Source organism: Polyangiaceae bacterium, assembly GCA_020633235.1.
In the GTDB taxonomy this organism is placed as follows: Bacteria; Myxococcota_A; Polyangia; order Polyangiales; family Polyangiaceae; genus JACKEA01.
Genome location: JACKEA010000005.1, coordinates 746,504 through 803,662, shown reverse-complemented (window position 1 = coordinate 803,662; position 57,159 = coordinate 746,504). Strand labels below are relative to the sequence as shown.

Sequence of the window (57,159 nt, the reverse complement as noted above, 5' to 3'; positions counted from 1 at the left end):
TCGATCAATCCCAGCACCGCGCCTTGGAGCCCGCCCTCGAGCAAGCTCTCCACCAGCTCGCGGCTGCTGGCGCGCACGGCGGGCACGGAGCTCGCGAAGCCGCGGTAGATGGTGGCCACGTCCTCCTTGGGGTAGCGCAGGCCTATGAGACGGAACAGGCGTTCGATGCCGTTGGTCTCCTTGTCCCGCAACAGCTGGGTGAGGAGTCCCTGGGCCGCGGTCGCGCGGCGTGGGTCCTCGATGCGGCCCGCCTCCAGCACCCTGCGCCATTCGAGCAGCAGGTACATGCGCGAGACAGTGCGGCGTATCAGATCGTCGAGAGCCGCGTCGTCGAGCCGGAGCTTCGGGTTTCTTGCTCGGAGCTTGCCCAGGGCTCGGAGCGTCTTGTAGCGAACGATGCCGTCCTGCTCCACGGCCAATTGCTCGAGGAGCACCCGGGCCGCCTTGCCGGGCTCGAACAGCATGAGGGTGCGCGGGAGATGGCGGCGTAGGGTGACGGGGCGGGCGTCGTCCGCGAGTGCGCCGCTCAAGAAGGACAGCGCCATCTCTCCCAGGCCCACCAGCGTGTGACGTGCCTCGGCGCGCAGCGTGCGGTGCTCGAGCATGGCGGTGAGCCCGGGCAGGTAGCGCGCGCTGGGAGCACGGCCCATGGCTACCAGCGTCGCGCGGCGCACGGCCTCGCTCGAGTCCCGCGACAGGCGCACCAACGTGCCTTCGAAGGCCGTCGCGCGGGTGGCGCCGATGGCGTCCGCCAACGCCAGCCGGGCGTCTTCCGTCCCGTCCTTCAAGATGGCTTCGATGCCGTCGCTCACGCTGTCGCGATCGGCGAAGCCGTTGGCCACCAGGCACACCAGGGCGGTGGCGGAGAGCGACGGACAGGTCGATGCCGCGTGACGTTCGAGCAAAGCACGGTCGGGAGCGATCACAGTGCGCGCTCGCAAGGCCGCGGCGCGCACGCGGAGGTTCTCGTGGTCGAGCAGCCGATCCGCGATGGGGACGAAGTCGTCGCGCTCGGCGCGAGTGAAGATGTCGAGGGCCTGGAGCACGACGTCCGTCGCTGGGTGGTAGAGGATCAATGCGGGGATCAGGCGGGCGCGCTGCTCCTGATCCAAGAAGTCCAATGCCGCGCGCACCTCGGCGTCGTTCTTGCTGTTGAGGGCGGCAATCACTGCCTCGAGGCTGGAGAGATCCAGCTCTGGGACCCGGAAGCGCGGCTGTGCGGCGCTCTCCTGCAGCGTGCGACGGAACAGGTTCAGGTAGTGCGAGCGGAGCTTGAGGGAGAGGGAAAACCAGGTCAGCGCGAGGAGCCCGACGGCGGCGGCGAGCCAGCGCACCGGGACGTCCAGGGCCACGGCGGCGAGGATCCCCAGAGAAGCGAGGGCCTGGCCACCGCGCTGGATCACCACGTCGATGGCGGTCTTCGCGCTCGAGCGTGCGCTCTCCGGCAGCGGCAGGAACAAGAGCTCCGTGGCCGTGCGCGACAACGAATAGCGGAGACTCCCGTCCGTGCCCTTGAGCAGCAGCGCCGCCCACAGCGCGCTGGTGACGGCGAGGACCGGCGCCCCCAGGGTCAAGAGCAGTGGCAGCACGCCGAGGGCACCGGTGACCCCCAGCTTGCGTACGATGCCCCGCACCAAGAACAGCTGCGCGCCCAGGGACACGAGATTGAGCGCCAGGTAGGTCTTGCCGAAGAAGCTGCCGAGCTCGCTCGCGGGAACGACGCGCGCCACGCTGCTCTTGAACACGTAGTCCACGAGGGTGAGCGTCACGGTGCCGATCAGGGCCAGCCCCGCGACCCGCGCCAGGTAGGGCGACTTCATCGCCTCGCGGGCGCTGCCGTGCTCCTTGCGCGGGCTGAGCGGGGCGAAGATGTCCGCCGAGCGGGAGAGCAAGAGCGGGCCGGCGGCGCTCAGGGCGAACACCAGGGCCGAGCAGAGCAGCAGGTGGCGCGCCGCCACGAAGGACGAGAGCACGCCAGCGACGGCGGTGCCCACGACGGCGCCCAGCACGCTGCCGCCACCGATGAACGCATACACGCGCTTCGCTTGGGTCACCGTGAAGCGCTCGCTGAGCATCAGCCAGAACGCGGTGACCACCAGGGAAGCCACGAGCGCCGACCACAAGTAGACGGCATACAGGGCCCAAGGCCGAAGCGAGGCCGAAAGCAGCCAGAAGCCGAAGGTCCCGAGGGCGGCGGCCGCCACCAGCTTGCCGAGCAAGGCCGCGTAGTCCGAGGGGCGAAGGCGTGGCGCGAAACGCCCCACGCCCACGGCAATGGCCGCCACGCCCAGGTACACCAAGGGCAGGCGGGTGGCCGGCAGCTTGGCGAGGAACAGCGCGTCCCGCGCCGTCTCGAGCAAGGCGTGACCGGCCATCAGCGCCAGCAGCGTGCCGAAGGCGACGAAGCTGGCGCGTCGCTCGCTGGGACGAACTTGGACCAGGTCCGCGAGCATCGGCGGCTACGCTATCACGGCCTGCTATGCTGGGCGGCGGTGTCTACCGCTCCGCTCCGCCGTTCCCGCTCCGGGCCCATCGCTCGGGATCTCCGCGCCTTCTTGCCGACCACTCGTGAAGAGATGGAGGCGCGGGGCTGGGACGAGCTCGACGTCCTGATCGTCACGGGGGATGCGTACGTGGATCACCCGGCGTTCGGCCCCGTGCTCGTCGCGCGATTTCTCGAGGGACGCGGCTATCGCGTCGGCATCGTGGCGCAACCCCGCTGGGAAGACACCGCGGACGTGCTCCGCATGGGGCGGCCGCGGCTGTTCGTCGGCGTCAGTGCCGGCAACCTCGACAGCATGCTGAACAAGCTCACGGCGCAGAAGAAGACGCGCAGCGAGGACCAGTACTCCCCCGACGGGCGCACCGGCATGCGGCCGAATCGCGCCAGTATCGTGTACGCCAGCCTGTGTCGCCGTGCGTTTCCCGGGCTGCCGGTGGTGCTGGGCGGCATCGAGGCCTCGCTCCGCCGCATCGCCCACTACGACTACTGGTCCGACGCGCTCCGTCGCTCCGTGCTGCTCGACTCCAAGGCGGATTTGCTCGTGTTCGGCATGGGCGAGCGCGCCGCCTGGGAGATCGCGCGGCGCCTGCAAGCCGGCGAAGCGGTGAGCGACCTGCGCGACATTCGCGGCACCGCCTACCGCCTGGGGCACCCTCGGAGCTTCGAGGCGTTCACGGCTGACCCGAGCCGCCACGTCACGGACGGCAAGACGCTGGTGTTGCCGTCCTTCGAGGAGGTGAGCGCCGATCCCCGCGCTTTCGCGCGCATGAGCCGGGAGTTCCAGCTGGAAACGAACCCTGGCAACGCGCGCCGCATGATCCAGGTGTTCGGTCAGGAGGCGGTGGTAATGAACCCGCCGGCGCTGCCGCTGGACGAGGGCGAGATGGACGCCCTCTACGATCTGCCCTTCGCCCGACGCCCGCATTTCTCCTACGGCGCTGCGCGCATCCCGGCCTTCGACACGGTGAAGGACTCCGTCGTCACCATGCGCGGCTGTTTCGGGGGCTGCACCTTCTGCAGCATCACGGAGCACGAAGGCCGCATCATTCAGAGCCGCTCGGAGCAAAGCGTGCTCCGGGAGGTGCGCCAGCTCTCGCGCATGGAGGGCTTCTCCGGCGTGCTCACGGATCTGGGCGGGCCCACCGCCAACATGTACAAGCTGCGCTGCAAGGACGAGCGCATCGAGCAGGCCTGTCGGCGGCTCTCCTGCGTGCACCCGAAGGTATGCGAGAACCTGATCACCGATCACGATCCGCTGGTGAAGCTGATGCGCAAGGTGCGCACGGAGCCGGGCATCAAGAAGGTCTTCATCGCCTCTGGCGTCCGCTACGACCTGGCCGAGAAGAGCCCCAGCTTCATCCGCGAGCTGGCGGAGCACCACACCGGCGGCCAGCTTTCCGTCGCGCCGGAGCACACGAACGAAGACGTGCTGCGGCACATGAAGAAGCCGGCGATCCAGAGCTACGAGCGCTTTGCCCAAGCGTTCTGTCAGGCCAGCGAGAAGGCGGGCAAGGAGCAGTATCTGGTGCCGTACTTCATCGTCGGCCATCCGGGGTCGACCTTCGCGGATACCATCGAGCTCGCCCTGTGGCTGAAGCAGAACGGAATGCGGCCGCGGCAGGTGCAGGAGTTCATCCCCACGCCGATGGCCATCGCCACCACCATGTATTTCACCGGCATCGACCCGCTGACGGGCGAGACGGTGCCGGTGGTGCGAGACCTGCGCGACAAGAAGCGCCTCAAGGCGCTCTTGTACTGGTGGGACGAAGACAAGTGGCCCCTCGCGCGGGAGGCGCTGATCGCCGCAGGGCGTCGTGACCTCATCGGACGTCGTCCGGGCTGTCTGGTCCCGCCGCGAAGCCAGCCCAAACCCGGTCGTTCTCGCGTCCGGCCGGTGGGCCCTCGGCGCTGAGGCGCTGCGTGGTATCCTCCGGGTCGTGTCCGATCCGGCAGGTGGTCAGCGTCCCGCAGGTGCTCCGCGCACGCTGAAGGCGGATGCGGCGGTCTCGTCGGAGGTGCTCCGCCGGGTGAAGGCGCCCCACCGGCCGGTGCTGGTGGTGATGACGGGGGGCGAGCACGACGTGGGGCGCCGGGTGGTGATGGATCGCACCGTGATCGTCGGGCGCGATCCCGCGGCGGCCTTGTGTCTGTCGGACGGCCTCGTCTCCTGGCAGCACGCGCGCCTCGAGGACCGCGGGGACGGCTGGGCCATCGTGGACCTGGGCAGCACCAATGGCGTGATGCTCAACGGTGAGCACGTGAACGACGCGCTGGTGCGGCCGGGGGACACGCTGGTCTTCGGCTCCACCGTGGTGCGTCTGGAGCTGCAAGACGGCGCCGCCCAGGCCATGAACCAGGTCGTCGAGCGTCTGCTGAACATCGACGATCTGTCCGGCCTCTACGTGCGGCGCAAGTTCGACGCAGAGCTCGCTCCGATGATCGACGCTGCGCGGAACCACGGCAGCTCCGTGGCACTCTTGGTCATGGACCTGGACGGCGTGAAGGGCATCAACGACACCCACGGGCATCTCTTCGGCGCCTACGTGATTGGTGAGGCGGGGCGCGTGATCGGCTCCGTGCTCGGCAGCCGTGGGATCGCGTGCCGCTTCGGGGGCGACGAATACCTGGCAGCGCTGTCCGGGTTCGGCGCCGAAACCGGCGCACAGGTGGCGGAGGAAATCCGCGCGGCCGTCAATGCGCATCACTTCGAGCGAGAGGGGATCCCGCTGCATCCCGGGATCTCCATCGGCGTGGCAGGGTTTCCCGAGAACGCGCAGGATGCCGCGTCGCTGTTCCAACGCGCGGACGAGGCGCTCTACCGCGCCAAGGTCGCGGGTAAGAATCGTGTTTGCCGCTAGAGCGCTGCTATTCGCAGTGTGCTTCGCATCGTGTGTTCCCACGCCAGCCGTACGCCGCGTGATTGGACCGGACGGTTCCCCGATGCTGTTCGTGAGCTGCGACGGTGACGAGGGCGCCTGTTACGAGATCGCCGGGCGCACCTGCCCGGCGGGCTACGCCCTGTATCCGACCATGAGCCAATCGAAGGACCACGTGCTCTTGCGTTGCCGCGCGCCGCGCGGCTACCCGAGCGAGAGCCACTGGGCGACTTCGCCCGCGCCGGTCTACCCCTGGAAGCCGCCCACGGCCGCCAGCTCGCCGGAGGCGCCGTGGCCCAACGCCAGCGCGCCCACGGCGCCGGAGAACCCCTGGCCCGACGGGCCCGCGCCGAAGGGCTCCGCGAGCCCCCAGCCGGACCTCGGCTACTGAGCTTCGACGCGCTGCGCCGGGCATCGCGCCGGACCAACATCCCTGCGAAATGAGCGACCCAGGACGATAATGCGTCGCTTTCGTGGACGGAGCGCGCCTTTTTGGGCTTAATCGACCGTCTTCCTCAGGGGCGGGCGAGGGGAACCACAGACCTTTCATGGCGCCGAAGAAACCGTATCAATCCATCGCGCTCACTTCACATCCTGGTACTCACGGTCCACCGCCACTGCCGATCCATTGGGGCGACGCGGATCCGAAACGTCGCGGGCCGATCGTGGCGACGCTCACGGAGCGCGAGCGTAGAAACGCCATCGGCACGCACTCGGGCTCCTATGCCGTGTATCGCGCGCTGGCGATCGCTGCCGGAGCCCTCGATGCGGATCACCGCGCGGATCTGACCAACACGAATCCCACGGCGGTGATCGGTCCCAACGAGCAGTGGGCGGATCCCGAAAAGATCGTGAGCATCGATCCGTGGGGAGCGCGCGTGCAGGAAGTGTTTGCGGACTTCATCGCGGACGGCTTCGACGTGCGGCCCACGATCGCGATCACGCAGGCGCACCTGCACATGCCGGAGATCCGCGATGCAGTGGACGCCGGACGCCTGCTGCCCGACGGCACGATCCTCAAGAACGCCGGGGACTGTCAGGTGACGAAGGCGGCGATCGAGCCGGTGTGGTTTCTGCCGGGCGTGGCCAGGCGCTTCGGGACCGACGAGCCGACGCTCCGCCGCACGCTGTTCGAGCAGACCGGCGGCATGTTCCCGGAGCTCGTCACCCGGGGTGACCTGGAAGTGTTCTTGCCACCCATCGGCGGACAGACCTTGTACGTCTTCGGTGACATCGAGAAGCTGGGAAAACCCGGCGTTTCGCACACCGGCCGGGTTCACGACGAGTGCAACGGGTCGGACGTGTTCGGCTCCGACATCTGCACCTGTCGACCCTACCTGGCGCACGGCGTGGAGGAGTGCATCCGCGCGGCGCAGGAAGGCGGCGTGGGTTTCATCGTCTACTTCCGCAAGGAGGGCCGGGCCCTCGGCGAGGTCACCAAGTTCCTGGTGTACAACGCGCGCAAGCGCCAAGAAGGCGGGGATCGCGCGGACCAGTACTTCGCCCGGACGGAGTGCGTGGCCGGCGTTCAAGACATGCGCTTCCAGGAGCTGATGCCGGACGTGCTCCACTGGATGGGCATTCGGCGCATCGACCGTTTCATCTCGATGAGCAACATGAAGCACGACGCCGTGGTGCGCTCGGGCATCGAGATCGGTGATCGAGTGCGCATCCCCGACGAGCTGGTTCCGCCGGACGCGCGCGTGGAGATGGACGCCAAGATGGCGGCCGGCTACTACACCGACGGTGAGATCCCGAACGAGTCCGAGCTCAAGAAGGCCAAGGGCCGGGCGCTCTCGGAGTAACGCGGAGTGCCGACGGATACGGAAAGCGCAGCCCTCGAGCGGCTGCGTGCCCCCGAGACGATCCGCGAGCGCGCGGAGAACGTGTTTCACGCGGCGGAGCAGGACCGCCTCGAGCACTTCGCCCTCGACCTCGCCGCCTTAGATGGCGTGACGGAGCGGGTGCTTTCGGTGATCGAGCGGAACTACCCCGACCGCGCCATCCCGTATCACAGCCGCTGGGGGCATTTTCGCGCCCACGGCGAGGACCGCCTGGCCAGCATCGAGCCGCTCCTGGCGCGACTCGACGCTCGGGAGCGGGCGCGCACGCTGTTCGATCTGGTGGTGGTGAGCGTGCTGCTCGATGCGGGAGCCGGCGCTGCCTGGCGTTATCGCGAGAGCGGCACCCGCGCGGTGCTCGCGCGCTCCGAAGGCCTGGCGGTGGCGAGCTTCCACGCCTTCGTGCGCGGCGCGTTCTCGCCGAACAAAGACGAGCCGCTGCGGGCCGACGCGGAAGGACTCGAGCAGCTCGAAGAGGCGGCGCTCGCGGAAGCGTTTCAGGTGAGCGCCGAGAATCCCCTGGTGGGCCTCGGCGGGCGCGTGGAGCTGATGCGGGCCTTGGGTCGAGCGCTGCGCGCGCGATCGGATCTGTTCGGGAGCGATGCGCGCATCGGCGGCCTGGTGGATCACCTCGTGGAGCGCGCGAACGGGGGCGGAGTGCTGCCGGCCGCGGAGATCCTGGCGGCCGTGCTCGATGGACTCTCGCCCATCTGGCCCGGGCGCTTGTCCCTGGGCGGCGTGGGGCTCGGGGACGTGTGGCCGCACCCCAAGGCCGGCGGCGAGGGGCCGAGCGCGGGGTTGGTGCCGCTGCACAAGCTCTCGCAGTGGCTCAGTTACTCGCTGGTGGAGCCTCTGGAGGAGCTGGGCTTGCGCGTGGTGGAGCTCGATCGGCTCACGGGGCTCGCGGAGTACCGCAATGGCGGACTCTTCGTGGACATGGGCGTGCTCAGGCCCAAGCACGAGGAGCTCACCCGCGTTCGGCACGCTCCGGGAGACGAGCCCGTGGTGGAGTGGCGCGCCCTCACCATTGCGCTCTTGGATCGTACCGCCGCGCGGGTGCGCGAGCGGCTGGGAGTGGATGCCCAGGCGTTGCCGCTGGCCAAGGTGCTCGAAGGCGGCACCTGGCACGCCGGTCGCGAGGTGGCGCTCGAGCGCCGCAGCGACGGCGCGCCGCCCATCGCCATCGTCAGCGACGGAACCGTGTTCTGAGATCAGAAGGAAGCGAAGATGGAATCGAAGAAGGTCATCGTCATCGAGCACCCGCTGGTTCAGCACAAGCTCACGTTGATGCGGAAGAAGGACACCAGCACGTACACCTTCCGCAACCTGCTCCAAGAGCTGTCCATGCTCATGGCCTACGAGGTCACGCGGGATCTGCCGACGGTGATGGAAGAGGTGGAAACACCGCTCATGCCCATGCAGGGCCACGTGCTGGAAGGCAAGAAGATCGTGCTGGTGAGCGTGCTGCGTGCCGGCACCGGCATGCTCGACGGCGTGCTGCGCATCATACCCTCGGCACGCGTCGGTCACATCGGGCTGTACCGCGATCCAAAGACGCTGATCCCCGTGGAGTACTATTTCAAGCTGCCCAGCGAGATGGAGGATCGCGACGTGATCCTGATGGATCCCATGCTGGCGACGGGTAACTCCGCCGTGGCGGCCATCGAGCGGGTGAAGCAGACGCGGCCCAAGAGCATCAAATACATGTGCCTGTTGGCGGCTCCGGAGGGCATCAAGACCTTCCACGAGCACCACCCGGACGTGCCCATCTACACGCCCGCCATCGACGATCGCTTGAACGAGCACGGCTACATCCTGCCTGGCTTGGGCGACGCTGGGGACCGCCTGTACGGAACCAAGTAGTCTGCTTTTGTCGGTGCGGCGCGATGCCCGTCGCGCAGCGAGGCACGGATGCGATTCTTTTCGTCCCTCTACGTCGGCGTCGCGGTTTGCCTGCTGGGCTGCGGCAGTCGCAGCGACTTGCTCGACGATTCGTCGACCACGCAGGCTGTGCCCCTGTGCTCCCCGGGAGATCCGCCGGTCAGCATGAAGCTGCCGTACGTCGGTGAGATCGTCGCGTACGGCTCGCAGATCTACGTCGCGAGCGTCACCCCCGGCACCATGGTGGCCGTGCCCAAGACGTTCGGCACCCCGAAGGTGCTCATCACCAACGCCCAGTGGAACGCGTCCGAAGCTGCGCACCCCGGCTCCCACGACGGCCCCTACGGGCCCGTCGTGGACGGCAGCGGCATCTACTTCCGCGGCTTTCCCTACGCGTTTGCCGTCCCGCGGAGCGGTGGCGTGCCGCGCAAGATCTCGTGGGGAGACGTGGAAGTCACGCATCAGCTCGCCGTGGACGCGAGCTACGCATACTCCTTCGTGGACGGCAGCTGGCGACGGCAGCCCAAACCGGGTGGGCCCGCGACGGCGCTGGACATCGTCGCTCCTCCGAAGAGCTACATCACCTGGAAGAACGTGGCTGTCACCAGCACGGAGCTGTTCTGGGCGGAAGGCTCGAGCATCTGGAGTGCGCCCAAGCAGGGAGGGACGCCGGCCCTGCGCGCCGAGCTTTCTCCGCGCGGGTCGGACCAGCTGCGGCTCGATGGCGACACGCTGTACTTTGCCGACGAGGGGCTGGGCGATCCGAAGGGGCTCATCGGGCGCATCGCCCCCGGTGGCGAAGCCGAGATCTTGGTGAACCGCGCTCCCAGCGACTTCGCCGTTTCTCGGGGCGAGCTGTACTGGGCGGAGTGGACCACCGGAGGAGCCATCTTCAAGCTCGGCGCGGACGGGGAGCCCGTCGCGCTTCATCCGCTGGAGGCCGGCGCCTTCACCCATGCCATCGCCGTGGACGACAGCTGCGTCTATTGGCTGAGCGTCGTCGCCCCAGGGCAGAGCACTCTCACGCGCGCCCCGCGTTGACCGGCTTCCTTTGTCGGTGCGGCGCGATACCCGTCGCGCACGGATTTCACCATGGGGCTCTTGGGATCCCACCGTATAGTCCCGGCCCGATGCACTCGAAGGCGCTGTTTCCCATTTTGGCTCTCGGTCTCTGGTCCTGTGGCGGCACCCCTCGCAGCGAGCCCGTCGCACCGATGCCGCCGGAGGAACCGGCGGCGCCGCCGCCGGTGGTCCAAAGCGCGCCAGCGCCAGAGGCAAAGCCCGAGCCCAAGCCGAAGGCGGAGCTGCCCGCGGAGGTCGCCGGCTACTCGCTCGCGTGGGACCTGCCGACCGAGGACGGGTGGGTCAGCCACACGGTTGCCATCGCGCCCAACGGGAACGTGGCGGTCGCCGGTAGCCAGCACGGCAACAAGTACGTCCGGTTGCTCTCGGCAAAGGACGGGCAGGAGCTGAAGCGCGTCAAGGTCGAAGCCTCCGAAGGTTTCCGCGATGGCCCATCGCTGTTCTTCCTGGACGACCAGCAGGTGCTCCTGATGAACCGCTGGTTTGGCGAGTTGGTGGACCTCGACGGCGCGAAGGTGACGAAGGTCGCAGAGAAGGGTGAGAAGGATCCGGACTATCTGGTCGCCGCCTTCGCCCGCGGACGTTTGGCCTTGGTTCGCAAGGACGAGGTGCGGGTTTTCGACACCAAGTCGTGGAAGGTCTCGCGCACCATCGAGCTCGATCTCGGCGGCCGTCCCACCTATGCGGCCTACGGCCCTGACGGCGAGACGCTGGCCCTTCGCCACCAGTTCTCCCACAAGGCGGGTCAGGAGCGGCCGCCCACCGTTCGGCTGTTCTCCCGGAAGGGCTCGCGCGACCTGGGAGTCTTCACCGTGGAGTCCGATCCGCTGGCGTTTTCCCCGGATGGCCATCGTCTCTTCGGGACGACCATCGGCAAGGCGGGCACCATCGTCGGGGAGCTCACTCTCGACAACGGCGTGTTCTGCGGCTCCGCCCTGGTCAGCGGCCCGATGTATTCAGCCGTGTACCTGACGAACGACTTCGTGCTCGCGAACGGCGGGGCGTATCCCGGCGACAAGACGCCGGAGCGGCTGGTGACGCTGAAGAATCTCACCGCGGCGCCCGAGCAGGGGCTCTTTTGCGGGACCAAGGTGGGCAGCGTCGCCGCTTGCTACAAGGGGAGTGGAGCGGCGAAGACGTCTTCCGCCGAGGCAGTCCTCGAGGGTACGGCCGAACGGCTCGACGGAAAGGTGCTCGAGGTCGCGCTGCCGCGCACGCCATGGATCCGTGCAGGGGCGCGTGGGCGTGTCAGCGTCGATGGGAAGGAGCTCGGCACCGTGCAGGTGACGGCCGTCGCTTGCGGCCATGCGACGGTGAAGATCGACAAGCAGGTCGCCAAAGGCGACTTGAAAGAGCTCGTGAAGGACGGGGCCGCCGTTCGGGTGAGCGTGAAGTAGAGCCGGCGGAGAGCGGGGGCGGACCCGGACGCGAATGGGGATCCGGGGGCGGATGCGGGATGCGGATGCGGGATGCGGATCCGGATGCGGATGCGCGTGCGGAAGCGGATGCGAGGGCGGTGGTGGTGACGTGACGGCGATGTTGTGGCGGACGCGCGCCAGCGGAAGTAGTGGAGCGGAACGCGGGGGAGGAGTGGCGACGTCAGCACAGAGCCCTGAGGGGAACTGCCGTTGGCCGTCAGCTGTCGGACGACGTTCCACGAGCTGGTCGTCCTCTCGGAGCTGGGTTTCGTGGGTCACTACTCAGAGCTCCGGCCAAGAGTGGGACGGCGATTCCCGTCGGCCGCGTGGGAAGTGGAGCAGAAGGATGGGGATCGCGTGGTGCGAGTCACTCGAAATCGTCCGTCTCGAGATCCGGATAGCCGTTGGGATCGGGTGAGAGCTCGTCGATGGGGACGAGAGCGGTGCCGTAGCCAAAGGCGAACGGTTCATCGTTCTTGGCTTCGAGCTCGAGGCCAAAGGCCTCGGCGGCGGAGTGGGTATCGAACAACCCTTCGAACGTGCGAACGACTTGGCCAAAGGCTTCGGCGTAGGCGCTGACGACATAGACGTGCTGCGAGGGCGTGGGGAGATCGGGTGCCGGCGGCTCCACTGTGGTCACGTCGCCATCCGTCACCTCGTGGTAGGCCTGCTGGGCCCACGGGTCGTTGCCACTGTGCACGACGCCTTGAAGATAGCGGCTGCGCTGCTCTTCGGCACGAGCGGCGGAGCGGAAGACGCCGAGCAGGAGAGCGCTTCCGCTGTACGGCGAGATTTTCCGAACCAAGACGAACATCCGTGCTCCTCGGCTCGCGTCGGGCTCAGCTCTCGGGCTCTGTGAGGTGCGCGTAGCCGGTGGACACGGTGATGTCGAACGCGAGGCGGAGGCGGCATGGGCCCGTGGGTGATTCGTCGCGGTAGCAGTACTCTCCGGGTTGGGAGTCTCCCTCGGGACGAAGATCATGCCCAAGGGCGTTGAGCTCGTCCGCGACCCTCTGCACTTCGGCTCGCAGCAGGCAATGCAACTTGAGGATCACGGCATGGGCAAGGGCGTCGGCGTGAGCTCGGGCCGCGGGTGTGTCGACGCCGAGGGCGTCGAACGCTGCGCGGGAGTACGGGGTGAGATCCGGTTCTTTCATCTGCCTGCTCGTCGTGGGCGAAGAGGGCAAAGCGTCAGACGATCACGATCGATACGCCCAACGGTATTTCTAGTGCTCGGAAGATCTCGAGGCTGGTGTGGGGGATCTCGAAGCCGGCGTGGTCGATGTTGGAGCTGTAGCCGAGAAAGACGTCGACCTTGGCGCTGCGCTTCAGTGCGATGAGGAATGCCGTGGCGTGCCGGACCTGGCTCCACACGCGATCGATGTGCTCGTGCAGGGGGCGGTCTTCAGGAAGGTCCGACGCCAGCTGCCACATGTCGTGGCGCGCTTCTGGAGACCGTGGGCCTCGCCGGTGGCCCTTGCGGTAGGACGACGTTGCTGAATGGCCGAGCGCTGCCTGGATGGCAGCGAAGTCCAAGTCGTCTCCGGAGACCCGCAGGGTTGCGGAGAACGCGTAGCGCTCAGGTTCGCTCGCTTCGGCGCCGGCCGTGAAGCCACGCAACGTTCGGAACTCTGCCATGCGCAGGCATGGTACTGCGGCCCGCCTCGCGTCTGGTGGGGAGATGTCGTGACCGCCGCCGTGCACCCTAGCGCGGGCCGAGGAAGATCGAGAGGGGGAACGGGGCGTTGCCGGAGGCGGCGCGCGCGAAGTCCAGGGCGAAGTCCGAGAAGCTGAGCGCGATAGGAGAGGGATCTTCCCACTCTGGGGCGAAGCCGTGGACGATGGCGCCGTCCGCTATCCGGACCGCGAGATAGTCGTAGTCCGAGTGCACTGCGAGTAAGAACGGGAAGTGACGATCCCAGAACGCCGCAATCTCGCGTTGGGCGTCCGCGTCGTCTTCGCACGCTTCGAGGGCCATGAGCTCTAGCTCGTTCCAACGGAAGCCGGGCCCTTCAACCCGGGCGTAGTCGTCGGCGGTCAGGAACCAGGCCGTGTCGTCTGGACTCCGGCACAGGTCGAGCCCAGCGAGGAATGCCGTGAGGCTGGGGGGAAGATCGGAATAGCGGGACGCGACGGCCTCGGGCAGCAGCGGGCGTGGGACTGCTGAGCGGCGCACCGTCCAGCCGCGACGCGCGAGGGCGTGGAGCAAGCGCGGGGCCGGGTCGGTCATGGAAGCTGAGTGGCCAACGTGCTGTGGATTGTACATGGGACGCGCGACGGGGATCGCGCCGGGCCAACAACCAAATTCAAAGGGCCTTCTCGATACTTTCGCAGCACGTCTCGAGGACTTTGATGCGAGCGAAGCGCTTGTCCTCGGCTTCCACCAGGACCCAGGGGGAAAACTCCGTGCTGGTGCGTTCGATCATCTCGTTGGCGGCGGCTTCGTAGGCGTTCCACTTCTCGCGGTTGCGGAAATCCTCCGGCCCGATCTTGTGGTGCTTCCAGGCTTCACGTTCGCGGGCCTCGAAGCGCGCGAGCTGTTCGTCGCGGCTGATGTGGAGCCAATACTTCACGACGATGATGCCGTGGTCGACGAGCTGCTCTTCGAAGTCGTCGATCTCCTTGTAGGCGCGCTTCCACTCGCTTTCGGTAGCGAAGCCTTCGATGCGCTCCACCAGCACGCGGCCGTACCAGCTGCGGTCGTAGATGGTGACTTGGCCGCGGCGAGGGATGTGACGCCAGAAACGCCACAGGTAGTGGTGCGCGCGCTCTTCGTCGGTGGGGGCGGCGACGGAGATCACGCGGTACTGGCGGGCGTCCAGGGCGCGGGTGATGCGGCGAATGGCGCCACCCTTGCCGCCGGCGTCCCAGCCCTCGAAGACGAGGGTGAGGCTCCGCTTCTTCTTGCGGAGCTTGCGGCTGAGGGCGTTCATACGCGCCTGCAGCTCTTCCAGGCGCTCTTCGTAGGTCGCCGGGTCGAGCTTCTGCTCGAGATCCAACGTGTCGAGCACCGTCTCGGGGTCCGGCATGTTGGGGTCCGCGGCCTGGCGCACGCCTTCCACGGCGGGAGCGTCCAGGCGCTCGGTCAGGCGATCCACGATGTGTTGGGCGGCGGTGGCGTTACGGTATCGGGCGTCGGTGCCTTCGATCACCGTCCAGGGACACTGGCCCGTGCTGGTGTGGCGAATGGCGCGCTCGCACACCTTGCGGAACTCGTCGTAGTGGGAGTGCTTCTTCCAGTCGTCCTTGGTGACGCGCCAGGCGGTGCGCTTGGACTTGGATAGCTCCTTGAATCGACGCTTCTGCTCCTTCTCGCTGATGTGGAGCCACAGTTTGATGATCAAGGTGCCGTCGTTGGCCAGAGAGCGCTCGAAGTCCGCGGCCCGCTGCATGGCGGAGTCCAGCTCGGCGTCGGTGCTATCGCCCATCACCCGCGAAACGATCGGCGCCGTGTACCAGGAGCCGAGGTACACCGCGACCTGGCCCTTGGGGGGAAGCGCCATCCAATAGCGCCAGTACTCGGGGCGCTCGGCCTCTTCTTCCGTCGGCAAGCCGAAGGCGCGGGTGGCGAGGTGGCGAGCGTCCATCCACTCGAAGAGCAGATTCAAGAGCTCGCCCTTGCCGGCGCCTTCCACGCCGCCGATCAAGATGACGACCGAGAACTTCGGATCCTGGACCAGCCGGTGCTGCAGCTCGAGCAGTCGCGTTCTCAGCGTCTCACTCAGCCGTTCGTATTCCTTCTTGTCGAGGGTCCTCGAGAGCTCCGCGGTTTCGAACATGGGCCCACGCTAGCGCGCCCTCGCTATGGGTGGACCGATCAGACATCACTGCGCGCACCTACCTCTGGACACATCCTCGCACCCGCTCCCCTTCGGCCTTTTCCGAGATTGCTGCGATGCGCCACAGCCCCTCATCGGTGAGACGAGACAACGTCCAGAAAGCTCGCGAGTCTGTTAGCGTTATTGACCCCGGCCGGGGAGACGCGAGGGTCATGAACTCACCGAAGAGGGTACTGCGAATCGAGGAGCTCGATGGGCTGCTCGACCAACCGCTCGAGTCGCCGGATCCGGTGCTCGACGCGCTCGTCACGGCAGCCGCCAAGGGCCAACCCCACCCCGAGCTGTGGGCGAAGCTCCACCGCAGCGCCGAGCGGGACGACAAGCTGGCGGAACTTGCCTTTGCATACGAGCACTTGGCGCAGGATCGCCGGATCAAGCTGCTGTCGCCGGAGCACCAGGCGGAGGTGTTCCTACATGCGGTCGGCTTCTTCGCCGACGACTTCGGTGATCCAGATGGCGCCATCGCCTATGCAGAGCGGGCGCTGACGGTGGCGCCGGGAGCTCCTGGCGTGATCGAGCGGATGGAGGCGCTCCTCGTCGAGACCGGCGATCGGGGTCGTCTGGCCAAGCTGCAAGCGGACTTGGCGGGACACGAGCGGGAGCCGGAGAGCCAGCTCGCTCGACTGCGGCGGGCCCTGGAGTTGCTCGATGGTCAAGGTGATTCCGATGCGCTGGCCATCGACGTGTGTCAGCGGATCTTGCGGCTCGATCCGAGCGACGCGCGGGCGCTGGGAGATCTCGAAGCTCGGCTGATTGCCGCCGGCAAGCCCCGCGAGGCGGCGAAGGTGCTGGAGCAAGCGCTGCTGCGCGAGCCGCCCGTCTCCGACGAAGACGCGGCGCGGATCCAGAACCGCTTGGTGGAGCTGTACACCAACGACGTGCGCGAGCCGCATCGCGCCATCCCTCACGTGGAAGCGCTGCTTCTGCGCGAGCCTGGCCACGCCTTGGCCATGGACGTCGCCGAAGCGCTGGTCGAAAACCGTGCGGTTGCGGCGCGCGCGGCCGCGGCGCTGTCGGACGCGTACGACAAGCTGGGACTCTCGGAGCGGGCCGCCGCGATGCTCAACATGGAGCTCAAGCTGGCGCGTGGTCCGCGGCGCATGGAAGTGCAGCGGCGCTTGGCGCTGATCCGCCGCGATCAGGGCGACCCGGCAGGGGCGTTCGAGCTCCTCGGCCCGGTGGTGAGCGCAGACCCCGGAGACGACGAGGGCCGCCGCGCCTACGTGGAGCTGGCGCTGTCCTTGGAGCAGCCCACGGAAGCCGCGCGGCTCCTGACCCGGGCGCTGGGCAGCTGCAAGGACCCGGCGGTCCGCTCCCGGGTCGGGGCCGAGATCGGCACGGTGTACCTGCGCAGCGGCGACGTGAAGCGCGCCGAGGCCGCATTCCAGCAGGTGCTCGATGGCGGCGAGGACGAGCGCGCGATGCTGGTCGCGGCGCGCCATCTCGCCGACCTGCACGCCGAGAGCGGCAACCTGCATGCGTTGGCGGCGGCGCTGGAGGTCTCCGTGCGCTTGGAGTCGAACCCCGAGCTGCGGCATGCGGCGGCGCGCCGCTTGGCCAAGCTCGCAGAAGGCGAGATCGACGACAGCGCGCGGGCGATCCACGCCTGGCAAGGGCTGGTGGACTCGCCCTGGGCGGACGAAGCCCTGCGGCGGCTGTCCACGCTGTACGAAGCGAGCGGCGACACCGAACGGCTGATCGAAGTGATCGAGCGGCGCGCCCAGCGCGTGCGCGATCCGGAAGAAGCTCGACAGCTCGCGTTCCGCGCGGCGGAGCTGCGGACCACGGCGGGGCGCGATCGCGCGGCGGCGCTGGGGGCGTGGCGGGCGCTGATCGCCCAATATGGTTCCACGCGCGAAGCGCATGCCCGGATGATTCCGCTACTCGAGCAGGAAAAGCAGTGGAAGGAGCTGGCGTGGGTGCTCGAGCGCGAGGTGGAGATCGCGCCGCCGGAGGAACAGGCGCAGGTGCTCGGGCGGTTGGCGCAGGTGCGCCTGACTCGCTTGGACGACATCGCTGGAGCGCTGGCGGCCTATCAGCGCGCTCTGGCTGCGGATCCGTCCGACAAGGGCACGCGCGCCGCCGTGGAAAAGCTGCTGTCGAACGAGGGCGCCCGCGCCGAGGCTGCTCAGGTGCTCGAGCCCATCTTCCGGGCGGAAGAACCGGGCACGGGGTTGGTGCGCGTGCTCGAGACCAAGGCAGCGCTGGCGGAGTACCCGGCGGATCGCATCGCGAGCCTGGACGAGGCCGTGAGCATTGCCGCGGGGGTGCTCGACGAGCCCGAGCGGGCGCTCGCCCTGGCCACCGAGGCGCTGGCCGCGAGCGTCGATGGAGCCCGGGATCGCATTGCGTACTGGCTCGGCCGGGTGCAGGAGATCGCCGAGCAGGTGGGCTCGGCGAAAGCGCGGGCGGCGGCGCTGATGCAAGCGCTGGGAGATCGCCCGGTGGACGACCCGGAGCTGTCGGCGCTGGCTCGAGCGGCCGGCGATGCCCTCGTCGCCGGCGGAGATATCGCTGGCGGTGTGGAGGTGCTGCGGCGTGCGCTGGCCTTCGAGCCCACGAGCGCGGAGCTGCTCGGTCGCATCGACGAGCTGCTCGCGCAGCAGGGGAGCCCGGAGGAGCGCCTGGCGCTCTATCGCTCCGCCTTGGAGCGTCCCAACGAGCCGGCCCGACGCCGGGAGATCTTGCACGCGATGGCCGCGCTGCAGCAGGAGCTGGGAGACGTGGCCGGTGCGGTGCAGACCCACCAGTTGGCGCTCTCCGACGACGAGAAGGACTTCGCCGCGCACCGAGCGCTCTGTGAGCTGTTCGCGGCGGCTCGCGATTGGCGCGCGCTGTATGGCGAGCTGTCGCGGGCGCTGCCTTTGTGGGAGGGCGAACGGCGCATCGCCACGCTGGTGCGCATGGCGGAGGTGGCGGCAGAAGCCGGGGACGCGCTGCGCGCCCTCGCGCACTACCGAGACCTGCTTTCCTCCACCGAGCTCGACGACGTACAGCTCGAGAACATCGAGCTGTTGGCCAACGCGAACAACGACGCTGAGACGTTGAAGGTGGTGCTGGAGCGCCGCGTGGCGGCGGCGCCGCCGGAAGAACGCGCCGCGCTGCTCGAGAAGCTCGGCCTGGTGTTGGCCAAGCAGCTGGGGGAGGGAGAACGTGCCGCCGCCGCGTGGTTGGAAGGTGCGCGGCTCAGCGAAGCGGCAATGGATGACGAGCGCGCACGGCGCTTGTACGAGCGCGTGCTCGGCGTGACGCCGAACGACGCGGAGGCCGCGCGGCGGCTGGTGGAGCTCTACGCGCGCTCGGGGCAGTGGCACAAGATCCCCGAGCCCTTCGCGGTGGTGCTCGGCGCCGGCGGGGACGAACGAGACCATGCCGGTATCGTGCTGGCGCTGGAGCCGAGCGTGGCCGACGCCGCGGCTCGAGACGTGTTCGTGCACTTGCTCGACGCGGTGCTCGAGCGGGCGCCCTCGGAAGGGCCCAAGGTGCGCCAGGTGCTGGTGGCCAAGGCGCGCATCCTCGCCGGGGATGCCAGCCGTCGGGACGAGGTTGCGGAGATCTACCGGCGCCTGTTGCACGGCGAGGGGGACGACTCGCCGCAGATCGCCGACGCCTTCAACGTGTTCCTCGCGGGCGGCGAGCTGACCCCGGCGCGGGTCGCCGATCGACGCTGGCTGTTCGAGTGGCGCGCCGTTCATGCGGCCGACCCCACGACCGTACTGATGGCCTGGGCGGTGGCGGAGGAGACGACCTTCGAGAGCCCGGAGGAGGCAGCGCGGGTCTATCAACGGGTGCTGGAGCACGATCCCGAGCGCACCGACGCCATGAGCCAGCTCGCGCGTCTGCAGGCCGTGTCCGGCGACGCCCAGGGCGCGCTGGACACGCTGAAGGAGCTCGCCGGGCGCAGCGAAGGGGAAGCGAAGACGGCCGTCGAGCTCAGCATGGCGTCCATATTGCTGGAGCGCCTGGAGCGGGCCGACGAAGCGATCGCCGTGCTGGAATCCATTCTCGACGCGGCCCCTGGAGACGCCGACGCCCTGCGGCTGGTGCGAACGGCGCTGGCCTACGAGACGGCGCGGCCCAAAGCGGCCGCCCTGCTGGAGCGCTTGGCTGCGAGCGCGGAGACCCCCGAGGAGAAAGCCGAGGTCTTGGAGTCCCTGCTCGCGGTGAGCGCGGGTCTCGACGAGCTGGCCGAGTCCCGCGGGCGGTGGTTCGCGGATCTCCTCGACTGCAAGAGCGGAGACGACGAAGCCATCTTGGCGATCGCGCTTCGGGGCGCCGAGGAGCGGCCGACGGAGGACTCGCTGTGGGAGGCGGCCGAACGCGCCGCTCGCCACCTGGATCGGCCCGGACCGGTGGCGGACGCCTACGCCGCGTCCCTCACCGACGATCTCAGCCCGGAGATCGCCGAAGAGCTCGGCCGCCGCATGGTGGAGTTCACGGAAGAGTGGTTCGACGATCAGGAACGCGTCGTGGAGCTGCTCCGGCGCGTGCTCACGCTGGCGCCGGCGGCCACCTGGGCCTTCGACCGCCTGAAGCTCGCGTTCAACGCGTCTGGTCGTTGGCCCGAGCTGTTCGCACTCTACGACGAGGCGCTCACGCGGAGTGACGACGACGGCGCCAAGATGGAGCTCTTGCGCGAAGCGTCCATGGCGGCGAAGGATTTCGCCAACGACTCCGAGCGCGCCATCGGATACCTGGAACAGCTCAATCGGCTGTCCCCGGGAGACGGCCGCATCGAGGCGTCCCTCGAGCGCCTGTATGAGCGGCAAGGCCACGTGGAGCCGCTCATCCAGCTGCTCTCCGGGCGCTTGCCCAGCCTCAGCGGATCTCAGCTCTCGGAGCTCCGAGCGCGGATCGCCGGGCTGTGGCTGGATCTGGCGGATCCGGTGTCCGCCTTCGAGCTCATCGACGCCATGCTGGCGGACGGCGGACAGGGGCAGAGCGTGCGGGATCTGCTCGAGCGCTTGGTGCAGCTGCCGGCGGCCCGGGACTCCATCGCACCCCCGTCCATCGCGCCGGAGGGCGAAGGCAAGAAGAAGAAGGGCAAGAAACAGCGTGCGATATCGGTGCGCCACGCGGCGGCGGAGCTCCTGAAGAAGGAATACGAGGCGGCAGGCAGCCTGACGGACGTCGCGCGCATGTTGGAGATCGAGCTCGAGCTGGCCGCGAGCAAGGAGGAGCGCATCACCGGTCTCGAGGCCATAGTCGAGCTGCGGCTGGGCGAGCTGAACGACACCGCGGGCGCCTTCGAGTCCGTGGCGCAGCTGGTCGCGCTGGCGCCCGGCGAGATGCGCTACCGGACGCGGCTCGGGGAGCTCGCCGGTCAGCTCGACGAGCAGGAGAGGCGCGCCTCGCTGCTGGTGACCATCGCGGACGGTTCGGGGGACATCGACGAGCGCATCGGCCTGGTGACGGAAGCTGCCGGTGTGCGACAGCACGAGATGCGCGACGCCGCGGGCGCCATCGAGCTGTACGCAGCGGTTCTGGAGCTGGCGGGGGATCGGCGCGAGCCGGCGCTCGGCGCTGCCCGCGAGCTCGATGGTCTGCTGGAGGCGACGGATCGGGTGGCCGAGCGGTGCGACGTGCTGGAGCGCCTGGCGCAGCTCGAGAGCGAGCCCGACCGGCGTCGCGCGGCGCTCGGCAACGCTGCGCACGTTGCCCATGAGCGCCTGTCGGATTTCGACCGCGCCACCAAGAACTGGCGGGTGCGGCTCGCGGACGACGCACGAGACGCCGACGCATTGGACGGTCTGGTCGCGTCCCTGGATGCGGCACAGCGCCACGCGGAGCTGGTCGAAGCACTGACCGAGCGCGCTCAGCTGACGGAAGATCCAGAACGCCAGCGCAGCGATCGCGTCGCGGTCGCGCGCATCGTTGCCGAGCGCCTGAGCGACGCCAGCCGTGCCATCGATCTGTGGCAGGCCATCGAGCGCGACCTGGGCGTGAACGACGAGAGCTTCCAGGCGCTGTCCGCGCTGCTCTCCGCCGAAGGGCGCTTCGACGAGCTGGCGCTGGCGATCGAGGCGGAGGTTCGCCGGAACGACGATCCCGAGCGGCGACGCGCGCTGTTGTCGGATCTCGGTGCGGTGCACCAGAGCCGCACGGGGGACTTGCCGGCAAGCCTCGCGGCTTTCGTGCGGGCCGAGGACTGGCCGCGGGCGATGGAAGTTGCCGCGACCGAAGTCGACGACCGCGATCTCGGGCGTTCCCTCGCGGAGCGTCTGCTCTCTCTGGCGGTCGAGGCCTGGGACGAGCACGCCGCTCCCGGCAGCGGGCCGGAGACCGCCGCGCGTTGGGCGGTGTCGGAGCTGTCCGGCAAGCTGGCGCACGAGGGCCGCCATCGCGACGTGGTGCGGCTGCTGCTGGACGCGTCCAAGATGCCGTTTTCCCGCGAAGAGCGCCGCTCGCACTTGCGGGAAGCCGCCTGCATCGCGTCGGACCGCGTCGGAGATCCGAACCACGCCATCGAGCTGTTCCGCGATCTGTTCGAGGAGGATCCCGCTGACGAGATCGCCCAGAGCTCGGTCACGCGGCTGGCCAAGCTGTTGGAGGACGCCGAGGCCTACTCCAAGCTCGCGGCGCTGTGGGAGGAGCAGGCACGCTGTCGCGTGACGCTCGGCAGCCCCGCCGCGGCGGCGGCGCTGTGGGCTCGGGCGGCCGACATCGCCGAGCAGCGCTTGCGGGACGTGGACCGCGCGATGGCCGACTACCGCGAGGGCGCCGCCCTGGGTGGCGAGGCATCGCTCGAAGCGCTGGCCAAGATCCATCGCGACCGCGAGGAGTGGGCCGAGGCGGCGCAGGTCCTCGAGTGGCTGTGCGCGCAGTCGTCCCGCGAAGCGCTGGCGGATCGCGCCCTGGCCCTGGCGGAAGCCTACGTGCGTTCGGATGATGCCGATACGGCGCGGGCACGCCTCGAGCAAGCGCTGACGACGGCGCTCGACGCGGGGGCCGTGCGGGCGCGGCTCGCGGAGCTCTATCGTGAGGCCGAAGAGTGGGGCCCGCTGGCTCGACTGCTCACCGAGGAAGCTGCCAAGGCGCCGGACGACAAGAGCCGCCTCGGCCATCTCCGAGAGGCCGCGCGTCTGCACGTGCATCGCCGCGGTGCTCCACAAGAAGCCGTGCCGCTGCTATCTCGGGCCATCGAGATCGATCCAGACGATCCCAAGATCCGACTGGCGCTGGCAGAGGCGTACACCAAGGCGGGGGCCTTCGAGGACGCGACCGGCGTGCTCCGAGCGCAGATCGAGCGCTACGGTTCTCGGCGACCCAAGGATCGTGCGCTCGTGCATTTCCAGCTCGCGCGGGTGGCCCTGGCGGCGGACCGGCGGGCAGAGGCCATCGCCGAGCTCGACGTCGCGACCAAGATCGACCCGGCACATCCCGGGATCCTGCAGGCGCTGGCCAAGCTCGCCTTCGAGGAAGAACAGCTCGAGCGCGCCGAGCGGATGTACCGCGCGCTGCTGTTGGTGCTCGGCCGGGCCGACGAGGAAGACGCGCCGAGCCGCGCCGAAGCGCTGCTGGATCTCAGCGACATCGCTCTGCGCTCGGGGGACGAGACGCGCGCGGCGGAGTTCGTGGAGTCGGCGTTCGAAGCCGCCCTCGAGAGCGCGCGGGAAGCGGCGTGCCTCGAGTCCGCGATGCGCGCGCGGGAGCGCTACGATCTCGTGGCCCGCGCGGTGCAGACCCGCCTCGAGCGGGCGGACAGCCCGGCGGAGGCCGCGCGCGCGCTGGCGGACCTCGCGTTTTTGCACGCGGAACGCCTCGGTGGTCTGGCCTCGGTGGAGACGGATCTGCAGCGCCGCGCCCAGCACATCCACGAGCAGCTCGAGAGCGCGGAGGCGAAGGACGACCGCGCCTGGGCGGCGCTCGGCAAGGTGTACGACTGGCTCGGCGACGCCGACGCCGAGGCACGCGTGCTCGAGCGGCGGGTGGCGGGTTGGTCGCGCGCCAAGGCGGGTCGCGAGGGGGCCGATCCGTTCTATCGTCTGGCGGCGGTGCGGCTCGCCGCGGAAGACACGCGGTTGCACGGCGTGGAGGTGCTCGAGCGCGCCCTGGAGCTGTCCCCGGACCTGGAGCGCGCCGAGGCGCTGCTCCGCACGGTGCTCGATTCCGGCGACGAACGCGTGGTCCGCGCCTTCGAGGCGGTGGTCCGGGCGAAGGGAGACGACCGCGCCCTGGGCGACGCCCTCTTGCGTGTGGTGCGCCTCGGCGGACCCGTCAGCGACGCCCTGCGGGAGGGCGTGGAAGTGGCGACGCGTCTGGAAGATCCGCAGTTGGGGCGTTCGCTCTTGGAGGCCGCCCTCGCGGGGGACGACGTCACCTTCTCGGACGACGAGGCGGCCTGGGTGCGGCAAGCGCTGGCGAGTCACCTCGAAGCCGCAGGAGAGGTCGGGCGCGCCGTCGCGCTGCGCGAGGAGGCCGCCACGTTCCTGCCCCCGGACCGGGCCCGCGGAGTGCTGCTGGAGGTCGCGCGCCGCGCCCACGCGGAGCTGGGCGAGGCGGAGCGAGCCCGAGACATCTACGAGCGGTTGCTCGAGAGCGAAGCGGCGGATCGCGAAGTATGGGAGCCGCTGCTCGAGGTGTACCGCAGTCTGGGGAACACCGAGCGCCTGGTCCAGGTCATCACGCAGACCGTCCCGCTGGTCGACTCACTCTCGGATCGCGCGCGCCTGCGGCTGGAGCAGGCGAACCTGTTGCTGGACGACGACAAGGACGACGAAGCGGCCAACATCTTGCGGGAGATCCTGGAAGAGGATCCTGGGCAGGATCGCGCGGCGGAGCTGCTCTCGAGCTTGCTCGAGCGCGCCGGGCGTCAGGACGAGCTGACGGCGCTATTGGTCACTCGCATCGACACCGCCAAGGACCGGCAGGACATTCCACAGCTTTTGCAGACGTCCTCGAAGCTCGGCAAGCTCTTGGAAGCCGCCGGACGACCGGATGACGCCTTCGACGTGTATTTCGCGGTGCTCGATTGGGACAAGAGCGATCGCGAGATCTTGAGCGCCGTTTTGCGCCTGGCCGAGCAAAAGGACGACGCGTTCCTGATCGCCGATGCTCTCGAAGCACTGCTGCGAGTGGAGCGCGGTGAAGCCGCGCTGGAGCTGGCCGAGCGGCTGGTGGACATGCGCAACGAGCAGGGAGACGACGAAGGCGCGGAGCGCGCCCTGGAGCTCGGTTTCGTCGCCTGCCCGACGCACGTAGAGATCCGCGACGCCCTGCTGGAGCGCTGCGACGCCCCCCGCGCTGCCCGGCTGTTGCGCGATGCGATCCGCGTGGCCCCGGACGACCGCGAGCTGCTCGGTCGCATGTTGGAGGCGCATCGCAACGCGGGAGAGCAGGCCGAGGCGCTGCCCATCGTCGACGAGCTGCTCGGAGAAGAAGCCGTGGACGGAGAGCTTCTGGTCGCCAAGGCGCAGCTTCTGGACGACGTGGATCGTTCCGACGAGGCGCTCGAAGCGCTGGAAGCAGCGCGAGCCCTGGGCATGAACGTCACCGAGGCCCTGGTCGGCGCCCTGGAACGGGCGCTGCTGCGAGCGGAGCCGCCACGCGACCAGGAGCTGTCGCTCTGGTTGGTGAGCGTCTTGGAACAGGCCGGAGACGTGGAGGGCGCGCGGGCTCGCCTGGGGGAGCTGGTTCGCGAGGCCCCCAAGGACACCGAGACCCTGCGCCGTCTCGCGGAGCTGGAGGCGCGGACGGAGCACTGGGACGGTGCGGCCACGGCGTATCGCAAGCTGATCGCGCTGGTGGAGGGCGGGGAGCTCACGGACGTCGCGCTGGCCCTCGCAGACGCCTGCGAACGTGCCGGGCGCTTTGCCGATGCACGCGGTGGGCTCGAACGCGCGCTCAAGGCAGCACCCGCGGACACTCGCCTGCGGGAGCGCTTGCGCGCCATGTACGAAGCCACGGGGCAGCACCGAGAGCTCGCAGAGCTGGTGCTGGAGGACGCCCGCAACGAGCAGCAGGTCGGCGTACGCCTCGGCCATCTGCTGCATGCCGGCGCCCTGCTGCTGGCGTCCGAGGACGACGCGCCCTACGCGGTGCAGATCTTGGAAGAAGCGCGGGGGCTCAGTCCCGAGAACGTGGACGGCATCGTGCTTCTGGCTCGCGGCTACTCGATGACGGGCCGCGGCACCGAGGCCATGACACTGCTGGGAGATCTGGTCGCCGCCAACCGCGGCCGGCGCATGCCGGAGCTCGCCCCGGTGTACCAGGAGATGTCACGGCTTCAGCTTCAAGAAGGCCTCTTGGACGACGCCCTCGGATCGCTCACTCGAGCGTTCGAAATGGACATGAAGAACCCGCGGATCGCTTTGGAGCTCGGGCAGCTGGCGCTGGATCTGGACCACGAAGAGATCGCCGCTCGGGCCTATCGCTCCGTGACCATGCTGCGTCCGGGAGCCGACGGCGAGCCCGCGGACATGGGCCACGCGATGCGCGCCCACGCGCAGTTCCAGCTCGCCCTCATCGCCCGCAACAAGGGCGACGCGCGTCGCGCGCGCTTGCTCGTCACCAAGGCGCTCACGGACAACCCCGATCACCCGCAGGCTCAGGCGCTGCTCGCCGAGCTCGACGCGGGTTGAGGGCGGGGGTGCGGCTTGCGAAAGGGCACCGCACCCCGGCCGAGGCGATGTAAGAACAGCAGCGGCAGCGCGAAGAACGGCGACACGCCGGCGTAGAACAGCCCGGAATAGAGCACGTGGCCCTGCGCTTCCTGGCCTGGGAAGAAGAAGTGCACCAGCAAGAGTCCGAGGCCCACGTTGCGCACGGTGACCTCGAGGCCGATGGCGACGGTGTCTTCGTCGTAACGGCCGAGCATTCGGCTGAGCTGAGGGATGAGCAGCGCGAGCGCGACGCCGAAGAGGAAGATCACCAGCGGAGGCTGCCAGCCGTAGGCGATCACACGGATGCGGCCGCTGCCGACGGAGCCCACGCTGATGGCCAAGATCAGCGCCAGGCTCGCGCGTATGCACCACGTGGAGAAACGAGCGGCGCGCCCCGGCGCCACTCGGCGAACCACCATGCCCAGGGCCAGCGGTGCCAAGAGGTAGCCGAAGATCTCCCGCACGATGCGCGCGACGGGGAAGGCGAAGTCCGACGGTAGGAAGGTGCCCGCCGCGAACCGCAGCGCGAGCGGTACGGTCAAGATGCACCCCAGCGTGGTGAGCGTGGTGATGGAGATGCTCAGGGCGACGTTCCCCTTGCTCAGGAACGTGAGCAGGTTCGAGAACGCGCCGCCGGGCACCACGCTCACCAGCAAGAGCCCCACGGCCCAGCCCTTCTCGAGCCCCAACCCGTGAATGAAGGCCAGGGCGATGAGCGGAACGCAGACCACCTGCAGCACCAGGCCGATGCCGAGCCCGCGCGGATCCTTCACGATGCCGCGGAAGTCCCCGAGGGTCATGGTCGCGCCCATGCCCAGCATCGCGAACACGAGCTGAGCGGGAACGAGCACGGGCTCGAGGTCACGCCAGAGCACGCCGCGATCTATCTCGAAACCTCGGTCCAGCGAAGCACAATGCGGCGGGAGCTTGACCCGAGGCGCCCCGTTCGACTTTCATGTCGCCGAAATGAAGCGCGAGAAGCGGCAGACCAAGCGTGAGCGTAAGGCCCAGGACCCGACCCATCGTCCGGGACCGAACGTGCAACAGCAGCACATCCATTGCATTGCCTGCGGTCGCCATCTGGATCCCGAGGAGTTCGGAGCGTCGCCGGCCACTGCAATGCTCATCACGTGTGAGCACGGCTCCCAGTTCCCGTCCTGCGTGAGCTGCATGACGGACTCTCAGGCCCGGGTGGACGCCCACGACCGCTCGGGTCAGCCGGTGCAGGTCGCGTCCGCCTGGCACTGAGCCAAGAGCCAATCAAAGGCCTCGCCGAGCACTCGGTCCGCGTCCGGGCCGAACTCGCCGTGCCCGGCGCTTGGAAGCACGAAGCTCTTCACGCGGCGTCCGGCCTTTTCCAGCGCTTCTCGTCCGGCCACCAGGTGACCGAGCCCCTCGCGCTGCCCGCCGAGCAAGGCGACGGAACGCGTGCTCGTGAAGCTGTCGGCGTTGGGCGTGACCGGCACACCGCCGAGCAACACCCACGGAAAGCGTTCGGGGTAGTGCTTGGCCAGAGCCTCCGCGCGGATCGCACCCTGGGAGTAGCCGATGAGCACGACTTGGGTCACGTCCAAGAGCCCGCCCCGCGCGTCGCGCACTCGGGACAGGGCCGCGTCGATGCGCTGCATGAGCACCGCGGTGGAGCTGGTCCAACGGTAGCGGGTGGAACCCTTGCAGCGGGTGTCGCCGAGCAGCTCGATCAGAGTGCCATGGCGCGTGGCGGCACCAATCCAGGAATCCACGGCGGTCACGTCGCCGCAGACGCCGTGCAGGTAGATCAACGCCCGAGTTTGTCGGGCCGGCGCGTGCACGACCCTGAGCGGCCGCGAGCCTTCCACGTCGAGGCTCAGCGGGACGCCGACCTTCACGTCGCTTGGTAGCTCCGGCGGCGGAGCAACCGGTGGGGCCGCACTGGGCACGTGCGTGGGCTCCGGGGCGGGGACGGGCGCCGGCCGGGGCTTCGCCTCGGCGGACGCCACGCGGGCCGCCGGCTCTCCGGCACAAGCGCCGAGCAGCAGCAAGGTCAGCGCGAAGGTGCGCACGTCAGCGCTTGCGCTTGGCGCTCTTGCCGCGGCGGGCGACGCTCTTCTTGGAGTGCTTGTGACCGGTGATCCCGCGATCGAGCCAGATCAACGCGGCGCGATACATGCTGGCCTTGCGCTCCAGGGCGAGCTCGTGGCCCATGTCCTTGGGCGTGGAAATCCGCGTGGGTACGCGGTTCTTCTTGAGCCACTCTTTGAGCTGCCGCGTGCCGTCGATGACGCCGTCTTGCTCACCCGTGATGAGATAGACGCGGCGCAGCGTGCGATGGTGCTTGCCCAGCTCGTCCAGCCCAGGGCCGCCCCAGTAGGTCGTGTTGCCGGCCAGGATGAGCCAGCGGTTGAACGTGCGCGGCTCGCGAACTCCGACGTTCATTGCCACGTACGCGCCCTCGGAGAAGCCGATCAGGGTGTTGCCGTAGAGCTGCACGCGGCGCCCGTACTTCTTTCGAAGTGCCTGGATGGTCGCCACTGCCGCGCGCTGGCCGGTGTACCAGTTGTTGTTCCAGCCGCGGCCGTCGCCACGAGCGCCCGGCCCGCTGGGGCACACCAGCCAGCCCAGCCGTCGTGCGACGGGCGCCCAGCGGCGACAGTCGCGCTCGGGGTGACCGCCGCGACCGTGCAGGTACATGAGCACCGGGCGGAGTGAGAGCCGTCCCGGGCCCGTGGGCGTGTAGTAGTAGGCGGGGCCGGCACCGGGCACGTCGAGCACGCGCATGCCGTCGTTGCCGACGCGATCCGACGAAGGTTCGTCGTCCTTGTCGTCGTCTTTCTCTTCGGCCTTCTTCTCTTCGTGCTTGGGCGGGGGCGTCGCGGAAGCCGGATGCTCGTCGTCGGGGATTACGAGCTTTTGCCCCGGCTTGATCGGATCGCGCCGACTGATGTGGTTCGCCTTGCACAGGTCTTCGATGCTCACGTGATAGCGATGAGCGATCTTGCCCAGGGTGTGACCCTTGGCGACCACGTGAACGCGCTGCTTTGCCGAGGACGCCGTCGTGATCAACAGGAGCGCGACGCCCAGCAGCGCGATAGCGAGTTTGGGGAGTTTCCCTAGCCGGCTCCGCCGCATGGCCCAAGCGGTAGCACAGGACGCCGGGTTGGGGACAAGAGGCCCAAAGTTTACGGCGTAAACATCAGTGCCCGTGGTGCAGACCCAGCGCCAGGCCGTAGAGGATCGCGAGGCCGATGACGAAGCACAAGAAGTGGAACAGTGTCCTCGCGAGGCGCTCGTGGTGCTTGATCTCGGGGATCAAGTCGGAGGCCGCGATGTAGATGAAATTTCCCGCCGCGAAGGGCACCAGCGCCGCCACGTCCAGCTGCCGCGCCGTGGCATAGGCGGCGAGCCCACCCACCAAGAAGGGTAAGCTGGTGCCGAACAGCCAGCCGAGGGCGCGCCGAGGGGTCCAGCCGCCGTGGAGTAAGACGCCGAAGTCGCCCAGATACTGCGGCACCTCGTGGGCAGCGGCCGCCAACCACGCGGAGATCCCGAGCTCGGTCCGAACCAGGAACGCAGCGCCCACCGCCAGACCACCCAGCAGCTTGTGCACGCCGCCAGCGAGCAGCAGCAGGTGCGTGAGGGGGTGCGTGTGCTCGGAGGTGGAGCGGTGGCAATGGTGCCAGTGAAGAAACTGCTCCATGACGAAGAACACCGAGAAGCCGGCGGCGGCCCAGGCGAAGGTCGCGGGGGTGCCGCCCTTGGCTTCCACGGCGGCGGGGAGCATGTGGAACAATGCCCCGCCCAGGAGCGCCCCGGCGCTCAATGCCACAAGGGGCAAGAGCAGCATCTTGAGCGCGTCTTCGCTCAGCGCCAGCGTGATCGCGCCCACCAGAGAAAGTACGGCCATGGCCAGGCCAGAAGCGACGATCCAAGCGAGGTCACTCACGCGGGCGGGAGACTACTCCGATTTGTTCGGCTTTCGCACGCCAGATTCGAGCACTCCCAAAGCCTCGTAGTAGAGTGAGGAGCAGGGATGAACGCGCAAGAAACCGACTTGACCGAGGCACCGGCGAAGAAGCGCCGCCGGCCGCGGCTTCCGCGATTCTCGATGTTGCGCGAGTTCACCCTGGCCGACGTCATCACGCTGGGTAACGGGTTCTCGGGCATGTCGTCGGTGCTGTGCGCCATGCAGTTCTTGGTCAGCGGTGAGCGTGCCATGCTGTGGATCGCCTTCGCGCTGCTCCCGTTGGCCGGCGTGTTCGACTATCTCGACGGCCGCGTCGCCCGCTGGCGCCGGAAGAACTCCTTGCTCGGGGCGCAACTCGATTCGCTGGCGGATCTCGTCTCCTTCGGCGTGGCGCCGGCGGTGTTGGCTTTCGCCGTGGGCCTGCGCGGAGGCTGGGACGCCGCCGTGTTGGTGTACTTCGTGGGCTGCGGCATCAGCCGCTTGGCCCGCTACAACGCCACCGCCGCGGCGCTCTCGGACGACAGCGGCAAGGTGCGCTACTTCGAAGGCACCCCCATCCCCACGAGCGTGCTCTTGGTCGGCCTCTTGGCGTGGCTCACTTGGAAGGACCAAATCGGCAGTGCGCTGCCCTTTGGCAGCATGAGCATCGCTGGCTTCACGCTGCATCCGTTGGTGCTCGCCTACTTCGCGAGCGGCAGCGCCATGATCAGCAAGTCTCTGCGTATCCCGAAGATATGATTGTCGGTTCGGCGCGGAACCTCGCGCACGACCTCGGAGGTCGACGATGAAACTCGCGGTTCGAAAGTCCCTGGTCGTCGTGCTCACGGCATTGCTCGCGGCGTGCGGCAGCTCCAGCAGCGACACTTCCAAACCCAAGGACGGCGGCTCTCTGGGCGGCAATGGTGGCGCCGACGCGGGCGGCGGAAGCGGCGGCACGGGCGGCGCGTCGGGCGGCGGCACGGGCGGCGCGATCGACGGCGGCGGCGGGGACGCCGGGGCGCCCAGTACCGGCGTCGAGGTGCCCGGCCCCAGTGCGACCCTCTTCGACGACCACCCCTATTACACCTGCGTCGAGACCCGCTACGTCGCGACGCAGGCCAACGGCGGGGACGACGCTGCCGACGGCCTGGCGGCCACGGCGGGCGGCGGCCATGGGCCCTGGCGCACGCTGCAGCACGCCAACGACTCGATCCCCAAGTCCGCCCCCGGATACTGCATCGTCGTCGGCGACGGCAGCTACACGCTCGACTCGGATCTGAACGTCGATCACGGAGGGACGGAAGCGAGCAAGACCGGCTTCACCGTGTGGCGCGCAGCGAGCTTGCTCGGCGCCAAGCTGGTGGCCACCAAAAACGTGAGCAGTCTCATCCACGCGGCCGCGCCGTATCTGGTGTTCGACGGGCTCGAGCTGGACGGTGGTCACTTCGCGAATAGCAACCACGGCGTCGACAGCTGCGCGTACAGCAACTTCGACTACAACGGCCTGCACCACGTCTTCGTGTTGAACAGTTACATCCACGACATGGGGGGCAACGGCATCGCCAACTGCTGGGCGGACTACTACTGGCTCCTCCACAATCGTCTGGACGAGAATGCGTACAATTCCTGGAACAGCGGCATCTCGACGTACGAGCCGATGGAGATCCCCGGCTACACCGCGACGGCGTACGACCAGCAGTGGGCGCCGTACCACAACGTGTATGCGTACAACCGCTGCTACGGAAATTTCACGTCACCCGGTGGAAGCCCGCACACGGATGGCAACGGCATCGAGTACGACGACTCCCGGCACGAGCAGAACGACCCGAAGGTGGCCTACGCACCCCGGGCGCTGTTGATGGGCAACGTGGCCTGGAAGAACGGTGGCTTCGGCATTCACGTGGGACCCACGTCCTCCAACGCCGACGTGTTCAACAACACCGCCTACGACAACGGCCTGGACACGCTGAACGACGGCACCTGGCGCGGCGAATTCTCGTCGGCATTCGGCTCCGGCAACGTGTTCAAGAACAACATCGGCTACGCCGTGACGGGCAGCGGCATCTTGAAGAACAACACGCCGTTCTTGGGCGGAAATCCCGTGGACGGGACCAACGAGTGGTCGCACAACGTCGCCTTCGGGAACGACCCGAACATGACTGCGCCGGACGCCTTTCCGACTCCGGCCAACGCCATCGATACGGATCCGCAGCTGGTGGACGTGCAGGGCGAAAACTTCGCCCTGAAGTCGGGGAGCCCCGCCATCGGGTTCGGCGAGAAGGTGCCGTACTGGCCGCAACAGACGCAGGGGCAGATCGACGTGGGGGCGTGTCCCCACGAGCTCGGCGCGTGCCCGTGATGGGCGGGGCGCGACGGGTATCGCGCCGGACCAACATGCTGCGTCAGTAGAGGCGGCGGCGGTCGTCCGAGCGCGGCCGGCGTCAGTAGACGAGGCAGCTGTCGCCGAACTCGTGAGCGAGGTAGCCGCGGGCGGCGGCGTGCTCGCTGGCTCGGGCCAGGAGCTTTGCCGGAGCGAAGGCCGAGAGCAGCTCGAAGTGGCTGGTGCCGGGCTCGTGCATGCCGCTCATCACGGCGTGGACCACGCGCGGTGTGCTGCTCGCGTCGAGGCGTAGGGTAGCGACGCCGCTGCCCGCACGCAGGGTGCCGCTCTCGGCGGCGCTCTCGAGGGCGCGCACCACGGTGGTGCCCACGGCGACGACGCGTCCCCGGGTGCGGGCGATGGCGCGTACCGTTTCGGCGGGAACGGAGTAGCGTTCGTCCAGGGGAAAGCGGCGATCGAGATCGGCTCGGCCCGTGGACGAGAGTCCGGCCGCGTGGCTGACGCGCGCGATGCCGACGCCGCGGCGGAGCAGCCCGAAGAGCGTGCGCCAGGTGAGGGGCCGACCGGCGGACGGCATCTCCGCGGCCCAGGGCACACCAGCGAAGCGGCTCTGGACGTGCCACAGCGATAGCGGGCTCTCGACGTAGGAGTACTGCACGGGGTGGCCGTGAGCGTAGAGCGCGCGCCATAGCTCGGCGCCGTCGCGATCGAAGCGTAGGCGAACCAGTCCGTCGTCCACGATGCCCGTGACGGTCGCCGACAGTGCCGGAGCGCTCTCGGAGACGAGCAGCGCGTCGCCCGGAGCGAGGGCGGGCGGCACGGGGCGATCTTCCGTGCGGGCGCGGAAGTCGCCGTCGCCGAGGACGACCGCCACGAAGGCGTCGCCGTCCTGACCGGCGAGACGAAGCTCGACGGAGGCGCCGGCGCGAGTGCGGGCGAAGAGGCTCGCGGGGAGCGTGGCGGCGTCGTTCAACACCAGCAGATCGCCGGCGCCGAGGAGCTCGGGGAGCTCGCCCACCCGGCGATCGGCGAGGCTGCCGTCGCCGGGGCGAATCACGAGCAGGCGTTCGGCATCGGCGTCGCTGCGGGGCCAGGGTGCGGGCTTCATGCTGCGTCTCCCAGGAGCGGGGGCGCCAGCCGCGCACCGGGGGCAATGGACTCGGCGCGCTCGATGAGCTGGACGATGCGCTCGGCGACCGCTTCGGGCCGGGCAAGGCCGGCGGGATCGGCGTCGGGGATCGCCGCGCGGTGCATGTCGGTGTCCATCTCGCCGGGATCCACGGAGAACACCGAGACCCCGCGCTCCGAGAGCTCGGCGGCCCACACGCGAGACAGGTGATCGAGACCCGCCTTGGAGACCGAGTAGGCTCCCCAGGTGGGGTACGCCTCCACGGCGGCGTCGGAGCTGACGTGGACGACCACGCCGCTGCCTCTGAGGGCCATGTTGCCGGCCACGGCCTTGGTCAGTCGAAAGGGCCCGACCAGGTTCACCTCCAGGACGCGGGTGAGATCCTCGCATTCGGTATCGAGCAACAAGCGTAGCGGCGTGGGTCCGAGGTCGCTCGCGTTGTGGATCAGGACGTCGATCGGTCCGAAGGTCGCACTGGCAGCTCCAACCAGCGGAAAGATCGCGCTCTTGTCGCCCACGTCGGCCGGCAGCGCGAAGGCCTGCCCGCCGCGCTCGGTGATGGCCGCGGTCACGGCTCGAAGCGCCTCTCCGTCGCGAGCGACGAGCACGACCCGCGCTCCACGCTCGGCCAGTGCCAAGGCCAGAGCGCGACCGAGGCCGCGGCTGGCGCCCGTGACGAGGGCGGTCTTGTTCGAGAGTTCCATGTCGTTGTCCTCCTGCTCGTCAGCATGGGACCGCCTGTCTGGTTTGTTGTCATCGTTGTCAACACGATGGCGGATTGCTAGTGTGCTGACATGGACAGCGAAAAGCTGGCGGCGCGGCTCGCACACAACATGCGGCAGCTCCGGCAGGCGCGCGGGGTCACGCAGCAACAGATGGCCAAGCTGTCGTCCCTGCCGCGGGCGACCTGGGCGAATCTCGAGTCCGGCGGCGCGAATCCCACACTGGCCGTGCTGCACTCCGTGGCCGTCGCACTGCAGGTGCCGTTGGAGGAGCTGATCGCGGCGCCACGGGCAGAGGTGAAGCGCTACCCACGCGGGTCGTTACCCTCGCGCAGTCGTGGCTCGGTGGTGGTCAGCACGCTATTGCCGGATGCCGTGCCCGGCACGCTCATCGAACGGCTGGAGCTGACCGTGGGCGGCCGCATGGTTGGCGTTCCCCACACTCCAGGTACCCGCGAGTACCTCACCTGCGAGAGCGGGGAGATCGAGCTCGTGGCCAGTGGTGAGACGTATCGGCTCGTTCCCGGTGACGTGGTGGTGTTCCGCGGTGACCAGCGCCACTCCTACGGGAACCCGGGAAAGAAGCCCGCCGTCGGCTACTCCGTGGTGATGCTCGCGCCCGTGACCTGAGATCACGACGGCGGCGGCCACACGCGTCGGGTGCGCCCGTGCCCGAGCCGGAGATACACCGCGCCTTGGGAGTCGCGATAGATCCGAACCCCCCACACGTGCACGGTTCGGTGGAGCCAGGGCATGCGCCGCCGGTATTCACGGAACGTGCCGGCGCGATTTTCGGGGTTTGTGTGCGCCACGTGGGTCGAACTGCCCCGACGGCGCCAATCCGCCCCGGGGATTTCGTGGACGCGATGCGCGATCCGCGACACGCTCGGCGGCGGAGGGCTTTGATGAAGTACTTGACCTTGACCGTTGCGGTGTTGGCGATCGCGTGCAGCTCGGGCTCCGGGAGCGGCGGCGGCAGCGGTGGAATGGCGGGAAGTGGAACGGGTGGCACCGGCACTGGTGGCACCGGCACCGGTGGCACCGGCACGGGTGGCTCGGGCACGGGTGGCGGCGGCGGACTGGCCGGCAGCGCCTCGGGCGGAAGCGCGGGTAGCGGTACCGGTGGCGGCAACACCGGGGGCGGCGGAAACTATTGCCCGACGGCCGACATGGGCACGGGCGTGCAGGCGAGCTACGCCGGCGACACCACGGGCAAGGCGAACATCGTGACCAGCTCTCGCCTCGAGTGGCAGGAAGCACCGGACGACGCCCTGCTGTTCACCGCATCGGAGGCTGGAACCTATCGCATCTCGATGCCCACGGGGCCGGACGGCTGCGGCGCGTCGGTGCGGGAGTACGGCCCTCAGATGAACGGTCAGGGTGAGATCTACTCGCCCAGCTGGTGTCCAGCGCCGGGAAGCACCGTGGAGATCGACGGCGTGTTCGCCGCGATCCCGCCGACTACCACGGACGACGTGGAGCTGACGGCGGGGCAGCAGATCATCGTGTGGGTGAGCTGCGCGTATTGGTCGCAGAATCAGTCGGGCGCCTACCAGATCGACATCACCAAGCAGTGAGCTACGCAGCCAAAGCGGTGATGTGGCCGGCGCTGCGGGCGCGATAGCGCCCCGGCGCGACGCCGGCCCAGCGCTTGAAGGCGCGGCCGAGGGCGTGCTCGGACGCGTAGCCGACCTGAGCTGCGATGGCGGCCAGGCCCAGCTCCGTGGTGGCCAACAGCTCCGCGGCGCGACGCATGCGGAGCTCCGTCAGCGCGCGCTCTGGCGGCGCGCCCGCAGCGGCACGAAAGCGTCGACAGAACGCCGCGCGAGACAGGCCGACCCTGCGGGCGAGCTCCGGGACGGTCCAGCGACGCGTCAGGTCTCCGAGCGCGATTTCCAGCGCGCGGCGGACGAGCGGATCTGCGACCTGGGGCGCGGTGTTCGCGTGGCGCGCCGCCAGCCGCACGAAGGCGGTGGCGAGGGGCGCCGCGACGTCCGGCTCGGGCTCTGCCACGAGCAGCGCCCACAGCGCCCGCAGTCGGTCGTCTTGGGCGACGGTGCGGCGACTCAGGACCAGCCAGCTCGGGAGCGACGGGGGCAGCTCTTCGTGCAGGTCGAAGCACGCGAGCTGACTCGGGGCGACGGCGACCAGCGTCAGGCGGCGGGTGAGGATCAAGGCCGAACCAGCTGGGGCGCTCACCGCGTGGTCCTGGCCACGACAGCCGCCCGACGGCACCAGCACCAGCGTGAGCTCGGAGCCGACGGCGGCGGTGGCGCGAGCATTTAGATCTCGGCGGTACACGGTGGAGCGCATGCGCCAAGCTTCGGACCGGTGTCCGGGGATGTAAAGCCGACGAGCGGCTCGGGTACGTCTGAGAGCGTCCTGGGCATGGCGCGACGGGTCAACGAACGCCATCTCCTCTGGGATGAACAGCGAGCTGCCGCGACCCGTGACCGAGGGGCTGTTCGCCTCGCGTACCGTGTTGGTCTTCGGTGAGGTGGACATGGACCTGGCCGAGCGCGCTGCGGCGCAGCTCTTGTCTCTGGATGCGCTGTCCCAGGAGCCGATCCTCGTGATCGTGAACTCGCCGGGGGGGCACGTGGAGGCCGGGGACACGGTGCACGACGTGATCCGCTTCCTGCGCTCGGAGGTGCGGATGCTGGGTACGGGCTGGGTCGCCAGCGCCGGGGCGCTCATCTACGTCGGCGCGCGACGAGAGAACCGCTTGGCGCTGCCCAACACGCGCTTTCTCTTGCACCAACCCCTGGGCGGCGTGACCGGACGTGCCAGCGAGATCGAGGTGGAGGCCGAGCAGATCGTCGCCATGCGTCAGCGCTTGGCGCGCATCTTCGCCGACGCCACAGGGCAACCCCTGGAGAAGCTCGAGAAGGAGACCGAGCAGAACCACTGGATGAGCGCGCCGCAGGCCCTCGACTACGGGCTCGTCGGGCGCATCGTCGAATCCGTGAGCGACGTGTAACGCACGTTGGTGTTCGCCGACCTCGCGAGCGACAGCTCCACAGAGCTCCGCGCATCCCGAAGATGGGATTGTCGGTTCGCCGCGGAACCTCGCGAGGCGGGAAGGCCACCGGGGACGCGGTGCGATCACCGTCCACGAGAGACCATCGCGAGCCCCAGCGCTGCGCGTGGGCGGCTTGCTGCCCGGGCTGAGGGGCGTTATGTCCGCGCGATGAAATCCTCGGTCACCGCGTTCGCTGTACTGTGCTTCAGCTGCGGCAGCGCCTCGCCGCCGCCTGCCAGCGCGCCGAGTGGACCAGAAGAGCAGGGGAGTCACGCTGAGCCGGCCGCGCCGGCCGCAGCCGCTGCAACCGCGCCCGCTGCTGCAGAGAAACCCGCCGCTGCAGACAAACCTGCTGCTGCAGAGAAACCCGCTGCGTTCCGAGGCACGCTCTTTGGCAAGACGTTCGCCGCTCGCGTGGCATGCGCCGTTGGGACGGGAAGCTCTGGTGTAGCCGCCGTGTACGTGTACGACCAAGAGGACTTCGACGTAGCCGGCAGTTGTGGCTTTTTGCCGACGGTTGCTGGTGCGCGTCAGCTGAGCTTTCGCGTCGAGTGGAAGACCGGTGCCAAAGCGAGCTTTGCCAGCTACACATTCGACGCGAAGAAGGGTGCCGAGAGCGAGGTCATCGAGTTCCTCGGCGACAAACGCTACGACCGCAAGTGGGCAAATCGGGACTTCAAGCCGACTGGGAGCGTCGAGCTCCTGAAGGCCGTCAATCGGGCGGGGGACAGAGGGCGCGTTCGTATTTCGATGGCGAACGGCGATGAAAAGCTGGCTGGCGAGATCGACGTGTACTCCACATCCGATTTCTACTGACTCTCTCGGCGTCGCGAGCTTCCGGGCCCACGCGGCTCGACGGGTATCGCGCCGCACCAACAAGATGCGTCAGGCGGGGAGCAAGTCTGCGCGAGCGAAGCCGTCGTGCTGGGTGATCTCGCCCAGGCGCACGGACACGGGCTCGCGGAACATGGGACCGGCGGACACGAAGGTGTGAAACTCGCCGTTCTCTCCGCAGGGATCCGCTGCCGCCGGGAGCTCCGAGAGCAGCGTTTCGTCGAAGCTGCGACCGGCGAGGCTCGCCGGGAGCTGCGTGGTGTCCACGCTGGCGAGGTGCGCGCGCAGGCCTGCGGCCAGCATCTCGCGGGCCAAGGCGCGGGTGGGCAGCTGCCACAGCGGGAACAGCACCTCCAAGCCGCTTTCGGCCAGGCGCTCTTCGCGATAGCGGCGGATGTCCTCCAGGAACAAATCGCCGAAGGCGATGGCGTCGATGTTGTCGGCGCGGGCTCGCTCCACCACGTGGGACATGCGTGCTGCGTACTCGGTGTTGGGGCAAGGATCCGGCAGTGAAACCTGCCACAGGGGCAGACCCGCGGCCTTCGCCTGGGCCGCCAGGAGCTCGCTCCGGACGGCGTGCATGGCGACGCGACCCGTGGGCTCGCTCACGGTGGTGAGCAGCGCGACGACCTCAACGCTCGGGTCCTTGCGGAGCAGCCAGAGCGCCCAGGCGCTGTCCTTGCCGCTGCTCCAGGAGAGCAGCACGCGCTTCGTCACTTCTTCAGCTCGACGGCGCTCGCGACCAGACGGACCTCGTTGGCGGTGCCATCGGCGTTCTTGTTGGGGAAGGTGGCGCCCTCTTCCTCCATGTGCTCCACGTGGGACGCCTTGACGGTTTCCACCTCTACGATCCCTTGCACGCGGGCCTGGGCGCCGGCGGAGTTGGTCGGCACGAAGAAGCCGTAGTCCTTGAAGGTGACGCGGCAGCCGGGGCCCTTGGGGTCCATGTTTTCCGCCAGCTCCATCCAGCAGCCCTTCCGCGTGCAGGCTTGGCGCACGGCGCCGTTCACCAGCACCTCGCGGCCCTTGTACGCCGTGGGGTCCTTCAGCACGGTGGCGAGGGGCACCGGATCCTTGGCGGTGATGGCGTCCCCGTAGCTCTTGAAGCCGGGGGCCGGTGCCGGCGGGGCCGCGGCGGGCTCCTTGGTGGGGCTGGGCTCGCTGTTGCAGGCGAGCAGGGAAAGGGCGGAAAAAAGAAGGACGAGCCGCTTCATCGGCGGGGAGTATAGCCACGGATCCGCGGGCGTCACGCTCCGTAGTATCCTGTGAGGATGCGGGTGTTCCTCTTCGGGTTGGCCGCTCTGCTCGCGGCCTGCGGCTCATCGGACGACTCGACAGGTGGCAGCTCGGGCAACGCCCACGCCGCGCTGGCCCAGCAGTGCGTGGATCGCATCAACGAGCTCCGCGCGGGCCAAGGACTGTCGCCCTATGCCCGCTGGACCGACAAGGAAGCGTGCGCCAACGGCCAGGCCGAGAGCGACAGTCAGACGAAGACGGCCCACGGAGCCTTCGGGGACTGCAGCGAGAACGCCCAGAACGAGTGTCCTGGCTACCCCAGCACGAGCTCCGTGATCGGAACTTGCTTGGATCAGATGTGGGCCGAGGGGCCCGGTGCGGACTTCAAGACCCACGGCCACTACATCAACATGTCGAGCACGAAGTACACGAAGGTGGCCTGCGGGTTCTACGTGACGGCCGGCGGCGATGTCTGGGCGGTGCAGGACTTCCGCTGAGCGCGGCGGTCGAGCTTGCCGCTCGCAGTGCGGGCCAGGTTGCTGACGACGAAGAGCTCCCGGGGACGCTTGAAGTCGGCGAGATCGGCGGCGGCGACGACGCCGTTCGCGTCGGCGGCTTCTGTCAGCACCAGTGCCGCGGCGACGCGCTGTCCCCAGGTGGCGTCGTCGATGCCGAAGACGCACGCTTCGCGTACGCGCGGGTCGCTCTCCAGCACGGCCTCGACCTCGAGAGGGTGAACGTTCTCGCCGCCGGTCACGATCACGTCGTCCACGCGGCCGAGCACGTGGAGGCGTCCTTCGGTGTCGAAGCGGCCCACGTCTCGGGTGGTGAGCCAGCCGTCTTCGGACAGCGGGCATTCGCCGTCCCAATAGCGGGACAAGAGCGTGGGCCCTGCGATCTGGATGCAGCCGTCCTCAAGGCGCACGGAGATGCCGGGGAGCGGCGCCCCGGAGCTGTCGCCAGGCTCCCGTTCGGTGCTGACCTGGGAGCACGCTTCGGTGAGGCCGTAGCTGCCCAGCACCCGGAAACCGCGAGCACGGGCGCGCCGCCGCAGGGCTGGGGAAGCCGCCGCGCCGCCCAGGACGACCGCGCGCAGGTGCTGCGGGGCGCGCTGCTCGGGATGGGCATCGAGCCAGCGCGCGAGCTGGGTCGGCACCCAGGAGACGAGCGTCGCTCGCGAGCGCTCGAGATCCGAGCCGAGCACCACGGCTTTGCGGTCCATGAGGCAGCGCGTGAGTATGGAGAGACCGCCGACGTGGGCCGGGGACAGCTCGAGCAGCCAGCGATCGTCGTCCTGCCAACCGAGGTTTTTGGCGCTGGCCCGGGCGGAGGCCTCGAAGGCGCGTCGTGGGAGCACGACGCCGCGGGGAGCGCCGCTGCTCCCGGAAGTGAACACCACCGCCAGGGCGTCCTCCGGGGCGCGGCCTCGGGCGGCGAGGCGCTCCCGGGCAGTCCACCGCGGGTGAACGAGGACGACGGGCCTTCGCTTCGCGATGCAGGCGTGGAGCTGGACGATGGTGTTCACGTCCAGATGTCCCAGCAACGTGGACGGCGTCTCGACGCGCGCGGCGAGATCCGCGAGCTCGCCGAACGTGAAGCTCCGCTCCGGCGTGATCAACGCCGGCTCCCGAGGCGCATCGCGGGCGGCGTCGAAGATGGACAGACTCATCCGAGGCCCGGAGTGTCGCGACGGATCAGGTTGGCCTGGGTGAAGGCCGGCAGCGGCCGTTCGGGCCAGGCGCCGAGACCCGGGTGGGGGTAGAGGCCGGCGGCGCGGTTCGGCGCGCCGACGGCGAGGGACAGCGCCGCCGCCGCCGACAGCGCCACGGGCCCGTCGAGCAGGTGGGAGACGATCACGTCGATGTCGCTTTCGCGCGCGCGGGCGGCGAGCTCGAGGCAGCGCGTGAGGCCCCCGAGCGCCATCGGCTTGAGCACCCAGACCGCGACGTCGGCGCGAGGCTCGTCCAGCAGCGATTCGTCGCGTGCCAGCGGCACCGGCGACTCCACCAGCGGATCCGAAGGCTCCTCCACCAGCTCCGGGCGCAAGGGCGCAAAGGCGGCGAGGGCCTCGCGGGCCTGTGCTGCGCCAAAGGCGCGATTGGCGTCGAGGCGAAGCTCGACGCCGCCGCCCACGGCGCGGCGCACCGAGCGCAGCGTCTCGAGCTCCCGCGTCAGATCCCGGCCGACCTTGAGCTTCAGGGTGCGCACGCCGCGGGCCACGGTCGCGAGCGCTTGCTCCACCGTCGCCTCGGGCTCGCCCATCGGAATCACCGCGGCGAGCGGCATGAGAGAAGGTACGTGCTGCGGACCGCCGCTCGCGGCGCGCAACAGCCACCACACCGGCTCGCCGCGGAGCTTGCCGGCGAGGTCGAAGAGGGCGGTTTCGAGGGCGTGGCGCGCTGCCGGCATCGACAGCGCGGAGGACGCCGCGGCGATCGCCTGGACCACCGTTTTCGGACTTCCGAAGAGCGAGGGGAAGTCCCGCACTGTCTCGAGCTCGGCGCCGCACTGCTCCAGGGTGTCGCGCGAGAAGCCGGGCAGGGGAGACGCTTCCCCCTGGCCTTCGGCGCCACTTTCGTGGGTGAGTGTGAAGAGCAGGCCCTCGCGTTCGACGAAGCGCTCGTGCGCGTTGACGAAGGGCGCGCTCATCCGGCCGTGGAAACGCTGCAGACGCGAGCGGATCACGGGCGCCCCAAGGCAATGCCGGCGGACAGCAGCACGCCGAAGCCGAGCAGCAGCGCGGCCGTCATGGCGAGGCGAGTGTTGAGCACCGTGCCCCGCTCAGTGCGGACGCGATCGAACAAGAACACCGCGAGCGGCAGGGTGGCGAGCGGCAAGAGCACCAACGCGCCGAAGCCGCGACCCAGGAGCACCACCGGAGCCGTGAAGGACACGACGAGCAAGAAGGCGTACTCCGCGACGGCGAAGCCGCGGCCGAAGCGTACCGCCAAGGTGCGCTTGCCCGCTTTGACGTCGGTGTCCACGTCGCGGATGTTGTTCACCACCAAGATGGCCGTCGCCAGGGCGCCCACCGGCAGCGCGGCGATCAACGCCTCGGCGGGCACGCGGCCGAGCTGCACGAAGGCGGTGCCGCCGACGGCGACGAAGCCGAAGAACACCAGCACGAAGACGTCGCCCAAGCCGTTGTAGCCGAGGGGGTAGGGGCCGCCGGTGTAGGCCACGGCGGACGCCATCGACAAGAGCCCGATGATCACGATGGCGGGACCGGCTACGGCCGTGAGGTAGATGCCGATGGCGAAGGCGGCGGCCAGCGACAGCCCGAGGGCGGCGCGCATGCGCGCCGGAGGGATGAGCCCGGACGCCACCGCGCGGGTCGGGCCCAGGCGCTCGTCGGTGTCCGCGCCCTTCTCGTAGTCGAACACGTCGTTGGCGAAGTTTGCGGCGATCTGCAGGAGCACCGCGCCGAGCAGGGCTGCCAGGGCCGGTCCGACGCGCACGCCTCCAGTGGCGTGGGCCACGGCGGTGCCCACCACCACCGGCACGACCGCCGCGCTCAGCGTCTTCGGTCGAGCGGCGAGCACCCAGGCGCCGACGGCGCCCGGGCGTGCAGACAGCGGCAGCGTGGTCACGGGTGGCGCTTGAACTTGTTGAACTCCGGCGGCCGCTTCTCGAGGAATGCGTCCCGGCCTTCGCGACCCTCTTCGGTCATGTAGAACAGCAGCGTGGCGTTGCCGGCCAGCTCCTGCAGACCGGTCTGACCGTCGCAGTCGGCGTTCATGGCGCTCTTCAAGCAGCGCAGCGCCAGCGGGCTGTGCTGGAGGATCTCGCGGCACCACTGGATCGTTTCCGCCTCGAGCTTCTCGAGGGGAACCACCGTGTTCACCAAGCCCATGTCCAGGGCCTTTTGGGCGTCGTACTGCCGGCACAAGAACCAGATCTCGCGGGCCTTCTTCTGGCCCACGATGCGCGCCAGGTAGCTCGAGCCGAAGCCCCCGTCGAAGCTGCCGACCTTGGGTCCCGTCTGTCCGAAGCGGGCGTTGTCCGCGGCGATGGTCAGATCGCACACCAGGTGCAGCACGTGGCCACCGCCGATGGCGTATCCCGCCACCATCGCGATCACCGGCTTGGGCAAGGTGCGGATCTGCCGCTGCAGATCCAGCACGTTGAGGCGTGCCACGCCGTCGGCGCCCACGTAACCCGCGTCGCCGCGCACCCGCTGGTCGCCGCCGGAGCAGAACGCCTTGCCGCCGGCGCCGGTCAGGATCGCGACGCCAATGGAGGGGTCGTCACGCACGTCGGCGAAGGCGCGGCTCATCTCCATCACCGTTTGTGGCCGGAAGGCGTTGTGCACCTCCGGACGGTTGATCGTGATCTTGGCGATGCCCTCCTTGGACTTTTCGTAGATCACGTCCTCGTAGCCTTGGACTTTGTCGAACTGCACTTCGCTCATCGGTCTTCTCCTCCGCCCAACGCCTGCGCCAGACGCCGAGGCTGCTCCAATACGGGGTTGTGGCCGGCGCCCTCGATCACCACTGCGGTGTCGCCGGCCAGGGTTCGGAATTTGTCGTCGTGCTCGCCGACGACGAGAGTGACGGGCACGTCGCTGACCTCGTAGCGGGGCATGACGCCGAGCCCCAACACCTCGAGCGACAGCGCCAGACCCCGCGGGTCGTGCTCGAGGCGAGCGCGGCGCTGGGCCGCGCGGAGCTCTTCGCTCTGGCTGGCGAACAGCGGCAGCGCTTCCCAGCGCTCCACGAAGGCGGCGATGCCTTCGCCTTCCAAGAGCTCGCGCCAGCGGGCGTCGGCGGCGCGCCGGGTCCGACGCTCGCCGTCGTCGACGAGGCCGGGGTGCGCGCTCACCAGGCTGACTCGGGCCAGGAGATCGGGGTGGCGTGCCGCGATGCCGCGGGCGACCCGGCCGCCGAGGGAGTAACCGACGAGATGCGCCGGGGCCGCGAGCGGGCGCATCAGCTCTGCGATGCGATCCACCTCGTCGTCGAAGGTCTCGACGCCGTGCCGGCGTGCCGTGCCGTCGTGGCCGAGGAGCGCCGGCGCGAAGACGACCTCGGGTGACAGCTCCGCGATCAGCTCGCGGAAGGAGCACGCGCTCTGGGTGAAGCCGTGGAGCAGGACCAGCGGTGTCACAGGCGCTCCAGCACCTTCTGCCACGACAGCGGAGTGACGCGCGCTTCGATCAGCGTCGCTCTCGGCGTGCCCAGGGCGTCGTCGACGGCCGCGGCCAGGGCATCGGGGCTCTCGGGCCGCGCGAAGCGGTGCCCGTAGAGCGCCGCGGCGTGGGACAGATCGAGATCGTGGGGCGTGGTCCAGAAACGGAGATCCACTCCGCTGGTGGCCACGGGCAGCTCCTCGAAGATGCGTCCGCCGCCATTGTTCAGCACCACGATGGCGAGCGGCGTTTGCACTTCTTTCGCCGTGAGCAGACCGCCCACGTCGTGCAAGAAGCTCACGTCTCCCAGCAACAGCAGCGTGGGCGCGCCGCTGGCCGCGGCGGCGCCGGCCGCGCCGCTGATGAGCCCATCGATGCCCGACAGCCCGCGCTGCGCCACCACCCGGGGACCGCGCTCTCGGGCCCGCGCGTGAAGGTTCGCTTCCCGCGGCGCCAGGCTGTTGCCGAGAAACAGCACGGAGTCCTCGGGCATGCGCTCGATGGCGACGCGCACGGCGTCCGCCTCGCAGAAGCCGCGGCTGGGCGTGGTCTCGAGGGCGCGGTTCACGGCATCCTGGCCCTGCTGCCACTCGCTGCGATAGCTCGAGGCGGAGGCTGCTTCGGGAAGCGCGTCGGCGAGGGCACGAAGCATCGCATCGAGCGGTCCCAGGCTGACGCTGGCCGCCGTGCTGGTCGGATTCGGGTGACCCTGCGGCGCCACCACGTGAAGCTCCGCTTCCTCGAGCACGCTTTCCCACGCCGTCGCGAGCGGCGCCGAGCCGACCAGCAGCACGAGATCCGGCATCAAGGTCCGACGCCAGGTCGGACTCATCACGAGCCAGTCCGCCTTGTCGCAGATGATGTTGGTGCCAGCGCGGAACCTCGCGGGTCCCGTGGCGTCGGCGACCACGACCGCACCGGCGCGGTCCGCGACGCGGCCCAGCAGAGCGACGTCGAAAGGCAGCGCGGGCGCCACGGTGCCGCACAGGATCAGCGGGCGCTCGGCGCGGCGGAGGCGCTCGGCGAGGTGACGGACGGCCGCGGCATCGACGCCCCGCTCGGGCGCGCTGAGGCGCGGCGGTTCCGGCAGGGCGACGTCGATGGCCACCGGTTCCAACGGCTTGTGCACGGGCGCATTGAGATGCACCGGACCGCCGCGGGCCCGCAGTACGGCCTGGGCCACGCGGCGGGCGAGGGCAGGCAAGCCGCGCGGATCCGGCGCGCCGAGATCCACGGCGCGCTCGGCGAACAGCCACGACTGATCCATCGTCTGGTTGGCGCCGGCGTCGTGCAGCTCCGGCGGCCGATCCGCCGTCAGCACCAAGAGCGGCGTGTGCGTCGCGGCGGCCTCGGCGACGGCGGGGGCGTAGTGCGTGGCGGCGCTGCCGCTGGTCGCGATCAAGAGGCTCGGGCGGCCGGTGATCTTCGCTTGCCCCACGGCGAAGAACGCCGCGCTGCGCTCGTCCACGACGGCGCGCACCGCGAGGCCGCTCTCCGCCAGGGCCGCCGCGACGAAGGGCGTCGAGCGGGAGCCAGGGCTGGCGATCACGTCCCGCACGCCCGAGACGCGCGCGGCGTGCAGCAGCGTGCGCGCCCACAGCGTCGTGAGCTCGGCGCTCATGCCTCCACTCCGAGGGCGCGAGCGAGCGCCTCGAGCTTGAGCCGCGTCTCGGCGAGCTCGCCCTCGGGCGTCGAGCCTTGGACGATCCCGGCGCCCGCGAACAGGTGGGCGCGCGGACCGTCGAGCACCGCCGAGCGCAGCGCGACGGCGAGCTCGCCGTCGCCGGCGGCGTCGAACCAACCGACGGGGCTCGCGTACCACCCCCGGGCGAAGGGCTCGTTCTTCGCCAGCCACTCCAGAGCCGCGGCGCGCGGGACGCCACCGACCGCGGGCGTCGGGTGCAGCTGGGCCAACACTTCGAGCACGTGACGGTCCGCCGAGAGCTGGGCGACGATCGGCGTCCGCAGATGGACGACGTGGGACAGGGCCCGGAGCTCGGGCTCGCTGGCGACCTCGACGCGGGCGCCGAGGGCTTCGAGGCGCGCGCGGATCTCGTCCACCACGTGACGGTGCTCCGCGCGGTCCTTGGCGCTGGCCAGCAAGGCGGCGTCGGCGCCCCGGGGCGCCGAGCCGGCCAGCGCTTCGGTGCGGATCTCGCGGCCGCGCTTCTCGACCAGGCGCTCCGGCGTGGCGCCCAAGAACCAGCGCCCGCTGCGGCGGAACGCAAAGCGCGTGCAGGCGGGCGCGATGCTCGCGAGGCGCTGGAGGACTCGCGGCGGATCCACCGACGGCGACAGCTCGAGGTCCACGCGCCGCGCCACCACGACCTTGTCGAAGGCGCCGGACGCGATGCCGTCGCCGATGGCGCGCACCGCGGCGATGTACTCCGCGTCGGAATGATCCCGGCGCTGCACGTTCGGCGGCGCCAGGGACGCGGGCCGAAGGCGGGGCGTGGGGAGCGGGAGCTCGCCCCCGACGGTGCTCAGCGTCGCGCGGCCTTGATGCAACACGTAGTTGATGCGGGGCAGCACCGCCTCGGCCTCGGCGAAGCCGCGCCACACGTCGTCGTCGCTCGCCCCCGGCGCGAAGGCGAAGCCCGCGAAGGCCCGGAGCTCGGGCGCTTCGGCCAGCACCGCCCGAGCGGCCTCCGTGATGCGCTCGAAGCGGTCGGGACCCGACGCGCGGAAGCGCGCTGCCACCCCGAGCCCGAGCCACAGGGGGCCCCCGGGCGGGTGCCACAGCACGGCGTCGTCGTCGCTGGCGGCGAGCAGGCCTTCGACGGAGAGCACCGGCGCCGGCCGCGTGACGACTGCCAGGTCGTCGGTCGCGAGCCGCGCCGCATCCGTCACTTCACCCTCGGACGCGCGATGTACAGGTGGCAGACGCCGAAGGACAGGCGGCGCGCTTCGAGCACCTCCAGGCCCGAAGCGTCCATCGTGGCCGCGAACTCCTCCGCTGGTGGAAAGGCGGCGATGGAGCGCTGCAGATAGCGGTACTCGCGGTGTCCCGACAACAAGGACCCGAGGAAGGGGACGACGGTGTGCACGTGGAAACGCGCGAAGGGTGCCATCAGCCCGTCCCGCGGCTCGGAGAGCTCCAAGATGGCGACGCGCCCCGAATCGCGGGTGACCCGTGCCATCTCCCGCAAGGCGGCGGGGCGATCGACGACGTTGCGGATCCCGAAGGCGATGGTGACGCCGTCGAAGGTGTCGTCCTCGAAAGGCAGCGCTTGGGCATCGCCGGCCACGAGCTCGACCCGTTCTCCCAGATCGCCGAGCTTGTCGCGGCCGACGGCCAACATGTTCTCGGAAGGGTCCAGGCCGACGACGTGGCAGGTCGGATGGGTGCGGGCGATCTGGATGGCGAGATCGCCGGTGCCGGTGGCCAGATCCAGCACTCGGGCGTCGTCCGCCAGCTCCAGCGCTGCCACCGCTTGGCGTCGCCAGGATTGGTCGATGCCCAGCGACAAGAGCCGGTTCATCAAGTCGTAGCGCGGGGCGATGGCATCGAACATCTCGCCGGAGCCGCCGCGGGGTTCGGTCTCGGTCATCGTGCGGTCCTCATCAGGTCGCCCAGGCGCGCCACGTCGGACAGCGGCAGCGCCTGGGCGCCGTCGCTCTGGGCGGAGCCCGGATCGAAGTGTGTTTCCACCATCACGCCGGCGGCCCCCACGGCGATTGCGGCGCGAGCGAGGGGCAGCACCAGATCGCGGCGGCCGGCGCCGTGGGAGGGATCCACCACGACGGGTAGGCCGTGCACGTGGCTGAGCAGCGCGACGGCGCCCAGGTCGAGGAGATTGCGCGTGCTGTGATCCCAGCTGCGAATGCCGCGCTCACACAGCACCACCGCCGGGGCGCCGTGGGCCAGGCAGTGCTCCGCCGCGAGCAGCCACTCTTCCACCGTGGCGGCCAGGCCGCGCTTGAGCAGGATCGGCTTCTGCTCTGCCGCGGCGGCGCGCAGCAGCGCGAAGTTCTGCATGTTGCGCGAGCCGATCTGCAGCATGTCGGCGGTGCGCGCGACCAGCGACGCGTCGCTGGGGCTCAGCACCTCCGTGACGACGCCGAGGTCGGCGGCGTCGGCGGCGTCGCGCATCCAGCCGAGCGCCACGGCGCCGTGGCCGGCGAAGGCATAGGGCGAGGTGCGCGGCTTGTAGGCGCCGCCGCGGAGGAGCTTTGCTCCATGGCGAGCGACCTCCCGCGCGATGCGATGGATCTGCTCCTCACTCTCGACGCTGCAGGGGCCCGCGATGAGCACCGGGGGACGCTCCGCCTCGAAGTTGGCGGCGCCGACTCGCACGCTCCGGGCCGCACGGTCGAGCTTGGGGTGAGGGGAGGCCGGACGGACCACGTCGAGGACCCCCTCGATGTCGAGCAAGCTGGCGGCCTCCACGGCAGCGGAGCACGGCTCGATGGCGAACTGGGTCTGACGAGAACCATCGAGTCGCTGCACCCAAAGCCCCCGCGCCACCAGCGCTCGCTGGACGCTTTCGGGCTCGGCGTCGGGTCGGAGGATGACGATCATGTCCGCTTTTGGCGCAAATATGCGCCTTTCTATTTTTGAGGTTTCAAAAACTATTGAACGCTTAATATTACCCTACGGGAGGGTCAAGCCGGGCCAGGCCCTTCGACTCATGGCAAGCTCCCTCCACCTCGACATGTCCCGAAAACTCCCGCGTGCTCTGGCGTTGGCCCTGGCCATCGCCGCTCTACTGCTCCCCGCCGCTGCCTTCGGACAGGACGATCCAGAGGCGCCCCCCGCGCCGTCCGCCGCCGCCCCCGAGGGCTACGTCGAGGGAGCCGAGGCCCTGGAAGGCCGCTTGCTCGCGCCCTGCTGCTGGACGCAGACGATCGACATTCACGGCTCCGAGATCGCCAACGACCTACGTCGCGAGATCCGCCGTCGCTTGAAGGCCGGAGAATCCGCGGACGCCATCGAGGCGGACATCGTCTCCCGTTACGGCGAGCGCATCCGCGCCGTTCCGCCGGACAGCCCGCTCAAGAGCCTGGCGGTGTGGCTCACGGTGTTGATGGGCGCCGCTGGCGTGGGCGCTGCCTTCATGCTCGTCCGCTGGAAGCGGCGTCAGAAGGAGTCCGAGAAGAAGCCGCCGAAGAAGTCCGCGAAGTCCAAGCGCGATCGCCTGGACGACGAAATCGACGCCGAGCTCGAACAACTCTGATTCAGCAGTCCGAGCCGTCCACGGTGAGCGTCCAGGAATCGCAGGAGCTGCCGGAGACGTAGCGAACCTCGATGGTGTAGTCGAAGCTGTCGTCACTGCCGAAGCAGTCGTCCCCCGTGAAGGTGGTGAGGGCTTCGCTCTGCCCGGCGGGCTGGGTGGACGCGTCGATCATCGCGCCGCAGGAGCTCCACAGATAGAGGTCGTAGTTGATGCCCGGGGGCACATCGAGATGGATGCGGGCTTCCACGTCGGCGCAGCAGTTCGAGCACTCGTCGGAGTGGGCCACGAACCACTTGCTGGTGTTGCCCTGGGCGGACTTGAAGGCACTCCAGTTGGTGGGGCTGCAGGAGAGCACGTTGCACGCGACGTCGCCGCAGTGGGAGCCCAGCTTCTGGGCCGAAGCGCAGCTGTTGGCGCTGGCCGAGTGGTCCAGCTCGCAGCCGGGCGTGCCGTCGCAATCATCCATCGGGTCCGCGCAGCCCGGGGGCAGGCCGCCGCTGCCGCCGCTGCCAGCAAGGCCTCCCGTGCCGCCGCCGCCAAAGCCGCCGCTCGCCCCTGCGCCCGCCGCGCCGCCGCTGCTACCCCCCGTACCGCCGCTCTGCCCACCGCCGGACCCACCGGAGGTTCCGCCTCCGACGTAGCCTTCCTCGGCCAAGTCGGAGCTGGTGGCGCAGCCCGCGAGCACGATGGCGCTCACGAGAAGGATGCCGCCGGCCCCGAGCTTGCCCATCCTCCGAGGCTAGCGCGGCCACGCGCGCTCGGGCAGGGACAATCCGCCGCAGCTTGTCTTGTGCCGGCATTTTGAGGCACCGTGCCGCGGGTGAGCGGAAAGCGAGTACGGTCGTGAACGTTGCCATGTGGGGCCGGGCGCTGCGCGTGATTCCGCGCGTCAGCAAGCAGGAATGGGACGAGCTCGACGTCGTCTCCCGCTGGCTGATCGCGACCCGCTCCGCGGTGCTCGTGATGACGGTGATCTCCGCGGTGATCGCCGGCCTGCTGGCGTATCGCGACGGCCGTTTCGACGCCGTGCTGTTCGCCATGACCACGCTGGGGCTCACCCTGGCGCATGCCACGAACAACCTGGTGAACGACCTCACCGATCACGCCAAGGGCGTGGACAAGGGCAACTACTTCCGGAGCCAATACGGACCCCAGCCGCTGGAGCACGGGCTGATGACGCCGCGGCAGCTGATCCGCTACGCGGTGGTCACCGGCGGTCTGGCCCTCGCCGCGGGCGGCTACCTCGTCTGGCAGCGGGGCAACGCTACCCTCACGCTGCTCGCCATCGGCGCCTTCTTCGTCTTGTTCTACACCTGGCCGCTGAAATACATCGGCATGGGAGAGCCGGCGGTGCTCCTGGTGTGGGGCCCCTTGATGGTGGGCGGCAGCTACTACGTGATCACCGGTCGCTTCGACTGGAACGTGGCCCTCGCCAGCTTTCCGTTTGCCCTCGGCTCCACGGCGGTGCTGTTCGGAAAGCACATCGACAAGCTGGAAGCCGACAGCGGCAAGAAGATCCGCACGCTGCCGGTGCTGCTCGGCGAGAAGACCTCGCGGTGGGTCACCCTCGGCATGTTCGTGGGGCAGTACCTGTTCGTCGTCGCCCTGATCGCGAGCGGCTACTTCTCGCCGGTGCTGTTGGTCGTCTTCGGCGCGGTTCCGCTGTTGCACCTTTCGTTCAAGGCCTACCGCCACCCGCGGCCCGCGAAGCCGCCGCCGGAGCTGCCGAAGGGCGTGTGGCCGCTGTGGTTCGTGGCCTTCGCCTTCATCCACACGCGGCGCTTCGGGCTGCTCTACGTCGTGGGCATCGTCATCGACGTCGTGATCCGCCGCATGGGCCTCATCGGCTGAGCTCCAGCAGCGAGCCGCCGCGGGGTGAGCGGAGAGCCGCGAGGCGCTCGAACAGCTCTCGCGACAGCACGGTTGGTCCGTGTCGGAGGCGATCCGTCGCGCCGTGGTGCAGCTTCGCGATCGCTCGACCGGCGTTCCCGAGGCCCGTCGCAAGCAGCGGGTCGAGGCGCTTCAGAAGCTCATCGAGCTAACCGAGGGAAACGATGCGGAGTTGGGATGAGCGCGGTCGCTTGGTACGAGTATGCCCGCGGGCCGCGGAACCCCGAGCAACTCGCGCTGGCGCGCTTCATCATGGACGAAGACGGCATCGTTCCGCTGGACGATGAGCTCGCGACGCGGGCAGCGGAAACGTTCCGGCGAGCCGGCTCACCTCGCCAGCGGGCGAACGACATCGCCATTGGAGTCACCGCCCTTGCCCGGAACGCGACGTTGCTGACCCGCAATGCATCGGACTTCGCCAACATCGAGGGGCTGGAAGTGGAAACGCCCTAAGCTACGCCCTCGGCAGCGGCGACGCTTCGGATCGAATCGATCCCGCACGGGTGACGTCATCGTCTCAGCGCCGGCAGCTGCCAGGGCGAGGCAAGGGCGGCGTACTCGCTGTCGGGCAGCGCGACGAGGAGCGCGCCTTCTGGCTCGAGCCAACGCACGAGCTCGGTCACGCGTTCCAGCGGCATCGCGGTGCAGCCGCTGGTGGTGCTGTCCGGGCGGCTCCAGACGTGCAGGAAGATACAGCTGCCCGCGCCGGGCCTCTCGGCGGTGTTGTGCTGCACCACCACCAGCAACCGATACAGATCGTCGTCGCGCCGCATGTGCTCGGCGCTGCGCCAGTCCCTCTGGGAGGCGTCGACGATCTTCGCGTAGTGCGCGGAGCTCGCGTCGTCCACGCAGCGGAGGCTCGCCGAGCTCTGGACGTAGCGCATGCGCGCGCCCGCGGGCGGCTTGGAAGCGTAGCCGTAGGCCGGACCCAGGGCGAACACGCCGGCCACCGCGCGCCCGTCGCCCTCCGCCTTGACCGGGCCGGGACGCCCCCGCGGCGCGCCGTCGCCGTGCAGGCCGCGGCCCCAAGCGAGCCCGGACCGCCCCGTCACCGCGGCGAAGCTCTCGCCCACCGCCTGCCATTCGCCGCCCGTGCGCGCGAAGCGAAAGAGCGTCGCCGAGCTGTCGTCCCAGCCGTCCGTCAGCGCGACCACGAGCTGCCGCGCAGCTTGGGGAATGGGCGAGGCTTCTTGATGTTGGTGCGCCGCGGAAACGGCGCTGCGCACTGGCGCCGGCGGGGTCGCGTCGCCGCGCGCCGGCGCGACGCTGTGCGGCGCTTCGGGCGCGGCCTTCTCCGTCGATTTCTCGCACCCGGCGGCGAGCAGCGTGGTGGCCGCGGCGCACCAACAAGAGAAGACGGCCCTCATTTGCGGGCCAGGCGCAGGCCGACGAGCACGACCAGGCACACGCCAGCGGCGATCATCAAGGCCGTGGGAATGCCGTACTTGATCGGCAGCGCGGCGCTGACGACCCAGCGGCGGGTGGTGGCGAGGCTCGCGAGATTGAACGCCATGTGCAGCGCAATGGGCGCCCACAGCGCACCGGAGCGCATGCGCACGAGCCCCGTGCCGATGCCGAGGCCGAAGGCGCTCATCACACGCACGATGCCGAGGCCGCCGGGCGTGTCGGCGTGCATGGCGGCGAACACCGCGGCGCTCACCAGCGTGGCGGCGCCACCCTGGACCAAGAAGCCGCGCGTGGCCTTCAGCGCGGCCAGCGTCGGGCTCTGGGTGATGACGCCGCTGGGCAACGCGGCGGAGCTGGGCTCGCCGTCGAGCCGCGCGAAGCGCTCGGCACCCCGCTGGAACAGCGACCACAGCGCACCGCGGAACAAGAGCTCTTCTGCGATGGGGGAGAGCACGACGCCCCAACCGACGGCGACCAGCACCGGGGCCTGGGCGACGGAACGACCGAACTCCCCCGTCTGCTGCTGCACCGCTTGGCGACCGGCGTGTGCCAGCTCGTCGAGCAGGGTGGGCAAGGCCACGGCGATGGCGACGCCGCTCGCGATCACGAACACCGGCGTGGCCCACAACAGCGCGCGCCCGAGATCCGAGGCTCGCCAGCTACCGAGGCCGAGCACGCGGCGGGGCTCGTCCACCGCCAAGAAGCAGGCGCCCACGCCTGCGGCGGTGACGACGACGGCGACGAGGGCGAGGTACTCCGGCAGCGTGAGGTGGCGCGCGACGGACAGCGGCAATAGGTGCACGCCGTAGTCCGCGACTAGCCGATAGCTGAGGAGCCAGGCCAGGGCGACGAAGGCGTGGCGCAGCGCGCTCACCCCGCCGCTCGCGAGGCTGCGCGGCGGCGCTTCGGCTTCTTCTTCTCTTGCTCGGCGCGCTCCGCGGCTTCGGCTTCTTCGCGGAAGTGCTTCTCGGAAGCTTCGGCGGCGTGTCGAGCGCGCTCGGTGTCGCCGCGCATTTCCATCAGGAAACGGCTCGGGATCTGCGGGCGGAGCTTGCCCCACTTCATGCGCGCCTTGCACAGCGTGAGGGTGAGCGAGTCCTGCGCGCGGGTGACGCCCACGTAGCAGAGGCGACGTTCTTCGTCGATGTGGCGCGAGCCGTCCGTCACGGAGCGCTTGTGCGGCAGGAGGCCCTCTTCCATGCCGACCATGTACACGTGCGGGAACTCGAGGCCCTTGGCGCTGTGCAGCGTCATCAGGGTGATGGCGTGCAGCTGACGCTTGTCCTTCTCTGCGTCCCGCTGATCGTCCCGACCCCCGAGGGTGGATTCCTCCAGAAAACCCAGGAGCGAGGGCATTTCCGTGCGCTGCTCGTACAGGGCCACGGCGTTCACCAGCTCTTCGATGGACGCCCAGCGTGACTCCACGTCCCCCGGGTTCTTGTACGCGCGCTCGAGCTCGGATTTGTAGTCGATGGTCTGGATCAGGTCGCGCACGATGTCCGCCAAGGGTTCCTCGCCGAGGCGAGCGCGGTAGCCATCGATGAGGGCCCGGAAGGTGTCGATGCGCGTCGCCACGTGGTCCGCGATGCTGCCGTCGGAGAGCGCGTCCGGCAGCACGTTCCACAGCGGCTCCCCCCGAGAGACGGCCACGTCCAGCACTGCCTGCACGCTGCTGGCACCGATGCCCCGCGGCGGCGTGTTGATGATGCGCAGCAGGCTGACCTCGTCCGACGGGTTCGCCAGCACGCGCAGGTAGCTCAAGATGTCGCGGATCTCCTTGCGGTCGTAGAAGCTCTGGCCCCCCACCAGCTGGTAGGGCACGCCCTCCCGCCGGAGCTCCATCTCGAACGCGCGGGGCTGCTCGTTGGTGCGGAACAAGATGGCGATGTCGCTGGGCGAGACTCGCTCTGGGTTGTCACTGTCGATGCGCTGCTTGATCTCGCGGACGATGGACTCGGCTTCCTTGGTCTCGTCCTCGAAGCGCACGAAGCGCGGCGGCTCGCCGTCCCCCCGATACGCCCGCAAGCTCTTGTCGTGGCGCTGGGCGTTGTGGACGATGAGCGTGTTGGCGAGCTCGATGATGGGGGAGCGGGAGCGGTAGTTGTCCTCCAAACGGACCACCTTCGCGTCCGGCCAGTCCCGCGAGAAGCTCAGGATGTGGGTCACCTCGGCGCCACGCCAGCCGTAGATGGACTGATCGTCGTCGCCCACCACGCACAGGTTCCGGTGGCGCTCCGCTAGCGCCTTGACGATGCGGTACTGTAGGCCGTTGGTGTCCTGGTACTCGTCGATGAGCAGGTGATCGAAGCGGGTGGCCTCGGCGAAGCGCACCTCCGGGAAGCGATCGAAGAGCTCCTCGGTCTTGAGCAGCAGGTCGTCGAAGTCCATGGCGCCACAGGCGCGCACGGCGGCGTCGTATTTCTCGTAGGCCAGGGCTGCGAGCTGCTCCTTGTCCGTCTTGGCCAGCTCGAGGGCTTCCGGCGGTCGGATGGACTGGCTCTTCCAGCCCCCCACCAGGTGCAGCATGTCCCCCGGGCGGAGCTTCTCGTGGCCCACGCGGATGTCCCGCAGGGCTTGGCGCGCGATGCTTTCCTGATCCGAGCGATCGTAGATGGAGAACTGCGGCGGGTAGCCGAGCTCCGTGGCGTGGCGCCGCAAGATCCGCACGCACAGCGAGTGGAACGTGGAAATCTCCGGAGTGGGCTGCTTCTTGCCACGCCGCTTGCCGAGCAACGTCAGAGCGCGTTCCTTCATCTCGCGAGCGGCCTTGTTGGTGAAGGTCACCGCCAAGATGCGGTCCGCTCGCACGCGATTCCGGATCAGCTCCGCGATGCGGTAGGTGATCACGCGGGTCTTGCCCGTGCCCGCGCCCGCCAGCACCAGAAGCGGGCCCGACAGCGTTTTCACGGCTTCGTGCTGTGCGCGATTCAGGCCGGTCTCTGCCATCGTGGAGGGCAGGGAATAGGAACTACGGCGAGTGCGGTCAAGAGCCTCGACCACGGCGCCCGCCTTGGCTACCGTCGCACGGCGAAAATGATTGCGGAAACCGGATTCGAGATTCAGACCATTCCCCGGGCCACCTTCGGAGCTGGCGCTGTCGGCAAGCTCGGCCGCCGAGTCAAGAGCCTGGGCTTCGAGAGAGCCCTGCTGGTGACCGACGCGGGGCTCGAGAAGGCCGGCATCGTGGAGCGGGTCCGCGGCGCTCTGGAAGCGGGCGGGGTGAGCGCGGACGTGTTCGCCAAGGTCGAGCCCAATCCCCGGGCGCCAACGGTGGAGGAGGGGGCTCGGGCGCTGCGCAAGCTCGAGGGCGCTGCCGTGATCTCGCTGGGCGGAGGCTCGTGCATCGACGCAGCCAAGGCCATCGCGCTCCTGGGTCCCAACGAAGGCACGGTGCGGGACTTCCCCTTCGGCTGCAAACCGGAACAGCCGGGGGCCACGGTCATCTGCGTGCCCACCACCGCGGGCACGGGCTCCGAGACCAACATGTTCGGCGTGGTCACGGATCCGGAGATCGGTCGCAAGGTGCTGGTGGCGCATCAGAGCGTGCTTCCGGCCCTGGTGGTGCTCGACCCCGAGCTCACCCTCGGCTTGCCCAAGAGCGTGACCGCCCAGAGCGGCATGGATGCGCTGGTGCACGCCATCGAGGCGTTCACCAGCAGTCGCAGCAATCCCTTTTCCGAAGGGATCGCGCTCAGGGCCATCGCGATGGTGGCGTCGTACCTGCCGGTGGCCGTGGACGCCGGCAAGGATCTCGAGGCGCGCTCGCAGATGCTGGTGGCCGCGCACCTGGCGGGGATCGCGTTTTCCAGCGCCGGCCTCGGCATCTGTCACGCCATGGGTCACCCGATCTCCGCGCGGCTGGACGCCGCTCACGGCCAGACGCTCGCGGCGCTATTGCCCCACGTGATGCGCTTCAACCGCGACGTGTGCGAGCGAAAGTACGCCGAGGTGGCCATCGCTCTGGGGGCGGCGGAGCTCGGCAAGAGCGACGCAGACAACGCCGGCCGGGCCATCGACGCTGTCCAGGCGCTGAGCGCGCAGGTGGGTACCGACAAGTCCGTGGCGGAATTGGGCGTCACCCGAGAGCTGCTGCCCACGCTGGTCGACGACGCCCTCGCGGATCTGCTGATGACCACCACGCCGAAGTACCCGAGCGCCGAGCAGGTGAAGGAGCTGTACGAGGCCGCTCTGTGAAGCTCCACGTGGAGCGCTACGGAGACAGCGGCCCCAGCGTCGTTCTGTGCCACGGCTTCGGGGGTAGTGCGCGCAACTGGCGGCTCTCCGCCCGGGACCTCAAGGGTGCGGCGCA

Annotated in this window: 51 protein-coding genes (2 of these 51 only partly in view); 23 read left to right on the top strand and 28 right to left on the bottom strand. The window is 69.3% G+C overall.

The window, feature by feature from the left end:
• On the bottom strand, positions 1–2,453 hold the 5' portion of the coding sequence (locus tag H6717_29440; protein ID MCB9581189.1) for a hypothetical protein. Its footprint begins 262 nt before the window's first position; the window shows 2,453 of its 2,715 coding nt (coding positions 1–2,453); it begins with the start codon at positions 2,451–2,453; its stop codon lies beyond the left edge, outside the window.
• A gap of 123 nt (positions 2,454–2,576) precedes the next feature.
• On the opposite strand from H6717_29440, the gene H6717_29435 reads away from it, so the two are divergent.
• The 8 genes from H6717_29435 (at position 2,577) to H6717_29400 (ending at position 11,581) form a co-directional block, all read left to right on the top strand.
• Positions 2,577–4,415 carry a YgiQ family radical SAM protein gene (locus H6717_29435; protein MCB9581188.1) on the top strand — a complete coding sequence of 613 codons (1,839 nt, stop codon included), beginning with the start codon at positions 2,577–2,579 and terminating at the stop codon, positions 4,413–4,415.
• Positions 4,416–4,440: 25 nt separating this feature from the next.
• On the top strand, positions 4,441–5,361 hold the full coding sequence (locus H6717_29430) for a GGDEF domain-containing protein (GenBank protein ID MCB9581187.1): 921 nt from the start codon (positions 4,441–4,443) through the stop codon (positions 5,359–5,361).
• 82 nt (positions 5,362–5,443) lie between these two features.
• Positions 5,444–5,770 carry a hypothetical protein gene (locus H6717_29425; GenBank protein MCB9581186.1) on the top strand — a complete coding sequence of 109 codons (327 nt, stop codon included), beginning with the start codon at positions 5,444–5,446 and terminating at the stop codon, positions 5,768–5,770.
• 157 nt (positions 5,771–5,927) lie between these two features.
• Positions 5,928–7,184 (top strand): GTP cyclohydrolase II, encoded by a 1,257-nt coding sequence (locus tag H6717_29420; GenBank protein MCB9581185.1) that lies wholly within the window; start codon positions 5,928–5,930, stop codon positions 7,182–7,184.
• 6 nt (positions 7,185–7,190) lie between these two features.
• Complete coding sequence (locus tag H6717_29415; protein MCB9581184.1) at positions 7,191–8,429, top strand: URC4/urg3 family protein; 1,239 nt, start codon at positions 7,191–7,193, stop codon at positions 8,427–8,429.
• 18 nt (positions 8,430–8,447) lie between these two features.
• Positions 8,448–9,083 (top strand): uracil phosphoribosyltransferase, encoded by a 636-nt coding sequence (gene upp, locus H6717_29410; protein ID MCB9581183.1) that lies wholly within the window; start codon positions 8,448–8,450, stop codon positions 9,081–9,083.
• A 48-nt stretch (positions 9,084–9,131) separates the two neighbouring features.
• Complete coding sequence (locus H6717_29405) at positions 9,132–10,142, top strand: hypothetical protein (protein ID MCB9581182.1); 1,011 nt, start codon at positions 9,132–9,134, stop codon at positions 10,140–10,142.
• 89 nt (positions 10,143–10,231) lie between these two features.
• Positions 10,232–11,581, top strand: coding sequence for a hypothetical protein (locus H6717_29400; GenBank protein MCB9581181.1), 1,350 nt, complete (start codon positions 10,232–10,234; stop codon positions 11,579–11,581).
• A gap of 388 nt (positions 11,582–11,969) precedes the next feature.
• Here H6717_29400 and H6717_29395 read toward each other — a convergent pair whose 3' ends face one another.
• The 5 genes from H6717_29395 to pap form a co-directional block, all read right to left on the bottom strand.
• A complete protein-coding gene (locus H6717_29395; GenBank protein ID MCB9581180.1) occupies positions 11,970–12,416 on the bottom strand; it encodes a hypothetical protein in 447 nt (148 codons plus the stop codon).
• Positions 12,417–12,441: 25 nt separating this feature from the next.
• A complete protein-coding gene (locus H6717_29390) occupies positions 12,442–12,759 on the bottom strand; it encodes a hypothetical protein (GenBank protein ID MCB9581179.1) in 318 nt (105 codons plus the stop codon).
• A 34-nt stretch (positions 12,760–12,793) separates the two neighbouring features.
• Positions 12,794–13,240 (bottom strand): DUF4279 domain-containing protein, encoded by a 447-nt coding sequence (locus H6717_29385; GenBank protein MCB9581178.1) that lies wholly within the window; start codon positions 13,238–13,240, stop codon positions 12,794–12,796.
• A gap of 67 nt (positions 13,241–13,307) precedes the next feature.
• Positions 13,308–13,832, bottom strand: a complete 525-nt coding sequence (locus tag H6717_29380; protein MCB9581177.1) for an SMI1/KNR4 family protein — start codon at positions 13,830–13,832, stop codon at positions 13,308–13,310.
• 76 nt (positions 13,833–13,908) lie between these two features.
• On the bottom strand, positions 13,909–15,381 hold the full coding sequence (gene pap, locus H6717_29375; GenBank protein ID MCB9581176.1) for a polyphosphate:AMP phosphotransferase: 1,473 nt from the start codon (positions 15,379–15,381) through the stop codon (positions 13,909–13,911).
• A 212-nt stretch (positions 15,382–15,593) separates the two neighbouring features.
• On the opposite strand from pap, the gene H6717_29370 reads away from it, so the two are divergent.
• Complete coding sequence (locus tag H6717_29370) at positions 15,594–26,021, top strand: tetratricopeptide repeat protein (protein MCB9581175.1); 10,428 nt, start codon at positions 15,594–15,596, stop codon at positions 26,019–26,021.
• Here H6717_29370 and H6717_29365 read toward each other — a convergent pair.
• On the bottom strand, positions 25,988–26,917 hold the full coding sequence (locus H6717_29365; protein MCB9581174.1) for a bile acid:sodium symporter family protein: 930 nt from the start codon (positions 26,915–26,917) through the stop codon (positions 25,988–25,990). The genes H6717_29370 and H6717_29365 overlap by 34 nt on opposite strands.
• A 91-nt stretch (positions 26,918–27,008) precedes the next feature.
• On the opposite strand from H6717_29365, the gene H6717_29360 reads away from it, so the two are divergent.
• Positions 27,009–27,290: a hypothetical protein gene (locus H6717_29360; protein MCB9581173.1), complete on the top strand. Its 282-nt coding sequence runs from the start codon at positions 27,009–27,011 to the stop codon at positions 27,288–27,290.
• On the opposite strand, the gene H6717_29355 is transcribed toward H6717_29360, so the two are convergent.
• From H6717_29355 to H6717_29345, 3 genes are all read right to left on the bottom strand, one after another.
• A complete protein-coding gene (locus tag H6717_29355) occupies positions 27,257–28,084 on the bottom strand; it encodes a hypothetical protein (protein ID MCB9581172.1) in 828 nt (275 codons plus the stop codon). The two genes, H6717_29360 and H6717_29355, sit on opposite strands and share 34 nt — an antisense overlap.
• A gap of 1 nt (position 28,085) precedes the next feature.
• Complete coding sequence (locus H6717_29350; protein ID MCB9581171.1) at positions 28,086–29,150, bottom strand: LysM peptidoglycan-binding domain-containing protein; 1,065 nt, start codon at positions 29,148–29,150, stop codon at positions 28,086–28,088.
• 64 nt (positions 29,151–29,214) lie between these two features.
• Positions 29,215–29,964 carry a ZIP family metal transporter gene (locus H6717_29345; protein MCB9581170.1) on the bottom strand — a complete coding sequence of 250 codons (750 nt, stop codon included), beginning with the start codon at positions 29,962–29,964 and terminating at the stop codon, positions 29,215–29,217.
• Positions 29,965–30,126: 162 nt separating this feature from the next.
• On the opposite strand from H6717_29345, the gene H6717_29340 reads away from it, so the two are divergent.
• Both H6717_29340 and H6717_29335 read left to right on the top strand, forming a co-directional pair.
• Complete coding sequence (locus H6717_29340; protein MCB9581169.1) at positions 30,127–30,723, top strand: CDP-alcohol phosphatidyltransferase family protein; 597 nt, start codon at positions 30,127–30,129, stop codon at positions 30,721–30,723.
• Between the two features lie 46 nt (positions 30,724–30,769).
• Complete coding sequence (locus H6717_29335) at positions 30,770–32,323, top strand: hypothetical protein (protein ID MCB9581168.1); 1,554 nt, start codon at positions 30,770–30,772, stop codon at positions 32,321–32,323.
• Positions 32,324–32,405: 82 nt separating this feature from the next.
• Here the strand turns inward: H6717_29335 and H6717_29330 are convergent, their stop codons facing one another.
• Positions 32,406–33,413 (bottom strand): S-adenosylmethionine:tRNA ribosyltransferase-isomerase, encoded by a 1,008-nt coding sequence (locus H6717_29330; protein ID MCB9581167.1) that lies wholly within the window; start codon positions 33,411–33,413, stop codon positions 32,406–32,408.
• Positions 33,410–34,138 (bottom strand): SDR family oxidoreductase, encoded by a 729-nt coding sequence (locus H6717_29325; GenBank protein MCB9581166.1) that lies wholly within the window; start codon positions 34,136–34,138, stop codon positions 33,410–33,412. Before H6717_29325 ends, H6717_29330 begins: the two co-directional genes overlap by 4 nt.
• 90 nt (positions 34,139–34,228) lie before the next feature.
• On the opposite strand from H6717_29325, the gene H6717_29320 reads away from it, so the two are divergent.
• Positions 34,229–34,786 carry a helix-turn-helix transcriptional regulator gene (locus H6717_29320; GenBank protein MCB9581165.1) on the top strand — a complete coding sequence of 186 codons (558 nt, stop codon included), beginning with the start codon at positions 34,229–34,231 and terminating at the stop codon, positions 34,784–34,786.
• Between the two features lie 275 nt (positions 34,787–35,061).
• Positions 35,062–35,733 (top strand): hypothetical protein, encoded by a 672-nt coding sequence (locus H6717_29315; GenBank protein ID MCB9581164.1) that lies wholly within the window; start codon positions 35,062–35,064, stop codon positions 35,731–35,733.
• A 1-nt stretch (position 35,734) separates the two neighbouring features.
• On the opposite strand, the gene H6717_29310 is transcribed toward H6717_29315, so the two are convergent.
• Positions 35,735–36,571 carry a helix-turn-helix transcriptional regulator gene (locus tag H6717_29310; GenBank protein ID MCB9581163.1) on the bottom strand — a complete coding sequence of 279 codons (837 nt, stop codon included), beginning with the start codon at positions 36,569–36,571 and terminating at the stop codon, positions 35,735–35,737.
• 10 nt (positions 36,572–36,581) lie between these two features.
• Here H6717_29310 and H6717_29305 point away from each other — a divergent pair, with 10 nt between their 5' ends.
• Entirely contained in the window at positions 36,582–37,136 is a 555-nt protein-coding gene (locus H6717_29305) for an ATP-dependent Clp protease proteolytic subunit (GenBank protein MCB9581162.1), read from the top strand.
• Positions 37,137–37,640: 504 nt separating this feature from the next.
• Positions 37,641–37,994 (top strand): hypothetical protein, encoded by a 354-nt coding sequence (locus H6717_29300; protein MCB9581161.1) that lies wholly within the window; start codon positions 37,641–37,643, stop codon positions 37,992–37,994.
• 69 nt (positions 37,995–38,063) lie between these two features.
• On the opposite strand, the gene H6717_29295 is transcribed toward H6717_29300, so the two are convergent.
• Both H6717_29295 and H6717_29290 read right to left on the bottom strand, forming a co-directional pair.
• On the bottom strand, positions 38,064–38,729 hold the full coding sequence (locus H6717_29295; protein MCB9581160.1) for an adenine nucleotide alpha hydrolase: 666 nt from the start codon (positions 38,727–38,729) through the stop codon (positions 38,064–38,066).
• Positions 38,726–39,226: a DUF4920 domain-containing protein gene (locus H6717_29290; protein ID MCB9581159.1), complete on the bottom strand. Its 501-nt coding sequence runs from the start codon at positions 39,224–39,226 to the stop codon at positions 38,726–38,728. The genes H6717_29295 and H6717_29290 overlap by 4 nt, the downstream gene beginning before the upstream one ends.
• A gap of 57 nt (positions 39,227–39,283) precedes the next feature.
• Between H6717_29290 and H6717_29285 the strand changes: the two genes are divergently transcribed.
• Positions 39,284–39,745 carry a hypothetical protein gene (locus H6717_29285; GenBank protein ID MCB9581158.1) on the top strand — a complete coding sequence of 154 codons (462 nt, stop codon included), beginning with the start codon at positions 39,284–39,286 and terminating at the stop codon, positions 39,743–39,745.
• On the opposite strand, the gene H6717_29280 is transcribed toward H6717_29285, so the two are convergent.
• From H6717_29280 to aroF, 9 genes are read right to left on the bottom strand one after another with little or no spacing between them, the layout of a single operon-like run.
• Complete coding sequence (locus tag H6717_29280) at positions 39,697–40,917, bottom strand: AMP-binding protein (GenBank protein MCB9581157.1); 1,221 nt, start codon at positions 40,915–40,917, stop codon at positions 39,697–39,699. The genes H6717_29285 and H6717_29280 overlap by 49 nt on opposite strands.
• Positions 40,914–41,933 (bottom strand): O-succinylbenzoate synthase, encoded by a 1,020-nt coding sequence (locus tag H6717_29275; GenBank protein MCB9581156.1) that lies wholly within the window; start codon positions 41,931–41,933, stop codon positions 40,914–40,916. Before H6717_29275 ends, H6717_29280 begins: the two co-directional genes overlap by 4 nt.
• Positions 41,930–42,838, bottom strand: coding sequence for a 1,4-dihydroxy-2-naphthoate polyprenyltransferase (locus H6717_29270; protein MCB9581155.1), 909 nt, complete (start codon positions 42,836–42,838; stop codon positions 41,930–41,932). The genes H6717_29275 and H6717_29270 overlap by 4 nt, the downstream gene beginning before the upstream one ends.
• A complete protein-coding gene (gene menB, locus H6717_29265; GenBank protein MCB9581154.1) occupies positions 42,835–43,659 on the bottom strand; it encodes a 1,4-dihydroxy-2-naphthoyl-CoA synthase in 825 nt (274 codons plus the stop codon). Before menB ends, H6717_29270 begins: the two co-directional genes overlap by 4 nt.
• Positions 43,656–44,354 (bottom strand): alpha/beta fold hydrolase, encoded by a 699-nt coding sequence (locus H6717_29260; GenBank protein ID MCB9581153.1) that lies wholly within the window; start codon positions 44,352–44,354, stop codon positions 43,656–43,658. The genes menB and H6717_29260 overlap by 4 nt, the downstream gene beginning before the upstream one ends.
• Positions 44,351–45,997 (bottom strand): 2-succinyl-5-enolpyruvyl-6-hydroxy-3-cyclohexene-1-carboxylic-acid synthase, encoded by a 1,647-nt coding sequence (gene menD / locus H6717_29255; protein ID MCB9581152.1) that lies wholly within the window; start codon positions 45,995–45,997, stop codon positions 44,351–44,353. The genes H6717_29260 and menD overlap by 4 nt, the downstream gene beginning before the upstream one ends.
• Positions 45,994–47,226: an isochorismate synthase gene (locus H6717_29250; protein ID MCB9581151.1), complete on the bottom strand. Its 1,233-nt coding sequence runs from the start codon at positions 47,224–47,226 to the stop codon at positions 45,994–45,996. The genes menD and H6717_29250 overlap by 4 nt, the downstream gene beginning before the upstream one ends.
• Positions 47,223–47,927: a bifunctional demethylmenaquinone methyltransferase/2-methoxy-6-polyprenyl-1,4-benzoquinol methylase UbiE gene (ubiE, locus tag H6717_29245; protein ID MCB9581150.1), complete on the bottom strand. Its 705-nt coding sequence runs from the start codon at positions 47,925–47,927 to the stop codon at positions 47,223–47,225. Before ubiE ends, H6717_29250 begins: the two co-directional genes overlap by 4 nt.
• Positions 47,924–48,898, bottom strand: coding sequence for a 3-deoxy-7-phosphoheptulonate synthase (gene aroF, locus H6717_29240; protein ID MCB9581149.1), 975 nt, complete (start codon positions 48,896–48,898; stop codon positions 47,924–47,926). The genes ubiE and aroF overlap by 4 nt, the downstream gene beginning before the upstream one ends.
• Positions 48,899–49,007: 109 nt before the next feature.
• Here aroF and H6717_29235 point away from each other — a divergent pair, with 109 nt between their 5' ends.
• On the top strand, positions 49,008–49,553 hold the full coding sequence (locus tag H6717_29235) for a cytochrome c-type biogenesis protein CcmH (GenBank protein ID MCB9581148.1): 546 nt from the start codon (positions 49,008–49,010) through the stop codon (positions 49,551–49,553).
• A gap of 1 nt (position 49,554) precedes the next feature.
• On the opposite strand, the gene H6717_29230 is transcribed toward H6717_29235, so the two are convergent.
• Positions 49,555–50,283 carry a hypothetical protein gene (locus H6717_29230; protein ID MCB9581147.1) on the bottom strand — a complete coding sequence of 243 codons (729 nt, stop codon included), beginning with the start codon at positions 50,281–50,283 and terminating at the stop codon, positions 49,555–49,557.
• A 125-nt stretch (positions 50,284–50,408) separates the two neighbouring features.
• Between H6717_29230 and H6717_29225 the strand changes: the two genes are divergently transcribed.
• From H6717_29225 to H6717_29215, 3 genes are all read left to right on the top strand, one after another.
• The gene (locus tag H6717_29225; GenBank protein ID MCB9581146.1) at positions 50,409–51,404 is read left to right on the top strand and encodes a prenyltransferase; all 996 of its coding nucleotides are present in this window, start codon (positions 50,409–50,411) and stop codon (positions 51,402–51,404) included.
• Positions 51,405–51,483: 79 nt separating this feature from the next.
• Positions 51,484–51,624: a hypothetical protein gene (locus tag H6717_29220; protein ID MCB9581145.1), complete on the top strand. Its 141-nt coding sequence runs from the start codon at positions 51,484–51,486 to the stop codon at positions 51,622–51,624.
• Positions 51,621–51,896, top strand: coding sequence for a type II toxin-antitoxin system VapC family toxin (locus H6717_29215; protein MCB9581144.1), 276 nt, complete (start codon positions 51,621–51,623; stop codon positions 51,894–51,896). The genes H6717_29220 and H6717_29215 overlap by 4 nt, the downstream gene beginning before the upstream one ends.
• Positions 51,897–51,952: 56 nt before the next feature.
• Here H6717_29215 and H6717_29210 read toward each other — a convergent pair whose 3' ends face one another.
• The 3 genes from H6717_29210 to H6717_29200 are packed head-to-tail and all read right to left on the bottom strand — an operon-like array spanning position 51,953 to position 55,796.
• The gene (locus H6717_29210; GenBank protein ID MCB9581143.1) at positions 51,953–52,810 is read right to left on the bottom strand and encodes a hypothetical protein; all 858 of its coding nucleotides are present in this window, start codon (positions 52,808–52,810) and stop codon (positions 51,953–51,955) included.
• Entirely contained in the window at positions 52,807–53,724 is a 918-nt protein-coding gene (locus tag H6717_29205; GenBank protein MCB9581142.1) for a CPBP family intramembrane metalloprotease, read from the bottom strand. The genes H6717_29210 and H6717_29205 overlap by 4 nt, the downstream gene beginning before the upstream one ends.
• Positions 53,721–55,796 (bottom strand): UvrD-helicase domain-containing protein, encoded by a 2,076-nt coding sequence (locus H6717_29200; GenBank protein ID MCB9581141.1) that lies wholly within the window; start codon positions 55,794–55,796, stop codon positions 53,721–53,723. Before H6717_29200 ends, H6717_29205 begins: the two co-directional genes overlap by 4 nt.
• Before the next feature lie 87 nt (positions 55,797–55,883).
• On the opposite strand from H6717_29200, the gene H6717_29195 reads away from it, so the two are divergent.
• Both H6717_29195 and H6717_29190 read left to right on the top strand, forming a co-directional pair.
• Positions 55,884–57,044: an iron-containing alcohol dehydrogenase gene (locus H6717_29195; protein MCB9581140.1), complete on the top strand. Its 1,161-nt coding sequence runs from the start codon at positions 55,884–55,886 to the stop codon at positions 57,042–57,044.
• Positions 57,041–57,159, top strand: the start of a protein-coding gene (locus H6717_29190; protein MCB9581139.1) for an alpha/beta fold hydrolase. 661 nt of this gene lie beyond the right edge of the window; only the first 119 of its 780 coding nucleotides appear in the window; it begins with the start codon at positions 57,041–57,043; its stop codon lies beyond the right edge, outside the window. Before H6717_29195 ends, H6717_29190 begins: the two co-directional genes overlap by 4 nt.

Coding starts and splice junctions, on each gene's coding strand:
- H6717_29280 (MCB9581157.1), bottom strand. CDS start 40,917: ATGAGTCTGTCCATCTTCGACGCCGCCCGCGATGCGCCTCGGGAGCCG.
- H6717_29390 (MCB9581179.1), bottom strand. CDS start 12,759: ATGAAAGAACCGGATCTCACCCCGTACTCCCGCGCAGCGTTCGACGCC.
- H6717_29400 (MCB9581181.1), top strand. CDS start 10,232: ATGCACTCGAAGGCGCTGTTTCCCATTTTGGCTCTCGGTCTCTGGTCC.
- menD (MCB9581152.1), bottom strand. CDS start 45,997: ATGAGCGCCGAGCTCACGACGCTGTGGGCGCGCACGCTGCTGCACGCC.
- upp (MCB9581183.1), top strand. CDS start 8,448: ATGGAATCGAAGAAGGTCATCGTCATCGAGCACCCGCTGGTTCAGCAC.
- H6717_29285 (MCB9581158.1), top strand. CDS start 39,284: ATGCGGGTGTTCCTCTTCGGGTTGGCCGCTCTGCTCGCGGCCTGCGGC.
- H6717_29195 (MCB9581140.1), top strand. CDS start 55,884: ATGATTGCGGAAACCGGATTCGAGATTCAGACCATTCCCCGGGCCACC.
- H6717_29215 (MCB9581144.1), top strand. CDS start 51,621: ATGAGCGCGGTCGCTTGGTACGAGTATGCCCGCGGGCCGCGGAACCCC.
- H6717_29225 (MCB9581146.1), top strand. CDS start 50,409: ATGTGGGGCCGGGCGCTGCGCGTGATTCCGCGCGTCAGCAAGCAGGAA.
- H6717_29290 (MCB9581159.1), bottom strand. CDS start 39,226: ATGAAGCGGCTCGTCCTTCTTTTTTCCGCCCTTTCCCTGCTCGCCTGC.
- H6717_29350 (MCB9581171.1), bottom strand. CDS start 29,150: ATGCGGCGGAGCCGGCTAGGGAAACTCCCCAAACTCGCTATCGCGCTG.
- H6717_29425 (MCB9581186.1), top strand. CDS start 5,444: ATGCTGTTCGTGAGCTGCGACGGTGACGAGGGCGCCTGTTACGAGATC.
- H6717_29340 (MCB9581169.1), top strand. CDS start 30,127: ATGTTGCGCGAGTTCACCCTGGCCGACGTCATCACGCTGGGTAACGGG.
- H6717_29210 (MCB9581143.1), bottom strand. CDS start 52,810: ATGAGGGCCGTCTTCTCTTGTTGGTGCGCCGCGGCCACCACGCTGCTC.
- menB (MCB9581154.1), bottom strand. CDS start 43,659: ATGAGCGAAGTGCAGTTCGACAAAGTCCAAGGCTACGAGGACGTGATC.
- H6717_29320 (MCB9581165.1), top strand. CDS start 34,229: ATGGACAGCGAAAAGCTGGCGGCGCGGCTCGCACACAACATGCGGCAG.
- H6717_29200 (MCB9581141.1), bottom strand. CDS start 55,796: ATGGCAGAGACCGGCCTGAATCGCGCACAGCACGAAGCCGTGAAAACG.
- H6717_29370 (MCB9581175.1), top strand. CDS start 15,594: ATGAACTCACCGAAGAGGGTACTGCGAATCGAGGAGCTCGATGGGCTG.
- H6717_29435 (MCB9581188.1), top strand. CDS start 2,577: ATGGAGGCGCGGGGCTGGGACGAGCTCGACGTCCTGATCGTCACGGGG.
- aroF (MCB9581149.1), bottom strand. CDS start 48,898: ATGATCGTCATCCTCCGACCCGACGCCGAGCCCGAAAGCGTCCAGCGA.
- H6717_29230 (MCB9581147.1), bottom strand. CDS start 50,283: ATGGGCAAGCTCGGGGCCGGCGGCATCCTTCTCGTGAGCGCCATCGTG.
- H6717_29315 (MCB9581164.1), top strand. CDS start 35,062: ATGAAGTACTTGACCTTGACCGTTGCGGTGTTGGCGATCGCGTGCAGC.
- ubiE (MCB9581150.1), bottom strand. CDS start 47,927: ATGACCGAGACCGAACCCCGCGGCGGCTCCGGCGAGATGTTCGATGCC.
- H6717_29420 (MCB9581185.1), top strand. CDS start 5,928: ATGGCGCCGAAGAAACCGTATCAATCCATCGCGCTCACTTCACATCCT.
- H6717_29380 (MCB9581177.1), bottom strand. CDS start 13,832: ATGACCGACCCGGCCCCGCGCTTGCTCCACGCCCTCGCGCGTCGCGGC.
- H6717_29405 (MCB9581182.1), top strand. CDS start 9,132: ATGCGATTCTTTTCGTCCCTCTACGTCGGCGTCGCGGTTTGCCTGCTG.
- H6717_29235 (MCB9581148.1), top strand. CDS start 49,008: ATGGCAAGCTCCCTCCACCTCGACATGTCCCGAAAACTCCCGCGTGCT.
- H6717_29325 (MCB9581166.1), bottom strand. CDS start 34,138: ATGGAACTCTCGAACAAGACCGCCCTCGTCACGGGCGCCAGCCGCGGC.
- H6717_29360 (MCB9581173.1), top strand. CDS start 27,009: ATGAAGCGCGAGAAGCGGCAGACCAAGCGTGAGCGTAAGGCCCAGGAC.
- H6717_29335 (MCB9581168.1), top strand. CDS start 30,770: ATGAAACTCGCGGTTCGAAAGTCCCTGGTCGTCGTGCTCACGGCATTG.
- H6717_29310 (MCB9581163.1), bottom strand. CDS start 36,571: ATGGCGTTCGTTGACCCGTCGCGCCATGCCCAGGACGCTCTCAGACGT.
- pap (MCB9581176.1), bottom strand. CDS start 15,381: ATGTTCGAAACCGCGGAGCTCTCGAGGACCCTCGACAAGAAGGAATAC.
- H6717_29330 (MCB9581167.1), bottom strand. CDS start 33,413: ATGAAGCCCGCACCCTGGCCCCGCAGCGACGCCGATGCCGAACGCCTG.
- H6717_29305 (MCB9581162.1), top strand. CDS start 36,582: ATGAACAGCGAGCTGCCGCGACCCGTGACCGAGGGGCTGTTCGCCTCG.
- H6717_29395 (MCB9581180.1), bottom strand. CDS start 12,416: ATGTTCGTCTTGGTTCGGAAAATCTCGCCGTACAGCGGAAGCGCTCTC.
- H6717_29385 (MCB9581178.1), bottom strand. CDS start 13,240: ATGGCAGAGTTCCGAACGTTGCGTGGCTTCACGGCCGGCGCCGAAGCG.